Origin of the sequence: Nocardia sp. NPDC050412 (assembly GCF_044458825.1) — a bacterium.
GTDB lineage: Bacteria > Actinomycetota > Actinomycetes > Mycobacteriales > Mycobacteriaceae > Nocardia.
In genome coordinates, this window is sequence record NZ_JBITIJ010000011.1 from 57672 (window position 1) to 115342 (window position 57671).

Sequence of the window (57671 nt, forward strand, 5' to 3'; positions counted from 1 at the left end):
GCCATCGGCACGCTCTACAACCGTTTCCCCACCCGCGACGACCTCATCGCCGCCGCCGTCGAGGACCGCATCGAGGCGGGCGGCCGCATCGCCCGGGAGGCGATCGAAATCCAGGACCCCTGGGACGCTTTCGTCTACCTCGTCGAGAAGGTCTGCGAACTCCAAGCCGCCGACCGCCTACTCAGCGACCTCGCCCTACGCGGCGCCCCCAGCCCCGCGATCGCGCGCGCCCAGGAATACGGCCACGGCCTGATGCGTCAAATCATCACCCGTGCACAGGAATCCGGCGCCCTGCGCCCCGACTGGGTGCTGGAAGACATAGCCTTCATCACCTGGTCGCACACCCGCATCATCGAAGCCACCGCCAAAATCGCCCCCCAAGCCTGGCGCCGCCACCTCGCCCTGATCCTGGACGGCCTGCGAGCCACCGCCGCCCACCCCCTCCCAGTACCCCCGATCACCGAAGATCAACTGATGCAGGCGCTCGAGGGTTAGCGCCCGAGGCACTTCGTCCGGAGTACGTCAGTGCGGCCGAAACAACCTGTGGGCCGAGCTCATTAGACGGCTACGGTGATTGCCCAGCAGGAGGCTGCCGCGGCTACGTGTAGTGGCCGGGCTGATATGTGGCCGGCCGTACGGATGGCTCATCAGCTCCCCCGCTTTCGTTGTGCGAGAGCGTTACCGCGCGAACCGCAATTGCTCGACCACGAACTGATCGTCAGTAGTGGGGGTATTGCGGGGGTTGAGCGTAAATCGGGGCGGGTGGATATGGATATTGCGGCGGGTAGGGGGCGCGGGCTGCCGCGATCCAACGTCCGGTGGAGCCCACGGAAGCGCAGATGAGGATGGTCAAGGGGATGACCCCCACGACGGCACCAGCGGGGTTGCCGGTGGCGATGCTCATCGCGGAGCCGATCAGGCTGAGCGAGGACATGATGATCAGGATCACCCGGCCTGCCGTGCTGCGGCGGAATAGCAGAATCGCGCCGAGCAGCCAGAGAAATGCGATGAGTCCGCCGAGCGCGATCAGGCCGTAGATGTAGCCGGGCACCGCCGGGGCGGCCGGAGCGTAGCTGCCGTACTCGTGCGACTTGTTGCTCTCGTCGATCGCGACGAACAGTCCGATGACCACGCCGACAAGTCCGAGCAAACCGACGATCACCGCGATGACCGCGGCGGTGATCGCAGTGCCACCACTCGCTCGCTGCTGATAGCCGTACGCGGGTTGCGGATAGCCATAACCCGGTTGGCCATATGGGTAACCCATCGAGATCTCCCTCCCCACTTCGATCGCTGAACTGTACCGCGCCGTGCGGGTTTCGTTCGATGCGAGCGCGGTCAGTAGGTCAGCGCGGGATGTGATGGGTGGGTGGGGCGGGCGGCGGTCCAGCGGGCGGCGTATTTGTTGGCGCACAGGACGAGGATGAGGAGGGGCTGGGCGAGGTCTATGGCGCAGCGGAGCAGGTTTTCCTGGATCAGCGCGGTCATCTGGCCGACCAGGCCGAGGAACGGGGACACCCAGAGCGGGTGGTCGGCGGTGGACCACCAGAAGATACCGAGGCCGAATTCGTAATCGGTGAGCGAAACGGCAAGTCCGACAATGCCGATCGCGAGTGATAGGCCGGATGCGACGATCAGGGTGTAGCGCCCGGTCTCGTTCTGACGCCACAGCTGGATACCGCCGAAGATCATGACAATGGCCATCAGCGCCGCCCCGAGCGTGGTGAAGATGACGAGCGAATTGTCGAACCGGCTTCGATTGTCGATGAAGTCGACGACGAGCAATGTGCCGCCGAGCACGCTCCCCGACCCATACAGCACCGCGAGTGCCGCACCGATCTGCGCGACCACCCCGCTCGGCGGCCGATCCCCACTCCGGTAAAGCATCGTCGACACTCCTCCCCACTAGTTTGTGGACGATCCGATCCTACGGCCGTCGCGCCCGACGCGGTGTTGTCGATTCGGCCGCGATCCCCCGATCGGTCGACAGCGAGGTGAGAGCCAAAAGCGCCCGCGCGAAGGCGGGCAAGATCACCGAGTGCCCGCACGAACAATCGCGTGCGGGCACTCTGCTATCAGGTGCGTGGGCTACGAGAACCCCGTCGAACTATCGCAGGTTGGCCTCGGCATACGCCTTCATCGCGTCACGCACGAATTCGGTTGTGCCGTCACCGTGTACGTCGTAGTTGGCCGCGAACCGCGGGTCGGCGACGTACATTTCGCCGAGTCCGGTGAAGTACTCGTAGGACGGGCGGCGCTGGGAACCGATCCCGATCCAGTCGTAGTGCCGCGCGACGATGACCTGGACCTCGTCGCTGTCGGGGGCGAGTCCGGTGGCGTGTGCTCGGCCGTAGTCGGCGGCGATATCCAGGTGGGTCTGGAAGTACGCCTGCTTATCCGCCTCGCTGAGCGAACGCCACCAGCGGTCGCCGCTTTCGTAGGCGTCCTTGCCCCAGCGTTCGATCACCTCATCCTTGTACCGAGTGTGGTCGAAACCGTCGAAAACCTCTGCTGCCATGAGTTGTTCACCTCGTTCCGTCTTGTGCAGCGTGGTGGTCACCGACTCGATCTGGCGCCGGATCCGATCCTGTTCCTGCCGAAGCAGTTCCAGGTGCGCGCGCAGTGCGGCGGCGGTGTCCTGTTCGCCCGCTAGAACTTCGGCGATGACCGGAAGGCCGAGGCCGAGTTCGCGCAGCAGCAGGATGCGTTGCAGCCGAACCAGGGAGTCCTGGTCGTAGTAGCGGTAGCCGTTGGTGCCGATCCGACTCGGCGGCAGCAGCCCGAGCTGCCCGTAGTGGCGCAGCGTTCGGCTGGTGGTACCAGCCGCCTTGGCCAGATCCTGGATGGACCATTCAGTGTCCGTTCGCATGACCTGTTCTCCCTTCTTTCTCGTCGGTACAACTAGCTTGCAAGTTGACGTAGCGTCAAGGTCAACCCATTAACGTGCCCCGACCGGCACCCGAGGCATGACCACGGCGCGCGCGATCCGCGGCTTGGCGGCCATCTGGCCGAGCAACGTGCCACCGAGCGCGATACCGAGACCGAGGACCTGCAGCGGGCTCAGCGCCTGGCCGAGCGCGATCCACCCGATCACAGCCGCTGATACCGGGCTGAGCAGTCCGAGGAAGGCGACCGAGGTCGCGGGCACCTTGGCGATGCCGCGGAACCAGAGGAAGTACGCCAGCGCGGTGCCGATGACACCGAGGTACAGGTAGCCACCGACGGCCCGGCCGTCGAGTGCGGGCGGCGCGCCCTCGACCAGGAAGGCGAACGGTGCGATGAACAGGCCACCCGCGGTGAGCTGCCAGCCGGTGATCGCGAGCGGTCCGACGCCCTCGGGTCGACCCCAGCGCTGGGTTAGCACGGTGCCCATCGCCATGGACGCCGCGCCGGCGAGTCCGGCGATGACACCGACCGTATCGAGCTGCGCATTGGCGCGCAGCACCACAAGCGCGACACCGAAGACACCGATCAGACCCGCGATCACCTTGCGCCCGCTGGGCTTTTCGGCGAGTACAACGGTGGCGAAGGCCAGTGCGAACATCGGGGCAACCGCGCCGAGCACTCCGGCGACACCACCGGGCAGTCGGTAGGCGGCCAGGAACAACAGCGGGAAGAACGCGCCGATATTGAGGACGCCGAGTGCGGCGGCGCGCCCGACCCAGACCCCGCGCGGCAGTACGCGGGTGATGGCGAGCAGCGCGAGTCCGGCGGGCAGTGCGCGCATCAGCGCGGTGAACAGCGGGCGGTCCGGCGGCAGGAATTCAGTGGTCACGGCGTAGGTGGAGCCCCATGTGATCGGGGCGAGTGCGGCGAGCGCCAGGGTGCCGGCATACGAGTCACGCGCGGCGGTGGTTGTTGTCATGTTGGTCGCTCCTGATTGATAATCTCAACGTTGAAATATCTACTCGCTGGCATACCTCGCCGTCAAGTAGATGAATGTTGAGATAATCGCTATCGAGAGGAATGCCGTGGCCGACGCGATCGATCTGTTCACCGAGCACTGGAACCGGGAACGACCGGACGTCGACGTGTCACCGATGGCGGTGATCGGCCGCATCCAGCGCCTGTCGCGCCTGCTGGAGCAGGAACTGAAGAAGTTCTTCGCCGGACACGGCCTGGAGTTCTGGGAATTCGACATGCTCGCGACCCTGCGCCGCTCCAGCGGCACGGACGGCCTCACCGCAGGGGCGCTGAACCAAGTCGCCATGCTCACCTCCGGCGCCATCACCAACCGCATCGACCGCCTCGCAGCCAAAGGCCTCGTCGAGCGCGCGCCATGCCCGCAAGACCGCAGAGCAATCCGCGTCCAACTCACCGAGGCGGGCCGCACCCTGATCGACGAACTGCTGCCCTTGCACATGGAGAACGAGCAGCGCCTCCTCGCCGCACTGGAAAAGCGGGACCGCGGCCACCTGGCGGATCTACTGCGAACGCTCGCCGAATCGCTGGGCGACACCGCGTCATCCTGATTCGACGAATGCCCGTTTGCGCTTATAACTCCTGTCGCACAAGTGGATTCGCTGATAGCAACGTCCGGCCATCGGGCATACCTATGGCAACCCATGGACGGGGCACAGCCTGAGCGCGCGGATAAGCGACTCGTGCTCTTCGTTCAACTCCGACCCGCTCAGGCGAATTAGTCGACGCGACAGCTGCGGCGATCGAGCCGCAGCCGCACAATGACCCGAGGCAGCGGTCCCGCAAAAGGCACGTAATGCGATTAGAGCTCTTCGCTCAGCTCCGATCCCTCGCTTGTCGGTGCAGCCGAGGGGATTACGGGAACACGTGGGGGTGGTGGGGTCGGCGTTGAGGCGGTGGTCGGGGCGACGGTGGTCCCGGGCGGGACCGAGGCCTCCAGTGCGATGGCGCTGCCCGGTGCTGCTGAATATCCCAGCGACATGCCATTTCCGGGCGCGGCGCTCCCAGGCGGGGAATTGCGGCCGGGCACCGCGCTCACGGACAAGGCGTTACCACCGGCCACCGCACCCTCGGACCAGGCGTTGCGACCGGCCACCGCATCACTCGCACTACCCAACAACGCACTCTCGGACGAAACGTGGCCGCCGGGCAGCACGCTCCCGGACGCGACCTTCCCGCCGAGCAGCACGCTCCCGGACGCTACATCGCCCAGCCCGGCACTGTCAGCCGCGCCGTCCGCACCACCCGACAACGCGCTCTCGGGCGAAACGTCGCCGCCAGACAGCGCGCTCCTGGGCACGACACTCTCAGGCGCGCCATTCGCACCACCCGACAACGCGCCCTCGGACGAAACGTCGCCGCCAGGCAGCGCGCTCCCGGGCACAACACTCTCAGGCGCGCCATTCGCACCACCCGACAACGCGCCCTCGGACGAAATATCGCCGCCAGGCAGCACGCTCCCGGGCACGGCACTCCCGAGCGCGCCATTCGCACCACCCGACAACGCCCCCTCGCGCGAAATATCGCCGCCAGGCAGCACGCTCCCGGGCACGGCACTCTCAGGCGCGCCATTCGCACCACCGGACAACGCGCCCTCGGGGGATATGTTGCCTCCGGGCAGCACGCTTGAAGGCGCACCATTCGCGCCAGGCGGCGCCGCGCTTCCGGGTAGCACGCTTTCAGGTAAACCGCTCGCACCACCATCGGGCACAGCACTCTTGGGTGCGCTATTCGCGCCGGGCGGTGTGGCGCGCTCGTTGCTGCCCGGCGGGGCGGTGCTGCGCGGCTTGTCCTCACGTGTGTCCGGCACCAGCTGCATCAGCGTCGTGAAGTCGACGACCTGGGCGCCGAGCGTCGGCGTCGCGATGATGACGCCGTTGGTGAAAAGCCGGTAGGTGCCGGCGTTTTGGGGTAGGGCGAGCTCTGGGCCGAGTGGCTGGCCGACCGGACTGCTCGCGCCGCCGATCCGGCGGTATTCGGCATCGATCGGAGATTCGGCGACGAGAGATTGCTTGCGCGGATCCACGGGTGTTGCCGCGCCGACCACCGGGATGCCGAGCTCGGCGGGGGTCGGTCCGACATCGAAGGCGTAGATATCGGCAGGCTCTCCACCGTCCGGTGCACAGGAGTACTCCGAACGCAGAATTCGGCCGTCGCGCAAGAGCACCGTTCCCGCGGTCGACGCGATGACAGCAGTCGCGCGCGGATCCTCCTTGGCGGTGCCGGGATACTCCTGGCAGTCGGTGCTATCACAGGTCTGCGCGTACGAGTAACGGTGTTCGGCAAGCGCATACGAACGTGCCGCGATCGCCTGTGCGCGAAGAGCTTCCGTCGCGCCCTTGTCGACCCAGTTGGCCTGCACCTCGGCCGGGACGACGCCGAGCAGATAGTCCTCGACATCGACGCGATTCACCGTGCGCGCCTTACCGTTTTCCATCGCGACACCGAGTGAGCCGCGATATGCCGAACCGCCGCACAGGGTCAGATGTTCGGCGGCGGGACGGTTCGGACGCGGGTTGAGCGGGTAGATCCACGGGTCGGCGGTCGCCCGCTGCCACAGCACCTCACCGTCACAGCCCGCCGTGACAACCACATTCGCGCCGCCGTCGGGCAGCGCGGTGAGATGCGCGACCTGGCCTCGCGGCAGCATTTGGCCCGCGACCCGCAATCCGGCGTCGGCATAGGCGTCCAGCGTCGAGTCGTCCTGGGCGAACAGCCGCACCCCGACGGTGGTCGCCGAGATTTTGCCGAGCGTCGCGCCCGGGTAGTAGTGATCGAGGATTCGCTCGGCGGCCCAGCCCTCGAGGGCGCTGTCGAACGCGCCGACCTGACTCATCCCGCGCCCGTGGCCCGGCCCCGCCATCGGCCGGACATGGGCGTCGCCCGGCCAGACCCAGAACGCGAGTACGGTGCCGACCAACACGGCCGCACCACCGGTGACCAGCACCGGACGGATGGAAATCGGAGTTCCCGATATCCGCCGCCGACCAATTCGGTCGCGCGGCGCACTCGTTTTCAGTCGCAATTTTCGCTCCCTCCGCGTCGTGTCATTCCGGTGCCGCTTGCTTCGCATCCGTTCACTCCCACGGTTTTCCGGGACCTGGTCGGTTCGATACCCGTCGGCATGTCGTCCCATCTGGTCGCAAATCGAGAGCTACATTCGAGCAATCGAATAATCCTCAACCAGAGGTTTAGATATGTGACAGTTGTAAACTAGTGTGATTGTTGATGCATCAGGAAGCAACCCTGACATCCATGCAGATGATCGCCCGGTTCGACCTGATTGGAGATGCTCGTGCCGTACCGCAAACCGAAACGTTCCTACGTACTCCCGGTTGTCACCACACTTGCGGTAGCGGCCCCGCTCGCGACTTTCACGCTGAGCGACTCGACCGATTACCGTCCGACAACTGGTAGCGATCCCGCCGCAATCCCCGCGCAATTGGCCGAGGTGGTCCTGACCACGGTCCCCGACATCACCCTTCCGCTGCGCGAACTCACCGGTCTCGACCTGCCTGATCTGCATCTTTCGGATCTACGCATGCTGCCGATTCCGGAATCCATTCCGGTTCCCGAAGGTTTGCCGCTGCCACCCGGCGTCGAGCTACCGAAGGAAATTCCACTACCCAAGCTCGATTCCGGACAGAGCACACCGAGCCAATCGGTACCCGGCCAAAACGTTCCCGGCCAATCGCTACCCGGCCAAACAGTTCCGGGCGGAAGCACCCCCGGCCAATCGCTTCCCGGTCAATCCACGCCAGGTCAATCGACAACCGGCCAAACCATCCCGGGCCAAAACACCCCCACCCAGTCACTGCCCGGCCAAACAATTCCGGGCCAAGATACCCCCGGCCAATCGCTTCCCGGTCAATCCACACCTGGTCAATCGACAACCGACCAGATCATCCCGGGTCAATCGACTCCAGACCAGAGCATCCCAGCTCAGACCCCCTCACCAACTCAGGGCACCACTGGTCAACCACCCCAAGGCCGTTCCACAGCCGCTTTCATCGCCGATCCCACCCAGGTCGAGCCCGACGTCACCCCCGACACGCCGGCACTGGCACCCGGCGCCGTCCCGCCGGAACTCCTCAGCCAGGTCGGCGCACAGGTCAAGGAAGTCAGCCGCGATACCCCGTTCAGCGTGGTCGCACTGACCGCGCACGATCTGGTGAATACCAAGGCATTGGTGCGGGCCCGCCAGTCCGATGGCACCTGGGGTTCCTGGTACGACACCGAAGCCGTCGACACCCGTCGCAACGATCGGGCGACCGGCGGCTCCACCGGCACCGAACCGATCTACGTCGGCAATACCAAGTCCGTGCAGATCCTGGTGACCCGCAAGCCGGCCGTGGCGAACGTGCCTCATCCCCCCGTCGCGGGTGACGCGGAGGGCGCCGTGCCGATGCTGCCCACCCCGGCCGCCGGGCGCTCGGATGATCCGGCCCAGACCGCCGCCGAACTGACGGCCGTGCTGATCGATCCGGGCCGCGGCGCGATCGACGGAACGCTCAACAATGTCGCCGCGGCGCTGCCCGGCGGCGGACCCAATGTCATCAGCCGATCCCAGTGGGGCGCGGACGAATCCATCCGCTGCGAAGAACCCACCTACGACGACCAGCTCGGCGGCCTCACCGTGCACCACACCGCGGGCCGCAACGACTACACCCCGGCCGAATCGGCGGGCATCGTCCGCGCGATCTACACGTATCACGCAAAAACGTTGGGCTGGTGCGATATCGGCTACAACGCGCTGGTCGACAAGTACGGCCAGATCTTCGAGGGCCGTTTCGGCGGACTTGATCGCCCGGTGCAGGGCGCGCACGCGGGTGGATTCAACGAGAACACCGCGGGCGTCGCGCTGATGGGCAACTACGAGTCCGAGGAACCGTCGGAAGAGGCGATCAATGCGATCGGCCGGTTCATCGGGTGGCGGTCCAAGATCGCCGGGCTGGATCCCAAGGGGTACACCACGATGTATTCCGAGGGCACCGATTTCACCTCCTATGCGCAGGGTGAGGCGGTTCGGTTGCCGGTGGTGTTCGCGCACCGCGACGTCGGCAATACCAGCTGCCCCGGTGACTCCGCCTACGCGGATATGGACCGCATTCGGGATATCGCGGCGGGCATATCGGCATCATCCGGCACCGCCACCAAGCCACAACAGCAGGCACAAACGCCGACCACCCAGCAGCCCCAAATGCAGATCGCCCCGCAGACCCAGACCGATATCGCCGCGCTGGCCGCACTCACGGCCAAGCTGCTCGGCATGGTGAATCAGAATCCGATCGCCAAGCACTGGGCCGATAAAGGCGGTCCGGATGGTCCGCTCGGCGCGGCCACCTCGGAGCCGATGCCCGCCGCGCAGGGGCAGCAGTACGCGAAGTTCGTCAACGGGTACGTCTATACCGCACCGAATGGTCAGATATTCGAGGTGCTCGGCGCGATCCTGGATCGCTTCCTCGCCCTCGGCGGGGATGCCGGGGTTCTCGGGGGGCCGATGAGCAACACCTACCCGGTACCGAACGGACTGCGCACCGATTTCCAGTACGGCTCACTGGTTCTCAACCAGCTGACCGGCATCGTCACCACCGTTTGGAAGACCTACAACGACACCTACCAGCATCAGGTCAACCGCAACTCGGTCGGCCACGTCGCGGCGCCAGCCCCCGCACCGGCGGGCTGACACAGACGATCGCGCGGTGCTGGTGGGCCACTCAGCGCCCCTCGGCGGGAGGTACACACACTTACGTTGCGGAATCCTTGGGATGCAGTGGGTTCGGTTCAGACCCACCAGCGCTCGAGAACCTGCGCGACACCGTCTTCGTTGTTAGCTGCCGTGATCTCGTCCGCAGCGGCGATCGCCTCCGGATGCGCGTTGGCCATCGCGACGCCGTGGCCGACCATGCTCAGCATCGGAACGTCGTTGGGCATATCGCCGAATGCGATGATCGCGGAATGCTCGACACCGAGGCGTTGAGCGACGATGGCCAGGCCGGAGGCCTTGGTGACACCGGGTGCGGAAACTTCGATCAGGCCGTGGTCGGTCGAGTAGGTGATGTCGGCGCGGTCGCCGATGAGCGGTTCGAGGACCGCGCGCATATCGGCGCTGAGGGCGCCGCGTAGTCGAACCAGCATCTTGATCGCGGGCGCATCGATGACCTCGGCGCGCGAGACCTCGGTGTCATCCGGATTCAGCCAGGCATGTTCGTATTCCGGCGAACTGACGAATTGTGGCGTCACGGCGTCATGGGCGCTCTCACCGACGCGTTCGGCGGCGAGGCCACAGCCGGGCAGTGCGCGTTCGGCCAGGTCGGCGATCCAGGCGAGGGTATCGACGTCCAGGGTCCGGCTGGTGAGTACCCGGTCGGCGGCGCTGTCGTAGATCACCGCTCCATTGCCGCAGACGCACAGTGGCGCATAGCCGAGCCCCTCGACCACCGGATCGATCCAGCGCGGCGGCCGTCCGGTGGCGAGCACGAACGGCACCCCATCGGTGATCAGGGCGGCCACGGCCACCTTGGTTCGCGCGGTGACCCGCTCGTCGTGATCGATGAGGGTGCCGTCCACATCGGTGGCAACCATCTTCGGCTTGGGCAGGTGCAGGCGCGTCACCTATTCCATCCTGCCGGAAGACCATCTCGGCGCGATCGCGGCTATCACTGCGACGGCGGACGCCGCCACGGGGAGTCCTCGGCCTGCGTCGGATCGGACTGCCGTTTCACCAGATTCGACGGCGGGGAAACCGGCGCTGCCTGCGGATTCGCCCCCGACTGCGGCTGCGCGTCCGCCTGATCGGTACCTGAATACCCCGCTTGGGGATACGGCTGCGCAGCCGGGACATCAGCTGAAGGACCGTATTGCGGATAGGGCGACGGCGGATACGGCGTCGGGCCGGATGAAGAGCCGGCCGGTGGCCCAGCAGCACCAGACGGATACCCCGCGGGCGGCGCGGCTGGTCCGTACGGGTACGTCGCGACGGGTGGTGGCCACGCAGCTCCGGACGAAGAGCCGGCCGGTGGCCCAGCAGCTCCGGACGAATACCCCGTGGGCGGCGCGACTGGTCCGTACGGGTATGTCGCGACGGGCGGTGCGGCCACCGGACTGTAATTGAGCCAGCGCGTCGTCGGCGGCACGAGTGCGAGCACCGCGGTCGCGATCGGGAAGATCAGCCCGAACAGCCCGCCGATGCCGCCACTGATCTCGGCCGCGCTACCGCCCGAGGCGGTGTAGCGCAGAGTTATCGCATACCCCGCGATACCGGCGAACACCACCACCGCACATCCGGCCACCACGGGTACCCGACCGAGCGGCCGCCTGGTGAACATCATGACCGCGCCTGCACCGAGTAGGAACGCCGTGACCACGGCGATCGAACCGGTCACCAGCAGGTAGGTCTTGAACCAGCTCTGCGCGAACAAGCCGGTCGAGTCGTACTCCGCGAGATCACGGCCGAGGTCGCTCAGCCCGAGCACGATATTGAAACCGCCGCCGAGCAATTGGCCAGCACTGCCGACACTCGCCAGCACCCCGGCCGTGATCGCGGTGCCACCGCCGGGTGCCGGTGCCGGGACCGATGGATAAGGCTCATATTGCGGATAACTCATGAAATCCCCCTAAGAGCGCCGGGAAAAGCCTGGATGCACCGGTCTCCTCATAATCGAGGACATGCCGATCTCACGCGTGTCACACACGCTCGCACGCACGTCCTTATGATCAGGGGCTAATACTCGATGCTGGCCCGACCAGCCGTAGGACCAGAGGACTGATGACCGGCTTCCTGCTACGACGCGCGTTCAATTATGTCGTGCTGTTGCTGCTGGCTTCGTTCCTGACGTTCAGTCTGGCGTCGCTGACGTTCACGCCGCTGGACAGTCTCGAACAGCGCAATCCACGTCCGCCGCAGGCGGTGATCGATGCCAAGGCCGAACAGCTGCATCTCAACGAGCCGATTCCACAGCGCTATATCAGCTGGCTGAAGGGTATCCCGCAGGGTGACTTCGGCCAGACGCTGGCCGGTCAGCCGGTAAGTGAGGAGCTGCCGCGCCGGGTCCTGGTGAGTCTGCGGCTGCTGATCATCGGTTCGATCGTAGGCACGGTGCTCGGTGTTCTGATCGGTGCGGCCGGGGCGATCCGGCAATACAAATTCAGTGACTACTTCACAACGGTCGTATCCCTGCTGGTACTGAGCACGCCAGTGTTCCTGCTCGCCACCTTGTTGAAATACGGTGCGCTGGAAGTGAATACGCTGACCGGCTCGCAGATCTTCCTCTATACCGGCGAGACCTCGGCGAACAAGATCAACGGCTTCTTCCCGCAGTTGCTCGACCGCCTCCAGCATCTGGTGCTGCCGACGGCTGGTCTGGCCCTGGGGGCAATGGCCGGTTACAGCCGCTATCAGCGCAATGCAATGCTCGATGTGCTGCAGAGCGATTTCATCCGCACCGCCCGCGCCAAGGGCCTGACCCGCAACAAGGCGCTCTACAAGCACGGCCTGCGGACCGCACTGATCCCGATGGCGACGCTGTTCGCCTACAGCCTCGGCGGATTGATCACCGGCGCGACCTTCACCGAGAAGATCTTCGGCTGGCACGGCGTCGGCGAATGGCTGGTCAATTCGATCAACGCCCAGGATCTCTACGTCGTCGTCACGGTGACGGCGTTCGCCGGTCTTGTCGTACTGGTGTCGGGTCTGCTCTCCGATATCGTGTACGCGATTCTCGATCCCAGGGTGCGTGTGTCGTGAGTGAGCGCAGCGAACGAACCATCAACGTCGTGAGTGAGCGCAGCGAACGAACCATCAACACAGCACGGTCCGGCGTGACGGAGCCGAGCGCTAGCGAGGCGCAGTCATGACGGAAGCCGAAATCATCGTCCAGGGCGCGCCGGAGCCCGCTGCCGCCTCGGGTCGGCGCAGGCTGGTACTGCGGCGCTTCCTGCGCAATAAGGCCGCCGTCGCGGGCGTGATCATGCTGCTGATCCTGGTGCTGGTCGCCTATGTGCTGCCGTACTTCTGGACCTGGGACTATCAGGAACTCGACGGCACGGCACTGCGTAAACCGCCCTCTGCGAAGCATCCCTTCGGCACCGACGCCATCGGCCACGACGTACTCGCCCAAACCCTGCGCGGTATGCAGAAATCGCTGATCATCGGCTTCTGCGTCGCCCTCATCAGCACCACCATCGCGGCGCTGACCGGTTCGATCGCCGGACTCATCGGCGGTTTCACCGATAAGGCCATCATGTGGCTGGTCGACCTGCTGCTCGTGGTCCCGAGCTTCATAATCGTCGCGCTCTTCGCGCCGAAGACCAAGGGCAGCGGGTCCATCCTGCTGCTGATCCTGCTGCTGAGCGTCTTCGGCTGGATGATCAGCGCGCGCATCGTGCGCGGGCTGACCATGAGTCTGCGCGAACGCGAATTCGTCAAGGCCGCACGGTATATGGGCGCGCCGATCAGGACGGTGATCCTGAGCCATATCCTGCCGAATATCGCCTCGATCCTCATCATCGACACCACACTGTCGGTGGGCGCTTCGATCATGGCCGAAACCGGTTTGAGCTTCCTCGGATTCGGTGTGCAGTCGCCGGATGTCTCGCTCGGCACGCTCATCGCGTCGGGCACCGCATCGGCGCTCACCTTCCCCTGGCTGTTCATGTTCGCCGGTGGACTGCTGATCGTCATCGTGCTTTCGGCGAATCTGGTCGGTGACGGGTTGCGTGACGCATTCGACCCCAGTGCCAAACGGGCTCGCTCGCGCAAGAAGGCTGGGTCGGAAAAGAAGGTAGCCGCATGACGGGCGATAAAGTCGCCAGCGAGAAGAACTCCACCGCACCGCTGTTGGAGGTCTCCGATCTGCGGGTCTCCTTCCCCAGTGAAGAGGGCCGCATCGATGCGGTACGCGGGGTGAACTACACCGTCTCCGATGGTGAAGTGCTCGCGATCGTCGGCGAATCCGGATCCGGTAAGTCGGTGTCCTCGCTCGCGGTGATCGGATTGCTGCCGGAGCAGGCGCGGATCAACGGCTCCATCCGGCTGCGCGGGCGCGAACTGCTCGGCCTCGGCGATCGCCAATTGTCCAAGCTGCGTGGACGTTCCATCAGCATGGTGTTCCAGGACCCGCTCTCGGCGCTGACGCCGGTGTATCGGGTCGGCGATCAGGTCGCCGAAGCGCTGCTGGCACATACGGATATGACCAGTCGAGAGGCCTCGGCACGGGCCGTTGAACTGCTGGATCTGGTCGGTATTCCGGAACCGGCCTTGCGCGCCAAGGCATTTCCGCACGAGTTCTCCGGTGGTATGCGCCAGCGGGTGGTCATCGCCATGGCCATTGCCAATGATCCCGCGCTGATCATCTGCGATGAGCCGACCACCGCACTCGATGTGACGGTGCAGAAGCAGATCCTGAATCTGCTGCGCAAGGCGCGCGATATCACCGGCGCCGGTGTCATCATGATCACCCACGATATGGGCATCGCCGCCACGCTCGCCGATCGGGTCGCGGTGATGTATGCCGGAAAGATCGTCGAAACCGCACCGGCGGCAGAGCTTTTCGCCGCACCGCGGATGCCGTATACGGTCGGTCTGCTCGGCTCGATTCCGCGCATGGACGGTCCGTCCCGCAGCCCGCTGATCCCGATCGTCGGCGCACCGCCGGCCATGCACGCACTGCCGCCGGGTTGCTCCTTCGCACCGCGCTGCCCCATCGCGATCGATGACTGCCGTGCGGCCGAGCCGCCGTTGGAGAAGACCGGACCCGGCCACTCAGCCGCCTGCATCCGCACCGCCGAAGTCACCTCCGCTGATCTTTTCGAGGCCTACCGCCAGGAGATTTCGGAGCCGAGCGCCGAAGCTGATACCGATGAGCGTGTGGTGCTGCGGGTTTCGGATCTGGTGAAGACCTACCCGATCACCTCAGGTGTGGTGTTCAAGCGCCGCAAGGGTGAGGTCCGCGCCGTCGACGGCATCAGCTTCGAGGTGCGCGCCGGGCGCACATTGGCGCTGGTCGGCGAATCCGGATCCGGAAAATCCACCACACTCACCCAGATTCTCGACCTGGTGAAACCGCAAGCGGGCACCATCGAGATCATGGGCAGCGATATCGCGACCCTGACCAAGGCGCGCAAGCGGGAGATTCGCCGGAAGATGCAGATCGTCTTCCAGGATCCGACGGCCGCACTGGATCCGCGACTGCCGATCTTCGACGTGCTCGCCGAACCGATGCGCATCGATGGCCGTCCCCGCACCGAAATCGCCAAGCGGATACCGCAATTGCTCGAACAGGTCGGTCTGCGGCCCGAGCACGCCGACCGCTATCCGGCCGACTTCTCCGGTGGCCAGAAGCAACGGATCAGCATTGCCCGTGCGCTGGCCCTGGATCCGGAGATTCTCGTGCTGGACGAACCGGTGTCGTCACTGGATGTGTCGATCCAGGCGGGCGTGCTGAATCTGCTGCGCAACCTGCAGACCGAACACGGTCTGTCCTACCTGTTCGTCTCGCACGATCTTTCGGTGGTCCGCAATCTGGCCCACGATATCGCGGTGATGTATCGCGGGAAGATCGTCGAGGCCGGGCCCGCCGAACAGATCTTCGACCGCCCGAGCAACGAATACACCCGGGCGTTGATCGATGCGGTCCCGGTGCCGGTCGTCAGCCGATAGAGGGAGAGCGCGATGCGATCGAGAACCCGAACCAAATGGGCGGCACCGGTTGTCGCACTGGTTCTGATCGCGGCGGGTTGTGGTTCGGGCGGCGATTCGACGGCGGGGCTGTCGGATACGCTCGGCACCACCAATGACATCAATCCAAAGAGCGTCGACGAGGTCCGCGACGGTGGGAATCTGCGGCTGGCTACCACGTCGTATCCGGCCAACTGGAACACCCTGTCCAATGACGGTAACGACGGCGAGATAGCCGATATCGAACGGCCGCTGATGCCGCGCGCGTTCGACACGGACGCGGCGGGCGAATTGTCCATCAACAATGACTATTTCACCGATGTCGCGCTGACCAACACCAACCCGCAGCAGGTCACCTACACCATCAACCCGAAGGCGGTCTGGTCCGACGGCAATCCGATCACCTGGGAAGACATCAAATCCGAGGCCAATGCGCTCAGCGGTAGGGACAAGCGGTTCCTGATCGCCATCACCAACGGTTTCGAATTCGTGGACAAGGTGGAGCGCGGCGTCGACGATCGCCAGGCCGTCCTGACCTTCAGCCATCCCTACGCCGAATGGCGCGGTCAATTCGCGGGTAATGCCTCGCTGTTCCCGAAATCCGTGACCACCGAACCGGATTCGTTCAACAACAGCCTGGCCGATGCGATGGGGCCCAGCGCCGGACCGTTCCAGGTCGTCGCCACCGACCGGTCGCAGGGCCGAATCGTGCTCGGCCACAACCCGAAATGGTGGGGCGCCGAACCCAAACTCGACACCATCACCTACAGCGTGCTCGACCACACGGCCTGGACGACGGCGCTACAGAACAACGAACTCGACCTGGTGCAATTGACCACGGTCGACGACGTCCAGACGGTGCGCAATACCGGCGGCCTGGTGGTGCGCCGCGCGCCCGGTAATCGCTGGCGCCACATCACCTTCAATGGCGCGCCGGGGTCTATCCTGTCCGATGCCAAGGTGCGCGTTGCCATTTCGAAGGCCATCGATCGGCAGGCGATCGTCACCGCGATTCAGAACGGGCTGGTGGAGAATCCGAAGCCGCTGAACAATCACATCTTCCTGCAGGGTCAGGCGGGCTATCAGGACAATAGTCTCGGCTTCGATCCGACCGCCGCGGCGCGCGAACTCGACGAGGCGGGGTGGAAGCTCAACGGCGATGTGCGCGAGAAGGACGGGCGCAGGCTCGTCATCCGCGATGTCATGTACAACGATCCGACCTGGGTGCAGGTCGCCCAGATCATCCAGCAGAACCTCGCCGAAATCGGCGTGGGACTGACCATCGACACCAAGCCGGGGGCGGGCTACTTCACCGATGTCATCCAGCCCGGTGATTTCGATGCCGCTCAGTTCATCTGGGTGGGTGATGCGTTCGCGTTCGCCAGTATTCGACAGGCGTACTACTACGACCCGAACGATTTGCAGGGCAATTACGCCCGCGTCGGCTCGCCGGAACTCAATGCCCTGATCGATCGCACCCTCTCGGAACTGGATCCGGCGAAGGCGCTCGAGCTGGCCAACGAGGTGGATCGCAAGGTTTTCGAGGAGGGTCATTCGCTGCCACTGATGCAGAGCGACGGCAGCTTCGGCGTCCGCGCGAATCTCGCCAATATCGGTTCCCCCGGCCTCGCGTCCTACGACTACACCAAGATCGGATTCGTGAAATGACAACAGCACGCATCGCCCGGCAGCGCCGGGTGGGAATTCGGATCGCGGCGCCCGCCGTCGCCATCGCGCTGATTCTGTCCGGGTGCGGGTCGGGCGATGACGTGACGGCGGGTTCCAGCTCGATCGGCACGGCCAATGACATCAATCCGAAGGACGCCGGCGAACTGCGCGAGGGCGGGAATCTGCGGCTGGCGCTGACGAACTTCCCGGCGACCTTCAATGCATCCCACGTCGACTCCGACGGTGAGGTTTCCGATCTGGTGGGGTGGGCGTTGCCGGGTTCGGTCAAATCCGATGCGGCGGGCAGTATCACCACCGACACCAACTATTTCACCGAGATCAAACTCACCAATACGAATCCGCAGACCATTGTCTACACGATCAATCCCAAGGCGGTCTGGACCGATGGGACGCCGATCACCTGGGAAGATCTGAAATCTCAGGCCGAAGCGCTCAGTGGGCGCAACCCAGCTTTCCAGGTGGCGGCGACCCAGGGTTACGCCCAGATCGGCACGGTCGAACGCGGTGTCGACGACCGGCAGGCGATCGTCACCATGGCCCAGCACTATGCGGAATGGCAGGGCATCTTCAGCACGGTCTACCCCAAGGCCTCGACCGCGACCCCGCAGGCCTTCGACGACGTCAACCGCAACGGTCTGCCGGTTTCGGCGGGGCCGTTCACGATCACCTCGATCGATAAGGCGCAGCAGCGAATCGTATTGAGCCGCAATCCGAAATGGTGGGGCGATACGCCGAAGCTGGATACGGTCACCTACAGCGTGCTCGACTACTCGGCCCGGCTGAACGCGCTGCAGAACAACGAACTGGATTCGGCGTCGGTCTCGGGCATCGATGAGGTCAAGACCGCCTCGAACGCGCCCGGTATCAAGGTGCGCCGCGCGCCCGCGCCGCGGTTCTCGCACTTCACCTTCAATGGCGCGCCCGGCTCGATCCTCGCGGATCCGAAGCTGCGCGTCGCCATTTCGAAGGGTATCGATCGGCAGGCCATCGCGACCTCATCCCAACAGGGCGTCGTGGTCGATCCCAAGCCGCTCGACAACCACATCTTCATGGTCGGTCAGAAGGGCTACCAGGACAATGCGGCAGCGGTGGCCTACAACCCCGACCAAGCCGCCAAAGAACTCGATGACCTGGGGTGGAAGCTCAACGGTGACGTCCGCGAAAAGGACGGCCGCAAGTTGGAAATCCGCGATGTGATGTACCAGCAGGAGAGCTGGGTGCAGATGGCCCAGATCGCTCAGCAGAATCTGGCCAAGATCGGCGTCAAGCTGGTCATCCAGACCTACCCGGGCAATGGACTTTTCACCGATGTGGTCGATCCGGGCAACTTCGACATCGTCCAGTTCACCTGGAGCGGTGGCATTCTCCCGCTCGGTGCGCTGCCGCAGATCTACGCCTTCGACCCGGCGAATACGTTGAGCAATAAGGGCAAGATCGGCTCGCCCGAACTCAATGCGCTGATCGAGCGGACAATCGCCGAACTCGATCCCGATAAGGCCATCGAGTTGGCGAACGAATGCGACAAGATGATCTTCGAGGAGGGCTTCTCGCTGCCCATCGTGCAATCCGCGGGCACCGTCGCGGTGCGCGAGGGGCTGGCCAATTACGGCGCCTTCGGCCTCGCGTCGGCGGATTACACGAAAGTCGGGTTCGAGAAATGAGATTCGCAACCGCGGTGGCAGTGCCGGTTGTCGCGCTCGGCCTGATCGCGACCGGTTGTTCCGACAACAGCATCACCCCGGGCACGGTGGATATCGGCAGCACCAATGACATCAATCCGAAGGATCGCGGCGAACTGCGCGACGGCGGCAATCTTCGGCTGGCACTGAGCTCGTTCCCCGAGTCGTTCAACTACCTGCACGTCGACGGCAATACCGAAAGCACTGCCTCCGCTATCAATCCGACGCTGCCGTCGCCGTGGATCAGCAACGCGGCGGGTGAGCTGACGGTCGACCACAATTACTTCACCGATATCAAGCTGACCAATACCAACCCCCAGCAGGTCACCTATACGATCAACCCGAAGGCCGTATGGTCCGATGGCAGCCCGATCACCTGGGAGGACCTGCGATCGGAGGCGGCCGCGCTCAGCGGTAAGGATCCCGGTTTCCTCATCTCGTCATCGAGTGGATTCGACCGGGTCGGGAAGGTCGAGCGCGGCGTCGACGATCTGCAGGCGATCGTCACTTTCGATAAGCCGTACGCCGAATGGCAGGGGCAGTTCTCACCGCTGTACCCCAAGGCGGTCACCGCGAATCCGGAGGCATTCAGCAATCTCGACCGCGACGGACTGCCGGTCAGTTCCGGGCCGTTCGTCGTTACCTCCATCGATCGCGCGCAGAACCGGATCACCCTGGGGCGCAATCCGAAATGGTGGGGCGATACGCCGAAGCTGGACACCATCACGCTGAGCGTGCTCGACGATTCCGCGGTGCTGCCCGGTATCCAGAACAACGAGATCGACTACGCGTACATGTCCGGGATCGAGAATGTGACCGGTGCGCGGAATTCGAAGAATGTGGTCATCCGGCGTACCCCCGAGCCGAGTTGGTCGCATCTGACCTTCAACGGCGCACCCGGCGGGCTGCTGTCGGATCCGCAACTGCGGATTGCCGTTTCGAAGGCGATCGATCGGCAGGCGCTGGTGAGCGCCGCCCAGAACGGTGTCGTCGACAACCCGACGCCGCTGAACAACCACATCTACATGAAGGGCCAGAAGGGCTACCAGGACAATTCGGCCCCCATCGCCTTCGATCCGGATGAGGCGGCGCGAATGCTCGACGCGCTCGGCTGGAAGCTCAATGGCGACGTTCGCGAAAAGGACGGCCGCAAACTCGAATTGCGCGATGTGATGTACCAGCAGGAAGCCTGGGTGCAGACCGCGCAGATCGTGCAGCAGAACCTGGCGCGGGTCGGGGTGAAGATGACCATCCAAACCGTCCCCGGCAGCGGTTTGTTCAAGAATGTGATCGATCCGGGCAACTTCGATATCGCCCAGTTCAGCTGGGGCGGTAGCGTTCTCCCCTTGGGTGCGCTGCCGCAGATCTACGCCTACGATCCGGCGAATCTGATGGGCAATAAGGCTCGCATCGGCTCCCCGGAACTGAACGCGCTGATCGAACAGACCATTGCCGAACTCGATCCGGCGAAGGCCATCGACTTGGCGAACAAATGCGATCAGATGATCTTCGCCGAGGGCTATTCGGTGCCACTGCAGCAGGCCTCGGGCACCTACGCGGTGCGCGATAACCTCGCCAACTACGGCGCCTTCGGCCTCGCCTCGCCCGACTACACCAAAGTCGGCTTCCTGAAGTGAAATTCGGGCCGGGCCACCCGCTGGCCTATCCGGTCTCCGTGACGATCGGCGCTCTGGTTGTTTGTCTGGCCTGGGCGCCGTTCGGCGACTTGGACCAAGTTGCGGCATTGGCGACGGTTGCGCTGGGCATTTTGGGCTATACGGGTTTTCAGCTCGCTACGGCGTTGGGCATGCTGCCGAATGGATTGGCGGACATCGGTCCACGCCGAACGGATTCATCTCGCGGCGATGGCGATGGCGATGGCGGCTCACACCTCGATGCCGGCAGCTGCACAGACTGCGGCACCGGAAGCTCAGGTAGTAGCAGCGCGGATCGCGAGGCGGCAGGCCGCAGCAGCGCCCGTAGCGATGCCGCGCGCACCGTGGAGATCAAGCGAGTGCGACAGCAGCATCGGCTCGTCAGCCGTAGCTGGCTCGAGATCACCGAGAACTATCGAACTCGCTGGCTGCCGGTATTTTTCGACTCGACGATGCTCGGCATGACCGAGTCCGAAGCCGAGGTGACCGACCGATCCGTCGATAGCACCAACCTGCACTTCTACCCATCCGGAAAGGCTCGCAGCTCCGAACCGCCCGGCCGCCTGATCGACAACCCATCCCGTCCCGATCCCGATGCTCCGATCCTCGCCAGCGACTCGGCTCGGGTTCGTCGCCGGCTACTGCTCGACGCCCAATCCACCGTCGCCGCCCCCTTCGTAGCCCTCATGTGGGTCTACATATCCGCAGGAGGCTTCATTGCCTTCCTCGCTGCCACCTCGGTAGCCGCCGCCACCGCCATCTGGCTCGCCGCCATTCGCGGCTCTGACCCGAGCTGACGGTACGCAGGGATTTGTTGCCAGGAAGTCCGTCAGCCGACCGCACCAGTCGTGGCCCGGCGCGCGTCGAGTCAACTGGTATGACCACTTGACCTTCTGACCTTTTCGGCGGAGAGTTTGCGGTATGGCGTTGCAACCTGTGGTCAAGCGGTCGGTATCGGGAGATGTATTCGAGCAGATCGCGGCGGATGTGCTCAGTGGCGAGCTGGCACCCGGCGCGACACTGCCCAGTGAACGGCAGTTGACGCAGGCATTAGGTGTTTCGCGGCCCGCGGTGCGCGAGGCACTACAACGGCTCGCGGCGGCCGGACTGGTAGCGGTGCGGCAGGGAGACGCGACGACCGTGCTGGATTACCGGCGCGGGGCCGGGCTCGAGGTGCTACCGCGGTTGCTGGTTCAGGCCGGTGAGCTGGAACCGAAGGTCGCGCGCAGCATTCTGGAGGCGCGGCTGCACAACGGACCCAAGGTGGCCGAACTAGCGGCAGCCCGACTGGCACAGACCGACCCGGAAGCCGTCCGCGACGAATTGCATCGCACCGTCGAAGCCCTCGCCGCCGAACAGGATCCGATCGCACAGCAGCGCCATGCGATGGAGTTCTGGGATCACATTGTCGACGCTGCCGATTCCATCGTCTTCCGGCTGATGTTCAACATGTTGCGCGCCGCCTATGAACCCGCGCTCGCGGCGCTGGCCCCGATCATGTCCGCCGAGGTCGGCAACGTCGACGCCTATCGCGAATTGGCCGCCGCCATCGTGGCGGGTCGGCCAGAACAGGCCGCCACCACAGCCCGGGCACTACTCGAACCGGCGACCACCGCCCTGATCGAAGTATTGGGAGGGCGCTGACCGCATCTACCGCCGACGTTGCCGTGCGGCGGCGGCAATCCGGATCGCCCTCAGCGGTTCGGAACACCCTTCGCTCGGTGCGCCACGGCACCGACCAGCTCCACCGAGGAACGACCATGACGAAACCACAGTCATCCAGCAAGAATGAAGCCCATCAGGACGGACGGCCGCTGCGCCGCGGCCTAACCCTGGCCGCCGCCTTCCGCGAATTCATTCGGCACCCCTCGCCCTGGCTGATCGGCACCACCCTGGTAGCGGCGCTGGTCGCCCGAATCATTGTGGGCGACTGGCAATTGACCGATGCGCTGGTGCCCGTGGTCATGCTCGCGGTTTTCCCGGTCCTCGAATGGATCGTGCACGTCACGGTATTGCATTGGCGCCCGAAGCAACTCGGCCCGATTCCGATCGATAGTGAACTGGCGCGCAAACATCGTGAGCACCACGTGGATCCGCGCAATATCCCGCTGATCTTCATTCCGACCAAGACGCTTTCGGTACTGGTGGTGGTCCTCAGCGCGATCGTGGTCCTGGCCTTCCCCCGGCTCGGCTCGGGCTTGACGTTCCTGCTGATGATCACCGTCCTCGGCCTTGCCTACGAGTGGACGCACTACCTGATCCACACCGACTACAAGCCGAAAGGCTCGCTCTACCGGGCGGTTTGGCGCAATCACCGCCACCACCACTACAAGAATGAGCACTACTGGTTCACCGTGACCACCTCCGGCACCGCCGACCGTCTACTCGGCACCTATCCCGATCCGGCGACCACGGAAACTTCCCCGACAGCCCGCCACCTGCACTCGGCCTGAAGTCCGCGTGCTGCGGAAAACCAGATCGACGGTGAGCGTGGCGATTCCGGCCTTCTCGCCGTCGTTCGGTCAGGCGAGATCGTTATTCGCCGACTCAGTTCGCCGCGAGCAGACGTTGGGCAATGGCTCGGGCGCGGTCGGCGGCGGCCGGACTCGCCTCGCGAACGGATGTGACGATCGCACCGTCGACGAGGAGAGCGAACTCGGCCGCCAGCTCGGGAGCGTCGCAGCGGCCCGCGGCGGTGAGTAATTCGGTGAGGTAGTCGATGACACGGCGTTTGTGCCGGTCAGCGGCCCGGTGGGCGGCGGAGGTCGGATCGGCCACTTCGACCATGGTGTTGATGAAGGCGCAGCCGCGGAAGTCCTTGCGGGCGAAGCGTTGTGAGAGTGCGTCGAAAACGGCCAGGGGGCGGTCGACCGGATCGTTCGCATTTGCCTCGACCGAGTCCTTCAGCCATTCCAGCCAGCGCAGATCGCGTTCCTCGAGCACCGCGACAACCAGGTCGTCCTTGCTCGCGAAGTGGCGGTAGAAGGAGGCGCGGCCGACGCCGGACTCCTGGAGCAGGCGGTCGATCCCGACCGCCCGGATGCCCTCGGCGTAGAAGAGCTCTTCGGCGGTGGTGAGCAGTCGCTGCTTGGCCTGTGTTGCCATGCACTCACCGTAGCAGAACGGAACTGAGCAGTACCGTCTTGACCATTTCGGAACCAATCAGTACCGTTCTAGTTCGGTACCGATCAGTACCATCACGTTCGAGTTTGGAGTCACGATGTCTCGGCTACCGCTTGTATCGACCGAAACTGCCGACGCCGAGCAGGCCGACCTGCTCAGCGAGGTGCAGCGCCAACTGGGCCGGGTTCCGAATCTCTACGCCGCCATGGCGAACAGTCCCGCGACACTGCGCGGATACCTGAACATGCGCGACGCACTGACTCGCGGCAAGCTCTCCGCCCGCGTCCGCGAGCAACTCGCCCTGCTGGTCGCGAGCGAAAACGGTTGCGATTACTGCGTTGCCGCGCACAGCATGCGAGCGGGCCGGATGGGCTTCACCGAGGAAGCCATCGCGGCCACCCGCGAGGCGCACGCCGATGATCCGCACGCGGATGCGGTGCTGCGGGTCGCACGCGAGGTGCTGCGGTCGCACGGCCGCGTCGAGGATCGCGTCATCCACTCGGCCCGCGAGCGCGGCGTGAGCGATGCCGAGTTGAGCGAGGTGGTCGGCCACATCGCGCTGAATATCTTGTCGAACTACTTCAACCACGTCGCCCAGCCGGAACTGGACTTCCCTCCCGCCGAACCCACGAAAGGCAACACGATGACCGCGAAATGGCGTAAGGCCACCAAAGTTGCTCTGGTCGACGGATATTCACTGCTCGACCGGGATGGACAGCCGGTGCGCGCGATCGATGATGTCGAGATATCGATAGAAGGCGGATTCCTGCACGTCAAGGTCGCGGAGTCGGCCGAGGTGCAGGTGGTTTCCGCGCCCGCGGTGGCTCTGGTCGCCTACCGTCCCGAAGCCTGAACAGCGATAGCCGAGAGCCCGGCCCGGTCAATTACCGAGCCGGGCTCTCGTCATATCGTCCACATACCCTCACCCCGTACCGGCTTGACAATGTACCCTAGGGGGGTATGGTAGAGCCGAGTTCGACGGGACGGCCCGCCGAATAATCCGAACGGAGTCTCCTGATGAACGCAGCAACCAAGTTCACCGGCTTCACCCTCGGTCTCGCGGCGGTCTTCGGGATCGCACTGGCCGTCGGTGCCACGCTCGGGCCGGAATCCACCGAGTCCGCGCACGACTCGCAGGGACATGCGGACATGGGCGAGTCCGATGAGCTGCCCGCGGGGCTCATGGCCAGCGAAAACGGCTACACCTTGCGCTTGGATACCCCGCAGACCACCGCGGCGGCGAATTTCGCGCTGCGGTTTCGCATCCTGAATCGCGACGGCGCACCCGTCACCAGCTACGTCCGCAGCCACGACAAGGATCTGCACCTCATCGTGGTCCGCCGCGATATGGCCGCATTCCAGCACGTGCATCCGGTACTAGACCAAGCCGGAACCTGGAGCGTTCCGCTTGACCTCACCCGGGCCGGCGATTATCGCGTTTTCGCCGACTTCACACCCGAGGGCGGTAAGAATCTGACGCTCGGGGCCGATCTGCGGGTCGCGGGCAACTACGACGCGCAGGCACTGCCCGCGCCGTCGGCTACCGCGCAGGTCGGTGCGTACACCGTCGCGATGAACGGCACGGTCACCCCGGGCCAGGCATCAAAGGTCGTGCTCTCGGTCAGCCGCAATGGCAAACCGGTCACCGATCTGCAGCCCTACCTCGGCGCCTACGGTCACCTCGTGGCATTGCGCGCCACCGACCTCGCCTACCTGCACGTCCATCCGGATGGCAACCCCGGCGACGGTGTGACCCCGGCCGGACCAGGTATTACCTTCTACGTCGACGCCCCGAGCACGGGCGATTACCGACTCTTCCTCGACTTCCAGCACGAAGGCGTGGTTCGCACCGCCGCATTCACCCTTTCGGTCGCCGGTTCCGCACCCGTCCCCGCGGCGGAACCTGCCGGCCACGGCCACTGATCACTACCCTGAGTCGCACAGAACGGAGCACACGATGACCACCGCGACACAACCATCCGCCGGACAGGTCGAATTGGTGATCGGTGGCATGACCTGCGCCTCCTGCGCCAATCGCATCGAGAAGAAGCTGAACAAGCTCGACGGCGTCACCGCGACGGTCAACTATGCGACCGAGAAGGCGCGGGTCGATTTCAGCGGTGACATCTCACCGGAGCAGCTGATCGCCACCGTCGAGCAGGCCGGTTACACCGCCGCGCTGCCGCAGATCGAGGAACCCGCGGAAACCGCCGACGACGACGATCCGACGGCGGCATTGCGAACCCGACTGCTGGTTTCGCTGCTGCTGACGGTTCCGGTCATCGCGCTGGCCATGGTGCCCGCGCTGCAGTTCGACAACTGGCAGTGGCTTTCGCTGACGATGGCCGCGCCGGTCGTGGTGTGGGGTGCACTGCCCTTCCACCGGGCCGCGTGGGCCAACCTGCGCCACGGCACCGCCACCATGGACACCCTGGTGTCGATGGGCACGCTCGCGGCATTCGGCTGGTCGCTGTATGCGCTGTTCTGGGGCACGGCCGGTATGCCAGGTATGAAGCATCCGTTCGAGTTGACCATTGCGCGGATGGACGGCACCGGCAGCATCTACCTGGAGGCCGCGGCGGGCGTCACGACCTTCATCCTGGCCGGACGCTACTTCGAGGCGCGCTCCAAGCGGCGGGCCGGGGCGGCGCTGCGGGCGCTGCTCGAGCTCGGCGCGAAGGAAGTCTCGGTGCTGCGCGGTGGCGTTGAACAGCGGATTCCGGTCGAGCAGTTGAGCGTTGGCGACACCTTCGTGGTGCGGCCCGGCGAGAAGATCGCCACCGATGGTGTGGTCATCGAGGGTTCCTCCGCGGTCGACGCCTCGATGCTCACCGGGGAATCAGTGCCGGTGGAGGTCGGTCCCGAGGACGCGGTGGTCGGCGCGACGGTCAATGTCGGCGGGCGGATCGTGGTGCGCGCCAATCGAATCGGTGCTGATACCCAGCTGGCTCAGATGGCGAAACTGGTCGAGGACGCGCAAACCGGTAAGGCGCAGGCACAGCGGTTGGCCGACCGGATCTCCGGGATCTTCGTGCCGATCGTGATCGCGCTGTCGGCAGCGACCCTCGGATTCTGGTTGGGCACCGGCGGATCGGTCGCCGCGGCCTTCACCGCCGCGGTCGCAGTGCTGATCATCGCCTGCCCGTGCGCGCTCGGACTGGCCACGCCGACAGCGCTGCTGGTCGGCACCGGTCGCGGTGCGCAGCTCGGCATTCTGATCAAGGGGCCGGAGGTGCTGGAATCGACGCGTCGGGTGGATACCGTGGTGCTCGACAAGACCGGCACCGTCACCACCGGCAAGATGACCCTGCTCGATGTCATTGCCGCCGCGGGCGAGGACACCGCCGAGGTGCTGGCACTGGCCGGAGCGCTGGAGGATTCATCGGAACACCCGATTGCCCAGGCGATTGCCAAGGGTGCGCGGGATAAGGTCGGCACGCTGCGGCAGGTCGAGGATTTCGCGAATGTCGAGGGGCTCGGCGTGCAGGGTGTGGTGGACGGCCATGCGGTAGTCGTCGGGCGCGCAAGGCTGCTCGCGGACTGGTCGCAGCAGCTGGACGCCGACCTGGAGCGGGCCATGCAGACAGCGGAAAACGATGGCAAGACCGCCGTCGCGGTGGGTTGGGACGGTAGAGCACGCGGCGTGCTCGTGGTCGCGGATGCGGTGAAACCCACTTCCGCCGAAGCGATCTCGCAGCTGAAGGCGCTCGGTCTCACCCCGATCATGCTGACCGGCGATAACACCGCCGCCGCGAAAGCCATTGCGGCACAGGTCGGTATCGATGAGGTGATCGCGGAGGTGCTGCCCGCCGACAAGGTCGACACCGTCAAGCGGCTGCAGGCCGAAGGCAAGGTGGTGGCGATGGTCGGCGACGGCGTCAACGATGCCGCGGCGCTGGCCCAGGCCGACCTCGGTCTGGCGATGGGCACCGGAACCGATGTCGCCATCGAGGCCAGCGACCTGACCCTGGTCCGCGGTGACCTGCGCGCGGCCGCCGATGCGATCCGGCTGTCCCGCAGGACCCTCGGCACCATCAAGGGCAATCTGTTCTGGGCCTTCGCCTACAACGTCGCGGCGATTCCGCTCGCCATGGCCGGACTGCTGAACCCGATGCTCGCGGGCGCCGCAATGGCGTTCTCTTCGGTCTTCGTGGTCAGCAACAGCCTGCGCCTGCGCGGCTTCCGCTCCACCGCTCAATAGGAATCGGGCGGGACGGCACCCATGTCGTCCCGCCCGATCCTTTGGCTTACTGCAGAATGCCGCTATTTCCCAGTCCCATGGCGGCACTTCCGGTAGCCCATGCAGCGGCAGCACTTCCGGTCGCGGCCAAGAGGGAGAGCAGAATCATCGGTTCGACCTTTCGTAGAGCAACGATCAGCAATCGAAAGCTACTGCCGCCCAAAGGTTGTCCACAATCAGCTGCGCGATACTCTCGGCAACCTCTCGCGACATTGCCAGTCAATTCCCAGCAAGAAATTTCGCGTTTACATGAGCGAGGTCACGCCCTCGATGTCGCCCGAACCCGGTTTGCGGGGCGGACTATCACCTGGACGCCTGCGCACCTGCCGAGGCAGTGTCGACAGGCCGGTCGCCGCACCCAGGAGCCGGCCGGTGCCCATCATGGACAACCCCGAATTCCCACCCGCCGTACACACTCGGATCGAGCGCGACGCCGATGCTATCCGCCCGATCGGTCCGATCGAGGTGGCCGTCACTACCGTCGCTCACGTTGCGCATATAGCGAGGCTCCGGCACCGCTGAGTTGGTGCCAGGCGTGCTGGCGGCCGGTTGTGATCAGGAGCAGGGCGGTGACCGGGCCGGTGATAGTCGATCCGGCACCGGCGGACCAGTCGGTGTCGGTTGCGACGAGGCGGTAGCCGGTGAATTTCTTGCGGGCGCGGAATGGGGCGCCCATCGTCCATATTCGGTTGATTGCCAATCGCGCGGCGGCCACCGGCATGTCATGGGCGATGCCGAGTGGGACCGCGATGTCCTGGCCGTGCACCAGTAGGTCCATCAGGCGATCGGCAGGTGTCGTGCCGATCGCCGTGACCCGTGCGTCGATGCTGTCGCGCAACTCGCCGAGCAGTTGCTGGGTCGTGACGCGCTCTGCGTAGCGAATGGCGGTATCGCGAATCGCCCGGTCCAGGCTGCCGCGGGCGCGGATCACATTGATCAGGATCCAACCGATGGAGGCGCGGGCCGACAACACCACATGCGCGACGACATCGCGCACGCGCCAGCCATCGCACAGCGAAGGACGGTCCCAGTCGGCTTCCGACAGCGGCTCCAATAGCTCGACCAGACCGGCTCGCTCGGCGGCGACAGCCCGCCAGATCTGGTCGGCGCTCATCATCGTGTCCTCGGTCATTCGCGTAACTCCTTGTCCCGGTTGACGTTCCAGTAGGGTAGGAACTCCACCGAGGTGGAGGTTCCAGCGAATGTGACCGAGAACACACACCGCGGCGGCCTCGTGAGTATCGGAGAGCTGTCGCGAATCACCGGCGTACCGGTCCGCACGCTGCGCTTCTACTGCGATAACGGGGTTCTGCAATCGCGGCGCAGCGGTGGCGGGCATCGGCTGTTCGATCCACTGACCACGGTCGATCAGGTGCTGCTGGTGCGTCGACTGCGAATGCTCGGCCTGAGCTTGTCGGCGATCATCGAAGTTCTCACCGGCACCCTGACCACCGCCGATGCGATCGCCGCGGAACGCGCCGCACTCGACACCGAACTCGGCCTGCTGTCCTGGCGGCGCGCATCGCTACGCGCCGTCGAGGAAGCGCCACCCGCCGAACGTGCCCGACGGTTGGAACTGCTTGCGTCCGTACATGATCGGCACCGCGCGCACGACACGCTGGTGACGTTCTGGCGGACACTGCTCGCACCGATCCCACCGGCACTGTTCGACGGATTCGTCACTATGAACATCCCGCACCTACCCGACGATCCGACTCCCCAGCACATCGTCGCCTTCGCCGAACTCACCACCCACATCGCCGATCCCGCATGCACCGCCGCGATGTCACGACAACTCTGGCGGACGAATCCGACCAGAATCCACGACAAACTCGCACTGGTCACCGGGGTCGCCGAAGCATGCGCGGCCGTGGACTCGCTCGGTACACAACCGCACACCGGCCCCGAACTCGACCGGTTCATCGACGCGCACGCCACCGCCCGCCGCGACCGCGACACCCCACGACTGCGTTACCGACTCCTCGACGACGCCCCCGACAACGACCCGCGCATCCATCGCTACTGGAAACTAACCACCGAGATCACCGGAACCACCACCGCCGGAGCGGCTCTCGACTGGCTATACCGAGCACTCGCACAGTGGGCCGATGACGTCCATCCGCGGTAGGCGGTCGACGTGCGGCGATACACAGTCGCGGCCGCGGTCGGCACCTGCTGCGGTCGGCAAGCGCTCTATTCGAGAGGCCATTGGATCGTCGCGACCAACTGGTTGCACAATAGGATCAGTCTAGGTAGATTCCCAACCGATTGCATATTGCAATCAGAAGGGATTCCGATGACACAGCTGGTCCGAGTTCAGAACTTCAACGTCTCCAGCGACGGATACGGCGCGGGCGAGGGACAGAGCCGCGAGCACCCATTCGGCCACGCCGACCCGACAGCGCTCTTCTCCTGGGCGGGCGCCACCGCCCACTGGCCCAACCGAACCGATCCCGGCGGAACCTACGGCCTCGACGACTACTGCACCCGCGACTTCACCAACAACATCGGCGCCGAGATCATGGGACGCAACAAATTCGGTCCACAGCGGGGACCGTGGGAGAACTACGACTGGCAGGGCTGGTGGGGCGACGAACCCCCGTTCCACACACCGGTTTTCGTCCTCACTCACCATGTGCGCCCCTCGATCACCTTGGGGGAAACCACGTTTCACTTCCTCGATGCGTCTGCGAAAGACGCACTGGCGCTGGCATTCGACGCCGCCGATGGCAAGGATGTGCGAATCGGCGGCGGTGTCGCCACAGTCCGGGAATTTCTCGACGCCGATCTCATCGACAACATGCACATCGTCGTCGCACCAGTCGAACTCGGTCGCGGTGAAAGGTTATGGACAAGCCCCGACGAACTCGTCGACCGTTTTCATCTGGAGCAGATCCCGAGCCCGAGCGGTGTGATACATCACTTCTTCTGGCGGAGGTGACGCCACTCTCGGCCGCAACGCTCAGCAACCCCCAGGACTGGGGGCTTCCGGCGGCATCCGTCGTCCGATTCGATCTACGGTAGTGACGATTGCCCATTTGGCGGGTCAGCCAAACGGGTTCGAACGTTGCGCGGATGCGATTTTCAGGAGTGACGCGGTATGCGATTCAGAGATCTCGTTGCGGCGGCCGCCGCTGTGACGGTCGTCGGCACGGGAGTGAGCCTGATGGCGCCTACCGCCTCGGCCGCACCGATCAACAGCGCGGCCAAGGCACCGGACGGTTCCTACATCGAGAAAGTAGAGACCCGCGGCGACCGCAAGCTGCAGCTCGAGATTCACTCCACGGCCATGGATCGCACCTTCCCGGTCCTGGTGGATCTGCCTGCGGACAACTCGGTCCCGCGCCCGACGCTGTATCTGGTCAACGGGGGCGGCGGCGGTGTCGACGGTAACGCTTCTTGGGACCAGAAGACCGACGCCAAGGAATTCCTCGGCGACAAGAACATCAACGTCGTCGAGCTGATCGGCGGCCGGTGGAGCTACTTCGCCGACTGGCGCGCGTCCGATCCGGTGCTCGGCGTCAACAAATGGCAGACCTTCTACACCGAGGAGCTGCCTCCAATCATCGATGCGGCACTGGGCACCAACGGCAAGAACTCGATCGCGGGCTACTCGATGGCCGGGACATCGGTCCTGATGCTGGCGATCACCAAGCCTGGCCTGTTCCAGAATGTCGGCGCCTACAGCGGCTGTGCGCAGACCAGCGATCCGGTCGGCAAGAAGTTCGTGCAGACCACGGTCGAAACGTGGGGCGGCGGTAACCCGGACAATATGTGGGGACCTGCCGACAACCCGCTCTGGCAAGCCAACGATCCGGTCCTGCACGCCGATAAACTGCGCGGCACGAACCTCTGGGTCGCAGCAGGCGGCGGCCTGCCCGGTGCGCACGACGCGCCCGGCGACCCGTTCATCATGGGCGATGACAAGTACAACCCGATCAGCGTGGCCAACCACGTCGTCGTCGGCGGCATCATCGAGGCCGCGATGAGCGCCTGCTCGCGCAACCTCCAGAACCGGTTGAACGACTTGGGAATTCCGGCGACCTTCGACCTGCCCCCGACCGGCACCCACACCTGGGGCTACTGGCAGGACGACCTCAAGCAATCCTGGCCGGTGCTGTCCAAAGATCTCTACTGACCCAACCGCATTCCGGGCCCCGACCTGTGCCAGCCACAGGCCGGGGCCCGTTGCTATCGACACCCCCGCATCGGCCGCGACTCGCCGGTATCGACGCTTCGCGGGCGATCGGCTCGCAGTTACCCGACTGACATGGTCACGCCGGAGGACGACGGGGCACCATGTAGGACCAGCTGGCTCGGGGCGTCGTTCTTCTTGTCGTTTTTCTTTCCGTTCTTATCCTTGCCAGGTAGGTCGAAGGCCAGCCGGATCGTGCGGGAACTGCCGGGATCGATCGGGTCGACGGCATTGCTCAGTTCGGTGGTCGCCGTCGCGTCGGGGGTGAGGGTGCGGCCCGCGGCGGTGATCAGGCGCTGATCGGCGATGCGAAAGCCTTGGCCGTGTTGGGAGACGTTGGTCACCGTCAGCGTCACGATGGTGTAGGAACCGCCCGGGCTCGCCGACCCGGTGCGGCTCACGTTGGATACCACCCCGGTGATGGTGAAAGCGAAGTTCCCGTCGCGCACCGCACCGGCCGGAACCGGGGATTGTCCACCGGTCGAGGGCGGCAGCGAATTGGTCGAGGCAACAGCGGACGTCGTGGTGGCTGGAGCTGAGTCGGAGCCGAGGACGCCGCTCAGCAGCCACAGTGCCGCCGCGGCGACAAGTGCCAGCCCGGCGGCGATCGGTAACCACCAGCGCGCCAGCAGCTTTCGCCGAGGGTGCGCGGCCGCTGCAGGTGACACTGTGCGGGGCTCGTGCGTTCGCGGCGCCGGCCGGGGCTCGGCCAAGGTCGGGGGCGGGCCGACGGCGGTCATGACGCGGGTCGGACCGCCCGATGTCACAGGGGCCGCGACCGGCGGGGCCGGGAGCTCCGATGCGGGCCCACCCAAGGCCGCACCTGCCGCGGCGGCGAATCCCCCCGCGCTGGCGTAGCGTTCCCCCGGTTCTTTGGCCATACCGCGGGCGATAACAGCATCCAGTGCTGGCGGGATACCTTCGACCGCCCGCGACGCACGCGGAGGTTCGGACATCAAATGCGCATGCATCTGCCGTGCGGGATCGCCGTCACCATATGGCAGCTTCCCGGTAAGGGCCTCATACAGCACACAGGCCAGCGAATAGACATCCGAGCGGGCATCGGCCGTACCAGTGAACCGTTCCGGCGCCATATAGCCCAAGGTCCCCACCACTAAGCCGGTGGCCGTGAGAGCGCTGCCGTCGGCGGCGCGGGCGATACCGAAGTCGATCAGATACACGAAACCGCTGGTGTCTTCGAGGATATTGCCCGGCTTGACATCCCGATGAACAAGCCCGGCCGCATGTGCGGCATCCAGCGCCTCCGCGGCCTGGGCGATGACCTCGACCGCCCGAGTCGGCACCAGTGCACCCGAGCGCAGCCGTGTGGCCAGATCGATGCCCTCGATGTAGACCATCTCCAAAAACAGATGACCATCGACCTCGCCGAAGGCGCGGATCGGCACGATGTGCGGGTTGCGCACCTGGGCGCCCAGCCGGGCCTCCCGCTCGAAACGGCGTCGATAGGCCGGATCGGCGGAATACGCCGCGGACAACACCTTCAACGCGACGATACTGCCGGTGCGGTCGCGCGCCAACCACACCTCACCCATACCGCCACGACCCACCAAGTGTTCGAGGTGGTAGATCCCGAACGAGCCGCCAGCGCTCTGCACCGACACACCCTGACCGTATCGCTGCGTAGCGCTGCCCCGGCAGCCGGGGAGACCCGGTGCGCTCGTGCCCTCAGGGCGGGGATCCGGCGGATCCCCGCCCTGAGCAGCTCGGCCGACGGTTTTACCGGGCAGTCCAGGTGACCGGCAGTTCGTGGACGCCGTAGATATTCATGTCGGTCCTGAGTTTCACCTCGTCGGCGGGGATGGCGAGGGCGAGGGTCGGGAAGCGACGCAGCAGCCCGGCGAAACCGGCGCGCATTTCGATGCGGGCCAGTTGCTGGCCGAGGCACTGGTGGATGCCGTGGCCGAAGGACACGAGACCGCGGGCCTTACGGTGCACGTCCAGCGTGTCGGGCTCGTCGAAGCGCTGGGGGTCACGGTTGGCGGCCAGCAGCGAGACGACGACGGTCGATCCCTTGCCGATTGTTTCGCCGCCGAGTTCGATGTCGTCGGTGGCGTAGCGATAGAAGATGTCGGCGACGGACAGGTAGCGCATGAGTTCCTCGACGGCATCGGGGACCAGATCCGGGTCGGCACGCAATTCGGCCAGCTGGTCCGGATGTTCCAGGAGCGCGAAGGTGCCGAGCGCCAACATATTCGCGGTGGTCTCGTGGCCCGCGAGCAGCAGCAGGAAGGCGATGCCTACCAGCTCCTCGATGCTGAGGTCGTCATGGCGGGCCAGATCCGACAGTAGGTCGTCGCCGGGTTCGGCGCGTTTACGCGTGACCAGTTCGGCAAGGTAGGTGTTCATCGCGCCGAACGCGGCCATCTTCTCCTCCAGCGTCTGGTCCTTGACCAAGAACTGGGCGGAGTTGACCTGGAAAGTTTCCCGGTCCGCGTACGGGACACCGAGCAGTTCGCAGATCACCAGCGAGGGCACCGGCAGTGCGAATGCCTTGACCAGGTCGACCGGCGGGGTCAGGCGCGCCATCTCGTCCAGTTGCCGCTCGGTAATCTCGATGATGTGCTCTTCGAGCTGCTTCATCCGTTTGACGGTGAAGGCGCCGGTGAGCTTGCGCCGCAGGCGGGTGTGGTCCGGCGGGTCCATGGCGATGAACAAGCCGGGGATCTGCGGGGACGGTTCGGTGGCGGCGGGCATGCCGGGGGTTTCGTACGGCACGTGGACAATGCCGATGTCCTGGCGGGAGCTGAACCGGGTGTCGGCCATGAGCTTGCGGACCGCGTCGTAGCCGGTGACGAGCCAGCCCTCGTGACCATCGGGGAAGAGCATGGGGCTGACCGGGCGAACCTCGCGCAGCCGGGTGATCTCGCGGGGCGGGGCGAAGGGGCCCGCATTGCGTTCCATGGGGAGGCCGTGCGGGACGGGAACCGTTTGAGTCATCGGGTTTTCCTGATCAGGTAATAGGGATGAATTGGCAGGGTCTAGTCGCCGGAGACGATGGTGATCGCGCCGGACGGGCAGATCTGGGCGACCTCGCGGACGGCCGACTCCCACTCGGGTGCGGGTGTGGTGTCCAGTGGCACCACTCGGCCGTCCTCGTCGTTCTGGTCGAATACTCCGGGCGCGGTCAGTACGCACATGCCGGCGCCGATGCAGCGTTCCCGGTCCACCCTGAGTTCCATCGGTTACCCCTTCTTCGAAATGACCGGGCCGCTGATGAGCGCGTACGTGCCCAGCCCGATACCGTCGAGGATCGTCTTGTCGCCGTATGCCTTCCGCAGCCCGGAAGCTGAAATTGCTGAACTATTCACATGAACACTGTCGCCAGGCCGCCTGATATCGAGCTGACATCGACCTGACACAGTGTTCGACCTGGTCACACCGGACGTCGCGGATGCCCGTTGGCCGTGATGACGGCCGCGCGCTCGGGCAATGGCTGTGTGTCGTGCAACCCGCCACGCGCTTGGCGCCGGCTGTCCGCGGCGCGATGTCCGTGGACGGTGTGCCATTCGATGCCCGCGCACCGTGGGGCCATGGGTGCACCGCCCTCCGGCTGTACACCGCGCTGAGATCATTTCGGATAGGGAGTTGCCGTCGCCGAGGCAACCGGGAAGTTCGCACGCGAGCTGGCGTGCACTGGCCGCGACTCAACCTGCGACCGCAGGAAAGCCGACCGATCCCGGCGCACGACGCCGAGGTGGCATCGTGCCGCCGGTCAAGTGTCGACAGAGCCGGGTACATTACGCCGCGATGGCGTGCCGAATGATGATGTTGCCGTAGGAGTTACGCGCGTACACCTGCACCGTGTCCTCGTTGTGCTCACGCCGGTCGACCGGTTGCATCTGGTTCTGCACGGTGCCGTGCTGGGCATTGGTCTCCACCCGGACCGCGCTGCTCGGGCTGATACCTACCTCCAATTCGCCCATGGACGTCTCCAGCCGCACCACGCCGCGCGATGCTTCGCCGATGCGGATATTGCCCTTGGCGGTTTTCGCGGTCACCGAATCGCGCGGACGCTCGATGATGATGTCGCCGGCGGCGATCTCGAGGTCGCACTGTCCGAGTTCACCGGTGCCCAGCAATCGACCGACACCGGCGGTGCCCTCGAGCCGGGAGCCGGTGGGCACCTCGATGATCACCTCGATCGACGGGTTGCCGCCGAACGGGGTGTAGGTGCGCCAGTCCTTCGGCGTCTTGACGGTCAGGGTGCCATCACTGAAATCGACCTGGGTTTGTTCGGCGGCGCGCACGTCTCCCTTCTTGGATGCATCGGCCGGCCGGACCTCGACAATGGTGTCGGTACGGTCGGATGCGTTGACCGTGACAGTGCCCGAGAGCACATCAACGGTGACGGCGATCGGTTCGGCGGTCTGGAATGCGTACATGGCTGTTCTCCTTCAGCGTGTGAATCGGTTGGTGTGAACCCGCGTTTGCTGTGCTGTTCACGGGAACTACTGTCGCCAGCGCCGCTGATACCGACCTGACGCCGACCTGACACGCCGACCGGCACGGTGTTCGGCCTGGTCAGAGCGGTCGAATTTCTTGCTGGGCAAGTTGTGCGCAGGGTGCGCTACCGCTGATTGCCCGGCCGTGGAACCGGTGGAAAATCGTTGGCGCCTACTTTTGCGGGCTGCTGGTCCCAGCGGCGGCAATCCGAGGGCGGGGCCGACTTGCGGTGCACGGCAGAATGGTCCAAGTGCAGATCGGGATGCTTGGACCGCTCGAGATTCGAGTAGATGACGGGGGATTGTTAGAGGTACCAGGTACTCGGTTGCGGGCGCTGTTGATCGCTCTCGCGCTCGAACCCGGTCGTGCGGTCCCGAAAGCCAAGCTGATCGACTGGATTTGGGGTGAGCAGCCACCGTCCGACGCGGCGAATGCCTTGCAAGCACTGGTTTCCCGGCTGCGGCGAGCGCTGCCGGACGGGGCACTCGACGTGCAGGCGGGCGGATACCGGCTGACGGTGGATTCCGACGCGGTCGATGCCGTGCGTTTCGAACAGCTTCTCGACCAAGCCCGCGGCGCTGGCGACACGCACCAGGCCGAGGTGCTGCGCGAGGCCCTCGACCTGTGGCGCGGAGCGCTGATGCAGGACGTCGGTGTGCAGGACAGTGCGGCCGTCGACGCGGTGATCAACCGACTCGAGGGGCTGCGCCTAGCCGCCATGGAGGATCTGTACGAAACGGAGATCCGCCTCGGCCGAGGTACGGAGCTGGTTGCCGAGCTGACCGAGCTGGTGGCCCGACATCCGGTGCGGGAACGGCTAGTCGCCGCGCTGATGCGTGCGCTCGCCGCCGCGGGCCGTGGCGCCGAGGCGCTGATCGTGTACCAGCGTGCCCGGGAAGCCCTCGCCGACGAGCTGGGCGTGGATCCCGCACCGGAGCTTTCCGCATTACACGTCGCGCTGCTACGCGGCGAAATCGGAGCGCGGGACAACGACCGCAACACGAACCTGCGGGCCGAGTTGACCAGCTTCGTCGGCAAGAACGGGGACATCGCCGCGGTGCGCGAACTCATCGCGGCACACCGGCTCACCACGGTGACCGGGCCCGGTGGCTCGGGGAAAACCAGGCTGGCCCTGGAAACCGCACGGACGCTGCTCGACGACCTACCGGACGGGGCCTGGCTGGTCGAACTGGCGTCCGTCGGCACGAGTGGTGACGTCGCGCAATCGGCGCTCGCCGCACTCGGGCTCCGAGATGCGCTGCTCGGCGCCGCACCGAATGCAGAACCGATGGACCGGCTCATCGCGGCGCTCCGCGAACGCGAGACGCTGTTGATCCTGGACAACTGTGAACACGTGATCGACGCCGCGGCGGCATTCGCCCACCGGCTGCTCGGCGAGTGTCAGCGGCTGCGGATCCTCGCGACGAGCAGGGAACCGCTGGGCATCACGGGTGAGGCGTTATGGCAGGTCGTGCCCCTGGCGTTGCCCGCCGAGGACGCGAACCCCGGCGAGATCGAGTCCTCCGCCGCCGTTCAGCTGTTGCGGGACCGGGCCGGCGTCGTGCACAAGGATCTCGCGGCCGATGCCCGCACACTGTCGACCATGGCGCGCGTCTGCCGGGCGCTCGATGGGATACCGCTGGCGATCGAACTGGCCGCGGCCAGACTGCGCACCATGTCCCTCGATCAGCTCGCCAACCGCCTCGACGATCGGTTCCGGCTGCTGACCGGTGGCAGCCGTACCGCGATCCCGCAGCACCGGACGTTGCGAGCGGTGGTCGACTGGAGCTGGGAGCTGCTCACCGACGCCGAACGGATGGTGCTGCGCAGGCTCGCGGTGTTCTCCGGCGGCGCGAGTTTGGAGGCGGCCGAGCAGGTCTGCGCGGATACGGGCGGCGGGCCCGAAGGGCAGGGGGGCGGAAAAAACACGGGGGGCGGGCCCGAAGAGCAGGGGGGTGGGAAAAACACAGCGGTCGAGCGGTGGGAGGTGCTGGAGCTGCTGACCGCGCTGACCGAGAAATCGCTGCTGCTCTCTGTGGCGGACAGTGCTCCTCCCGCCGGCTCGCCCGGTGGGCCGCGCTATCGGATGCTCGACACGATCAAGCAGTACGCCCGGGACCGGCTCGTGGCGTCGGGGGAATCGGATCTTGTACGCCGAGAGCATCTTTCGTACTTCACCGAACTCGCCGCGACCGCGGAGCCGCACCTGCGCCGCGCCGACCAGTTGGAGTGGCTCGCCACGCTCGAGACCGAGCACGACAACATCGCCGTCGCGATGCGCGGCGCACTCGCGGCCGGGGACGTGCCGGGGGCGATGCGGCTCGCGGCGGCAGCGGGCTGGTACTGGTGGCTCAGCGGGCACAAGGCCGAGGGCATGGAGCTGATCACCGCGGCCGCCGACCTGCCCGGCGAGGTGGATGATGAGACCCTGGCCATCGTGTACGGGCTGATCGTGCACTTCATGTCCTCCGGCCCCAATGACGAGCGCCAAGTCGACGAATGGATCCACAAGGCGTACCGGTTCAGCCAGCGCAGTCGGTCCCGCTACCCGCTGCTGGCATTCACCGCCGCGCTGGAACACATGTTGCAGGGGCCGGACCAGTATCTGTCCGCGTTCGAACCGCTGCTCACCGACGAAGACCCCTGGGTGCGTGCACTGGCCCGGCTGCTCCTGGGCAGGATGCGGATCGTGCTCGGTCAGGACGGGCGGGAGGCGGAGGAGTATCTCGAGACCGCGCTAGCCGAATTCCGGGCCATCGGCGAGCGCTGGGGGATTTCGTTCGCGCTGACCGAGCTGGCGGATCGAATCGCCGTGCGTGGCGAATTCGCCACTGCCTGCAAGTATTTCGATCAGGCGATCGCGGTGGTCACCGAGGTGGGCACCATCGACGATGTCGTCCGAATGCGCTCGCGGCAGGCGCAGCTGTACTGGCTACTGGGTGATGCGGAGGCGAGCGCGGCGGCGATGGCCGAGGCGCAGCGGTGCGCGGATCAGTCCGCCTGGCCGAACACACTGGCTGTTTTGGCCCTGGAGCAGGCGGAGCTGGCCCGTTGGAACGGCGACACCGAGCAGACATACCGGCAGATCGCCGTCGCGACAACCGCGCTGGGCAGCGATGCGGAGCAGGCGCAGATCAGGGCGGTGATACACAACCAGCTCGGCTACCTCGCAGACGGTCTCGACGAAGCCCGCGAAGAATACGCAGCGGCCTTCCGGGCGGCGTCCGAGGCGGGATACGCGCCCCTGCTCGCCCAGGTACTCGTCGGAATCGCGGACCTGGCGCTGCGTGCCGACCAAATCGAGCAGGCCGTACGGCTGCTCGCGGCGAGTGCCGCAGTACGCGGACTGACCGATCGTTCCCAACCGGATGTGGCCCGCATCGAACAGACAGCACGACATCGCCTCGGTGAGCCGCGCTTCACCGAGGCGATGACCGAGGGTGCCCAGGCGGACTGGCGTGGGCTGGTCGCAACTACGCTCGCTTGTTGAACGTGGCACGTGACCACACGTATCCGACAAGGGCGAAACCGGCACACCAAGCCAGCGCCGCGGCCGTGTAGCCGCCGGACGGATGACCGGTAAGAAACCCACGCAGTGATTCGATGATCGGCGTGAAGGGCTGATACTGCGCGAACTGCCGCACGCCCTGTCCCATCTTCTCGGCGGGCACGACCGCGCTGCTCACAAACGGCAGCATGATCAGCGGCACCACGCCCATACCCGCGGATTCCGGAGTTTTCGCAGCCATTCCCAGCGCGACCGTGAGCCAGGAGGCCGCGAAAGATGTCGCCGCCATGATGCCGATCGCGCCGAGCCAGTCGAGCGCGGTCGCCGGCGGCCGGAACCCCAGCGCGAAGGCCACACCGATAACGGCCGCGATGGCTACCGCATTGGTCAGTATGGTGGCCACGACGTGACCGGTCAGTACGGCGCTACGGGAGACATCCATAACCTTGAACCGGTTGATAATGCCCTTCGCCATATCGGAGCTCACCGATACCGCGGTACCCGACAACCCGTAGCTGACGGCCAGCAGGATCATGCCCGGTGTCGCGTAATCGATGTAGTGTTCGCCGACATCGAAGGCGCTGCCGAACACGTACACGAAGATCAGCATCATCACGACCGGCATCAGAGCCGCGTTGAATACCGTGACCGGAGTTCGGGCGATGTGTTTGAAGTTGCGCCGCAGCATGATCGACGAATCGGCCAGCGGTGCGGAAATGGTGCTCATTGTGCGTTGGCCTCCATAGTTGCGTGACCGGTCAGGGAAAGGAAAACGTCATCGAGGTCGGGGGTGTGGACGGAGACTTCGTCGGCGTCGATCGAGATTTCGGCGAGCCGATCCAGCAGGTGGCGCAATGATTTCGTCCCGCCGTCGCCCGGTACCCGCAAAGTCAGCGCCTCGTCGTCCCGGGTGGAGCCGGGCAGGATCCGCGCCGCCGCATCCAGTTCCGTCACCGTGGTGAACCGAAGCCGGATGTGGCTGCCGGGCAGCTGGCGCTTGAGGTCGTCGGGAGTGCCCTCGGCGACTATGCGGCCCTGGTCGAGAACCGCGATCCGGTCGGCCAACTGATCGGCTTCCTCGAGATACTGGGTGGTGAGAAAGATCGTTACGCCATCGGACGTCAGATCCCGCACGATTTCCCACATCGTGCGGCGGCTACGCGGATCCAGCCCCGTGGTCGGCTCGTCAAGGAACACGATTTCCGGCCTGGTGACCAGCGTCATGGCCAGGTCGAGCTTGCGGCGCATACCCCCGGAATAGGTCACCGCCCGCTTGCGTGCCGACTCCACCAGATCGAATCGTTCCAGCAGCTCGGTGATCACCCGCTTGCCCTCGGCGCCCCGCAGACGGTGGATATCCGCCATCAACCGCAGGTTCTCCTCGCCCGTCAGCAGATCATCCACCGCCGCGAACTGACCGGTGACCCCGATCGCCGCGCGCACCGCCTTGGTCTGGGACGCGATATCGTGCCCGGCAACACTCGCTGTGCCGCTATCGGCCTTCAACAGCGTGGTCAGCACATTCACTGTCGTTGTCTTACCGGCCCCATTCGGACCGAGTAGAGAAAAAATCGTCCCGGCACCGATATCCAAATCAATGCCATCGAGGACGACTTTGTCCCCGTACGCCTTTCGCAGCCCAGTCGCCGCAATCGCTGAAGTTGTCATGGCGACTACTGTCATCGGCGGGCCTGATACCGACCTGACACCGAGCTGACACGGTGTTTGCCCCGGTCACAGCGATTGGCCAGCGGATACGGCGCGGTCAGCGATCCAGCGTGGCTTCCCTGCTGTCCAGCGGCTCCACCCACGAGGGTGCCCCAGTCATCAGCCCGTGGTGGCGTGGACTCTCGCAGCGTCGAATGTCCTCGCGGCGGCGATGGTTCCGATGCGACGGGCGATCGACCGGACGGCTCCGAATGGGGCCGCCGCAAAAGCGCATCCCCCACATCGCAGAGACGCTGACGATGGTCGAAGCTGACGCAAGCGGCGAGACAGCGGGTGCTTTCACCATCATGGATTCCGTTCCATTCATCGCAATTCATTCCGACGGCAGCGCAGCATCCGGCATGAGCACGTGTCGCGGTGAACTTCCGATCGGTCGCAGGCTGCGCGTTGATCAGCGTGTGTCGCGGTGAACTTCCGATCGGTCGCAGGCTGCGCGTTGATCAGCGTGTTTCGGATACTGCGGCGAGAGGGGTTGACCCTGACCCTGCGTCAGGGTTGGAGCCTTGTCGCATGACGAATGACATCACTTCCTCGACTCGGCTCGCTCCGCCGATCGGCGGATTCCAAAAAATCGACGGCCGCCGGGTTTTCGTACATCGGTCGGGCCGCGGCGGACCGGCCGTCGTGTTCCTACCCGGTGCGAGCGCGGTCGGCCTGGACTATTTCGGTGTCCAGCAACACGTTTCGCAATTCACCACGGCTGTGGTCTACGACCGTGGCGGCACGGGCTACAGCGATCGCCTGCCGCTGCCGCGCACCGCCGCCGCGGTGGCCACGGAACTGCGCGAGTTGCTGCGCGCCGAAAACATCAGCGCTCCCTATGTTCTGGCGGCACACTCCCTCGGCGGCTTCTACGCGCATCGGTTCGCGCAGTTGTACCCGCGGGACGTGGCGGGACTGGTCTGGATGGACGCGCTGCACCGCGACTGGGACGACTTCATGCCGCCCACAGCGAGTCTGGCCGCGGCCGAGCAGATGGCAGCTGATCCGGAGCAACTCCGGCAGATGCGCCCGGCGCTGCGCGCGCTGCGCGCCGAGTTGCTCGCGGACTACCCCGAGCACATACGGCAACCGCTGATCGATGCCAAGGCGAGCGACGAATGGATGCGGATCGGCATCGCCGAACGTGCCGGCTTGACCGATCTCGCCACCGAACTGCGAACGGGACCAAACATCCCCGATGTCCCGGTGGTCGCGCTCACCGTCGTGGGCAACGACCCCGCCCAGCAGGCGCTGACCTCGCAGGAGATGAACGACGCCAAGACGAGAATGGACGCGGCCCTGGTGCGCGCGGTCTCGCACGGGAAACAACGCATCCTCTCCGACACCCTCCACCACCGGCTCTGCTTCGACCGTCCCGATGCCGTGGTCCAGGCAATCCGCGACATCGTGGACCAGGCGGCGCTCACCCACCCCGCCAGCGTGCCATCCCCCTGAACTCGGCACGACCATGCCCGACGACGGACGAGAGTGGACGCGGCATGGGCGCGGTCTCGCACGGGAAACAACGCATCCTCTCCAACACCCTTCACACCGACTCTCGTTCGACCGCCCCGACGCCGTGGTCCAGGCAATCCGCGACGTCGTCGACCGGGCTGCGCTCACCCACCCCGCCAGCGTGCCATCGGCCTAGACTCGGCCCGACCATGCCCGACGACGACAGGACAGCGGTGCTGACCATCGGCCGGCTCGCGGCGACCGCAGGCGTGAGCGTGCGCGCCGTTCGCCACTACCACCACGTCGGCCTGCTACCCGAGCCCGAGCGCGATGCCTCCGGCTACCGCCGCTACAGCGCGCAAGCCGCGGTGGATCTGATCCGGATCAGGACCCTCGCCGACGCCGGTGTTCCGCTGGCCCGTATCGACGCGCTGCTGCATGCCCAGCCGACCGAATTCGCCGCGGCCATCACCGACATCGACGCCGAATTGCAGCGCAAGATCGACCAACTCACCGAATACCGCAGCCGCATCGCCGACCTGGCAAGCGGTGAAAGCCTCGTCCTACCCCCCGAGGTGGTCGCCATCCTGAACCGGATGCGCAGTCTCGGCGTCGGCGAACGAAGAGTACGAGCCGAGCGCGACTCGTGGATCCTGCTGCAGGCGCTGGACCCGCAGGCCATGCCGCAGCGGATACGGGAAAAGACCGCGGACCTCGACGACCCCGAGACGACGCGGCTGTATCTCGCCTGCGATCAAGCAGTCGACTGGGAGCCGCACGATCCACGCCTGGACCAACTCATCGACGACCTGGACGCATGGGAAATCCGACACGAACGAGACGGCAGTCGACCAGAAAGCCTGCAGCTGATCTCTTCCCGGATCTCCGAAGCGTCACCGGCATGGCAACGCATCATCGAGGCGCTCACCCACCGCGCCGAGCGCCGCCGAACCACCGAGCACCACAGCTGAAACCGACACCGAGGTCATCTCCGACAGTAGATGCAGGATTTCAACGAACGCCAACTCAGCGCGCCCACCGGGCATGTCCAGGTGCAGCAGGTTGACCAGACCGTTGTCGGCATCCCTACACAGCACCGCCCCGTAGTCGGTGGTCCTATAGCACGCTCGATATTCCCAAGGGCCGCAAGATGACCCGGAAGAAGTTCCAGCGTCATCGGTGACAGGTCGAGTTCCGTCGCAACTTCCTCGACGGCGGCCCCGTCACCACACAGTCGGTCCGGCAGCCCCAGGGTAACCGCGACCCGCAGAGCCATCGGTGTGGCCGAACCCGCCAGATTCCGGATCGCGGCGACGTTGTCTTCGTTCACGAACGGTGGCACAACCGGAATCAGATCCCGCACGACCCGGGCCCTGGACACACCTCCGCCGGGTCAGGCCGCAACGCGCCGCGGTGCACCCAGACAGCGGACTACACCAGACCCGCCCCCAGTCGCCGATGCATGCGGTTCCTCGCCAGGCTGACCGTCGCGGGTGGGCAAGGTACCGACCGGGAGCGCTTCAAATCGGCTCGATGACGCTCTTGCGCAGGTGCCCGTAGACCACCGACGTGCGTACGTCCGCGAGTTCCTGCCGCACGGTCAGCTTGTCCAGGACCACCGCGTGCAGATGGTCGGTGTCGCGAACCGCCACATGGAGCAGGAAGTCTTCGGTGCCGGTGAGCACGAAAACTCCGATCACCTCGGGCATCCGCGCCACGAAGGCCTGGAACTGCTCGATGATCGCGCGCGTCGGCGGCCGCACCCGCACGGCGATGATCGCCTGCAGGCCCCGGCCGATCGAGGGTAGGTCCACCTCGGCGTGGAATCCGAGCAGCACACCGCGCTCACGCAAGGAGCGCACCCGCTCCAGGCACGTGGAGGGCGCGATGCCCAACTCCTGTGCCAGGTCCCGGTTGGTTCGCCGACCGTCTTGCTGCAGAAGCCGCAGCAACGCCGAATCTAGTTCGTCCATATTCCGTCTCAATCCCCAGATACCGAACTTAGTTTGGTCAGCATCCCATTTTCCCGGACTAATTGCTAGCTTGCTCGCAGTATTCCGTTCATGATGCGCTTCCCGCGATGCGGCCGGGCGGCGATGAAGTAAGGGGTTTCAGTGGTGGACGAGCACAGGACCAAGGTCTTGGCGATCAGTTCCGTCGTGGCGGCCGCGCTGTTGTGGAGCAGTTCGTACGCGGTGACCAAGCAGGTGCTGGCCGACGTCGGGCCGTTGACCATAGGGGCAATCCGCTTCACGCTCGCCGCCATGCTGCTCGGGATCATGGTGCGCATGCGCCGCAGCCCGGTCGCGCGGCCGGATGCCCGTCAGCGGCGGATGATCTACCTGAGCGGCGTGCTCGGCATCACGGTCTACTTCGTACTGGAGAACATCGGCGTCGAAATGTCGACCGCCGCCGACGCCTCTCTGATCGTGGCCACCTACCCGCTGATGACCATGCTCGTGGAGCTAGTGGTCTTCCGGGCCAGGATGCCGCTGCTGCGGGTCGGCGGCGTGCTGCTCGCCACGGCGGGAGCCTTCCTGGTCGTGCGCAACGGGGCGGAAGTCGGAGGCAGCGCGCGCTGGTTCGGCGATGCCCTGCTGCTGCTCGGCGGGCTGGTGTGGGCCGGGTACAACGTGCTCGGCAAGTACGCGGGACGCGGGCAGGACGCGGTGAACCTCACCTACTACCAGACCGTCGCGGGTGCCGCCGGCTTCCTACTCGCCTCGCTCCTGGAGATCGGGGATTTGTAGCGGCCAGGCCAGTGGGCGTGGGGCAACAGGTGTCGCCGTGCCAGGCGTTGACGCCTTCCTTGACGGCGATGGCGGCGATGAACAGGGCGGCGATCGGGTCTGCCCACGACCAGCCCAGTAGCAGGTTCGCCAACAGCCCAACAAGCAGGACCGCCGACAAGTAGGTGCAGAGCAGGGTCTGTTTGGAATCGGCGACCGCGGAGGCGGAGCCTAATTCGCGGCCGGCGCGGCGCTGCCCCCACGACAGCACCGGCATAATCACCAAACTGACTGCGGCGAGAGTGATTCCGATCGGCGAGTGCTCGGCTTCGCCGAGACCCAGCAAGCCGCGGATCGAGTCGACAGTGACATAGGCCGCGAGAGCGACGAAGGACAACGCGATGATCCGTAGCGCGATCTTCTCCCGCTTCTCCGGATCGGATCCGGCGAACTGCCAAGCGACCGCCGCCGCGGAGGACACCTCGATGACCGAGTCGAGACCGAACCCGATCAGCGCCGTCGAGGAGACGCGAGCGCCTTCGGGGAGGGCGATGATCGCCTCGATCACGTTGTAGGAGATCGTTGCGGCCACGAACCAGCGGATCCGTCGCGCCAGCAGCCCCCGCCGCTGGGGCGACGGACCCGACAACGCGAGGGCCGACGGTAGTGACGGCATGCCCAACGGCGCCGACATCAGCAGCACCCCTGGTCGTCGGCGGCCGAGCAGTAGGCCGGATCGACGGCCAGCACCAGCCCGAGCAGATCCTCCAGCGCTGCCGCGATGCGTGAGTCGGCCAACTCGTAACGACTGCGCCGCCCCTCCGGCACCGCCACCACCAGACCACAACCGCGAAGACAGGCCAGATGATTGGACAAGATCTGACGAGTCACCCCGATCCGTGCAGCCATGTCCGAGGGATAGGCAGGACCGGTGCGCAAGCTCAACAGAATCTGGGTGCGGGTTGGGTCCGACAGCGCGTGCCCGAAACGGGCGAGCGCGTCACCGTGCAGAAGAGTCTTCACAACCGGATAGTACAGATTTCCATGTATTCATTTCAATCTGAACTTTTGCCGCCGACGCGAGCTTGGCGTATGACGGTCGGCGAGTTTTCACCTAGGGGCTTGACCTTGCCCCTGGGGCAGAGTTCGAGCATGGTGGCATGAACGAGATAACCCAGGAACTTTCGGAATTCGTTGCGGCCTCGGCCGAGAAGTTGGGCGTGCCGGGTGTCGCCGTCGGGGTGTTGGCCGGTGGTCGAGAAGACTTCGCGTGCCACGGAGTGACGAGCGTGGACAATCCGCTTCCGGTGGACCGGGACACAATGTTCGTGGTCGGATCTGTGAGTAAGACATTCACCGCGACCGCGTTGATGCAGTTGGTCGCCGACGGCCGGGTGGAGTTGGACGCGCCGGTGCGGCGGTATGTCCCGGAATTCGCCGCCGCTGATGCGGCCACGGACGAGATCACCGTAATGCGGCTGCTCAACCATACGGCGGGGTTGGAATGGCGCCTCAGTGACGACACCGGCGAAGGAGACGACGCCTTAGCCCGGCACGCGGTGAAACTGGCCGAGTCGCAGCTGATCGGAAAACCGGGAGCGCGCGCGTCGTACAGCCAGGCGGGCTTCAACCTGGCCGGCCGGATCGTCGAGAACGTCACCGGATCGAGCTTCGAACGGGCCATCGCGTCGCTGTTGTTCGAACCGCTCGGGCTGGCACACAGCTGCTACGCGGTCAACGACGTCATGACCCGGCGGTTCGCGGTGGGCCACAACGTCGATGCGAACGGTGCGCTCGCGGTCGCCAGGCAGTGGAAGGACAACCGCGCCAACAACCCCGGTGGCGGCGTGGTGACGTCCGTAGGTGATTTGCTTCGTTGGGCGCGGTTCCATCTGGGTGACGGCCGGACCGAGGGCGGCGAGCGCATTCTGCCCACCGAACTGCTGCACCGGATGCGGGAGCAGACGGTGCAACTGCGTGGGAGCACACTGGGTGACGCGTTCGGCATCTGCTGGTTCCTGCGCGAGGCGGACGGTGTCGCGACCATCGGGCATGGCGGGTCGGCCAATGGCCAGTTCGCCGACTTGCTCGTCGTGCCGGAGCGGAATTTCGCCGTCGCCGTGATGTCGAACGCGGGCCCGGACGCGGGCCTCGCCTTCAACCGAGCCGTGGTGAAGTGGGTGCTCGAACACTACCTCGGCGTAGTTGAACGCGACCCGGAACCGCTGCCCTACGAGAGGGCACGGGCAACGGAGATCCTCGGACATTATGACAACGAGATGATGCGGCTCACCCTCGCCACCGACGGGACCGGCTTGACGATCGAATGCGCCATCAAACCGGAGATACGTGCCGCCGCGGACACCCAACTGCCGCCCGACCTGCCACCCGCTACTCTCGGCCTGCTGCCCGGTGACGCCGACGAGTACATCGTCACTGGCGGCGGTCTGCAAGGACAACGCGGCTTCTTCACCCGTGACGAATCCGGCGCCGTGGCCGGAATTGATCTCGCCGGTCGGCTGTTCGCCCGGGTGCGATGACAGCCACGGATAGGTGACACACCCTCGAAGGAGACGCGCATGATCACAATCGGCCAGCTCGCGCGGTATGCGGGCGTGACGATCAAGGCCGTGCGCGTCTACCACGAGCGCGACCTGCTCCCCGAGCCGCCGCGCGACTCCTCCGGCTATCGCCGCTACCGTGCCGAAGACGCCATCGATCTGGTCAAGATCAAGACACTGGCGCAGGCCGGCGTGCCCTTGGCGCGTGTCAAGGAATTGCTCACCGCGAACTCCGACGAGTTCGCGGCGGCGATCGCCGAGATCGACCGCATGCTCGCCGAACGCGCCGAGGAGATCCACCGAACCCGTGAGCGGATCGCCGAATTGAGTTCCGGCGACCGACTGTTCGTGTCCACCGAAGTCGCCGAGTACCTCGATCGCCTGCAACAACTCGGGGTCAGCGACCGGGCAGTCCGGATGGAGCGCGACCTCTGGATTTTGCTGCAATCGGTCGCCCCGAAACAGGCGGCCGGCTGGATCGCCGACAAACTCGACGCCATCAACGACACGGAATTCGCAGCCATCTACCTCGACTACGACGCAGCATTCGACTGGTCCCCCGACGACCCGCGCCTGGCGAACCTGGCCGACCGCACCCGACGGTGGCTGACCGGCAGACGCACCGGAGCAGGCCGGACAACCCCGACGTTGGATCCGAAGCTGATCCGCCTGGTGAACGAATCCGTAGGAATCACCTCGCCCGCCTGGGAACGGCTAGCGCAGATCACCCAGAATTCCACTACCGCGTAACGCTCGCGTTTCAGCGTCAGATCCGCCCGGATATCCCTCAATCCCCGATCCGCGCTCGATCCTCTCACTTGCTCGTGTTCACCGCTTTTCTGCTGCAGCACCGTCATCCCCACCCGACAGCGCGAAAGCCAGGCGATCGACCCGTTATCCCGCGCCTCGGGAACAAGCCCGTGGGTCCAATGGGAAAAGGCATCGAGAACACGTTGCCGCTCGCTTACCAGCCGCCCTCGATCCGCATGATTCTGCGGCAAAAACCCAGGTATTACGATCTCCTATGGTGAAGACGAAGCCAGACGCCGCTCGGTAGAGTAACTGAGATTACAACTTTGAAATTGGAGCAGATTCGTGCCGAGTACGTCGTTCCACGGAAGTATCGAAACCGGTAATCCAGAAATTGTCGAGCAGATATTAAGGTCGTGGATTTCGAACGACGAGCTACGTATGCAGCCTCGCCGAGGATGGGAAACGCATTACGAAACAGACGACTTCGAACTGCTCTGCTATGAGGCATCGCCGCAGAATCCGCCTAATTACTTCCTCCTCGAAGGCCATATCGATGGCGATGTCGAAGCCGCCGTTTCCCGGCTACATGAGCTTGCCGAACAGTGCCGAAACGCGAAACTCGAATTCGGCGTCGACTATGCGGAAGTCGATGCGGCCGGTAACCCGTTGAGCGAGGAACACACCATCAGCTGATCCAGTGGCCCGAGATGGATCCAGATGCTCAACCAGGCCTCTGCTAACGACCCCGCCTCTACGCCAGCAGCTAACACATTTCCCTAGCCCCGGTCACCCGGAAAGACACTGACCAGATTCCACGCCACTCTCAAATCGACCAAACATGTACAGTCGCGCCGAGTTCGGTATGGTTCCGCAGTCGTAGATACTCGTCATGCACGCGGTCCTCGCGGTAACAACGCGTGAGCGTGACGAGCCAGTCGATTTCGGCGGCCATGACCGTGACATCGATCGGGTTGGCGATTGTCGGATCTCCGGTCTTCACGTAGTACCGGCCGTCCGATCCGGCGATATATAAGGAGAATCCATGACGGGATGGCGTGCGCTGACCGATGGCGAGATAGTCGAATTGGCTACGGGCTTGCGGTCGTTGGACTGGTCGTGGCAGTTGCAAGAGGTGCCCGCGATAGCGGCAAGGTTCGACTGGAAGGTATTGATGACCCGAGCGGATTGGGTCATGCTCGACTGCGGTTTCGGGCTGAGCAGCGGTGTGGTGACAGGCCGCGATGGAGTAGCTGAGTCTATCGAGTTGATGGTGACAGACTCCGCGAGCGAGGACCCGACCGGCCGAGCAATGGTGCGTGACGCGTTCGTCAGGATGTCCGACGCTATAACCGGCGCTCTCGGCGAACCGACCGCCCGCATGCCGGGGGAAGCCGCAGAAATACGTTGGGCTTTTTCGGAAACAACCTTGCGCCTGAAGAATCTGAGTCTCGCGCATACTGTTCAGCTGACGTATCAGACGAACGCCTCGCTGGCCGCTCTCGATAGATCCATCGAATTCGAACGGCAGGGCCTGATATGACGGATTGGACGGAATTCACCGAGCGACTGGCCGAGCAATTAGCGGTACTGCCCGCAGGCGCGATCGTAAAGATCGTCGAAGCGGGGGTCCCCCCAGGCCAGCAACGATTCGCGCAGTTCGCGCAGACCGACAGCGAGCTACTGGCCGAATTGGTCGGCGATGAGTTCCTCGAACCCACCGCACGGCCTGACGAAACGGGATACCGGCTGATCACCGAGTCAGGCTGGCAGGAACCCGATGACGACCATGGCCCTTACTGGTGGATCGAGCTGCCTTGGCCGGTCTATTCCGCCATATACCGCCAGTTGGCGGCGATGGTGGTGACCGGACTCCGTGACGCGTTCCGAATCAGCGCCCCAGAGTCGTTGACCTACGCCGCATGGAACAAGAACGCGGACGAACGCGACCTTCACCTGCCACTGCTCGGGCTGGCACGTCAGGATTGATCGGTTGTCATTCGAGCTTTAAGGACTCGCGATGATCGCGCCGATGAGCGCAGTCAGGGATCGGTGTCCAGGCCAACTCGGCGGTCTCGCCGTTGGGCTCGGGCTGCAGCCGGCCGCCGATGATGCGGACCCGATAGAAGACGCCCACATTTTTTAGTGCGGCGGCGGGCCAAAGCCGACAGCGCAGCAGGGAACCGCACGGTCTCGAGGCGACAGCCAGGTGTTGCCCTGCACCTGCGTCCTGAGCCAGTGATTCGTCCTCGAGGCAAGCGCCTGACCTGGGTGCGGAATGTCGAGTGGCGAACTGGTCATTTGAGATGTTTGCTGCTGACCCCGGATTCGAGGTTTCTCGCCATTGGATCTTGCCGAGTGAGGATCCGTGGAACGCGGTCCCGCTTCAGCCGATTGGCGTGCCGATCTGGTCGCGTTGCAAGACGGAACGCAGCTCCGAAAGGGTCTGCGCGGCAGCGGTTATCGGGGCATCCGCGAGTGCGTCTGCGATCAGCTCGGTCAACCGCTCGGAAAAGGTCGCTTCTGCCGCGTCCGCCAGCTGCAGGCCGTTGTCGGTCAGGGTCAGCAGTGAGGACCGGCGATCGGACGGATTCGGTTGGCGGGCGACCCATCCCTGCCTTTCCAGGCGGTCGATGCCCTTGCTGATGGCACCGATGCCTGCGGCGAACTCGGCGGCCAGGTCTGCCACCCTGGCCCCGGGGTGGTCGCGCAGGTAGCGCAGGGACTCGAACTGTGAGGTGACGATTCCGTGTCGCTCGCGGAGACGATCGTTGAGGGCGTTGTACAGACGCGTCTCGCATCGAACGAGGTCGGCGAAGAACCTCGGGAGGTCGACCGTCTGACTGCTCGCTTTGGATGCCACGGCATGTAGTCTAGCATTACATGCCGTGGCATATAGTGCCGTGGAAGGTACTTTCGGTAGGAGTAAACGCGTGAGCAAGCAACAGCGGACACAGGTCGACACGATGCTGCGGCAGCCCCGGCCCGAGGGTCCACAGTCGGTCGAGGCGATCCGAGCCGGATTCAAGGCACTGATGGCGCAGATGATCGTCCCCGACGGCTTGCGCACAACGAAGACGATGCTCGGCGGCCGACCCGCGTTGCACATCGAGCCGGGCAACGGCGCGCGCAGCAGGACGATCCTGTACTTCCATGGCGGCGGCTTCGTATTCGGCTCGCCCGAGACCGCGCTGTCGCTGACGGGAAACCTCGTGTCCAAGACTGGGTTCCGAGCATTCTCGCCGGACTACCGGCTCGCCCCCGAACACCCGTTCCCCGCCGCGATCGAAGACACACTCAGCGCCTACCGCGCCCTCCTCGACAGGGGCGAGGACCCGTCGACCATCGCGTTCGCCGGGGACTCCGCCGGCGGCGGCCTCGCCGTCACCACCTGCCTCGCCGCCCGCGACGCCGGTCTCCCGATGCCCGCCGCGATCGTGGCGTTCTCCCCCGGCCTCGACGCCACCCGCACGGGCGAGAGCATCGAGACCAAGGCGGGCATCGACCCGATCTTCACCCGCGAGGCACTAGATCACACCGGAGCCATGTACCTCGCGGGAGCGGATCCGCACCAGCACATGCTCAGCCCGGCCATCCTCGCGGACCTGACCGGCTTCCCGCCGATGCTCCTGCAGGCGGGCACCAACGAAATGCTCCTGGACGACTCGACCCGCATGGCCGCCCGCGCCCGCGCAGCCGGAGTGGACGTAATCCTGGACATCACCGCCGACGTCCCCCACGTATTCCAGTCCTTCGCCGGCATTCTCGACGAGGCCGACCGGGCACTGGACCGCGCGGCCCACTTCCTCACCCAACACATCCACACAGACGAGACAGCGGCCGTGTCAGCCCAGTAAGACCAGGTGTCGTCCGTCTGGCCATAGAGCAGACCGAGCGGCTTTCGCAGGGGAACACTTCGCGCTGCACGCCGATCCATCCGCTGACGTCCCGAGCAACCCGTACTGACAGAAGTTGGGCATGAGCAAGATTCAGCCGCAACGCCTCTGTCCGTTGCCAGTTGATCTGGTGTGTGGTCTCGCCGATGAGCTGCGTTACGTCAGGTATGGGCAGATTGTCGCGGTCGGTTTCCGCCGGATTGGTGACCGCGACCCGAGGTGCAACGCCCTCATTTCGAGGGAGCTAGGTCAGCAGGAAGGGAGTGGATCGGTGCCGGGATTCGAGCCCATGACGCGGATGACGGTGTCGGCGAACGTGCTACGACTTCTTCAATCCGTCCAACGCCCTGCGGGCTTGGTTTTCGGCGATCGTGGCGAGCTCGTCCCGGTTCACCGGGGGTTCGCCCTTCGCGCGCAGGACAGCGACTTCCACTCGTATCGAGACATTGCTGTCCTGCACGCCCACGATGTAGGTCATTCCGTTGCTGGTGTCCGTGGTCGCGGTATGCCAGTAACCCTGGGCGCCGATTCCGGTGATCTCGCCCGAGGCCCGCCCCGATCCGGTGGCGGCGGTGTCGGTCTGTTTCCAACGGTCGTAGGCGAGGGCGGCCGCGGCGCCGGTGAGCTGGGCCTGGAGGCCGATGCCGGCTTCGTCGACGGTGGCATCGTCGGGGACGGTCGAGGGGCTGGTGTAGCGGATGGCGCAGTTCAGGTTGCCGCCGTCGGAGTTATTCGGCGGGAATTCCTGATGCACAGGGGCTTGTCTCGGGGTGGACGACCACCTGTGCAACGGCGTGGGATCGACAAGATCGCACGCGTTGGTGATCCCACTCATCGAATAGATCCCCGGCGCCGGTTCCTGGCGGGATGTCGTGGCCGGAGCCGCACTGGACGAGGCCGCGGTGCTGGACGGGGCCGGGGCAGCGGCGGACTCGCTGTCTGTGTCGCCGACGAAGACACCGATCACCACACCGAGACCCAGCACCACCGCCAGCCCGAGAACACCGACAACGATCAGACCCGCTCTGCCGCTGCCGGTCGGCGGCGGGTACGACGGCAGTGGCCCGTACCCCCGACCAGGTGGGCCGTATCCGGTAACGGGCTGACCGGGGGCGGCCCCATACACGCCCGAGTCCGGGGCACCCCAGCCGCCAACTGGCGGATCGGTTTGTCGCACAGCAGGATCCGGCGTCGACCGATCGTCAGGTCCGCGCTGGGAATCGTTCATCCCCATAGCCCCTCCGGTTCCGCAACGGCTCCCCGTCGATCTCAACTCCGACCCGATCGTAATCCAGCCACCCGTCCGCACCGTTCCACTCGAGTCGCCGGTCTACTTCTCCCGCAGACCGTCCAACGTCCTGCGGACCTGGGACCTGGCGATCGAATCGAGTTCCTCCCGCCGCACCGCAGGAGAACCCTGCTCACGCGTGAGGGAGATCTTCACCCGCACCGAGACATTGCCGTCCTGCACACAGACGATGTAGGCCATGTTCGCGACGAGGTTTCCTCTGACTTCGGAGTACCAGTAGCCCTGATTGCCGATTCCGGTGACCTCACCGGAAGCCGACTCCGCTTCGGGTGTGGCGACGTCGGCGTGTTTCCAATGGTCGTAGAAGGGCGGCGCCGCACCGTTGGTGAATTCGGCCTCGACGCTCATGCCGGCCTTGTTCATGGGGAACTCGCCGGCGGTCGCGCTGGTGTATCCGGCATCGCACTTCAGGCTGCCGCTCTCGTAGGCGGTTGGCCGCCTTTCCCTATGCTCGGGCGCACCTTTCGGCGTGGGCGACCACGTGGTCAACGGCGTGGGATCGACAAGGTCGCAGGCGTTGGTGATCGCATTCATCGAATAGGTCCCCGTTTCCCACCGGGCAGTAGCCGAGGCGCCGGCGGACTCACTGCTACTGTCGCCACCGCCGACGACGATGCCGATCACAACACCGAGCCCCAGCACCACCACCAGACCGAGAACACCGGCGACGATCAAAGCCGTTCTGCTGCCGGTCGATGGTGGCGGATACGACAGTGTCGGCCCATATCCTTGGCCAGGTGGCCCGTAGGGCATGCCCCAGCCGCCTGCCGGCGGATCCGGTTGCCGCGCAGCGGGATCGACGCCACCCAGCATAGGAGGCCGACCACCAGGTCCGCGCTCGGAATCGGTCATCCCCGTAGCCCTTCGATTCCGCAACGGGCTCCCCCGTCGCCCCGCAACTCGAACCGATCGTATTCCCGCAACCATCGTCACGGGCAGCAACGGTCGCTGTCGCTCCCGGCACGTCGGCTTCCTGGGCAGACTTTCGTGGATGACGCGCCTGGTCGGCATCCACCGCTGGCAGGCACAGCCCCAAATTGCCTCCAGACCGACGCGAGCGGCCGGAGCCGCGCGCACTCGTCGAAAGTGCCCGCGCGCTGCTTTGGGGGCATGATCGTCTCCGCCGCTATGCCGGCCCCGGTCGAGGAGACCTTCACCTGGCGCCTGGCGCCGAAGGCATAGAAATCGAACGGTGGACCGCGGCCCGCACCGTCGCTCAGAGCCTCACCAAGCACAGGCAACTGGGTCTCACGATTCTTCGAACAGCCGCAACGCCGAACGGACAACGTCGCTGGCCGACCGGGTAGTGGCTCGAAGTGACCTCGCCGTCGATGAACACGCTGCAAAGGTCACCGAGCGCATCAGGCTAATGGCAGAAGACCCCAACTTGCGCCACAACGGTGGCAATACGTCAGATCAACTGGCAGAGGACAGCATCGAGCGAAAGGTTTGCGAGCCCGCTCGGCCAAGTGGCTCTGTCCATGAGCTATGACGGCAGTTATTCGCGAATCCTGTTGGCATGCCGCCACATGTATACACCGAAGACATTCGCGAATGGACGAACAGGATCAGGTCAGCGTCTCGCGCTCGGCCGAGCATCTACCCCTCTCGATCATCCGAAATGCCGATGTGCGGATGCCAATTCGCCACATAACGGCGCTATTCGCGCGAGCGCACCGGTGCTGTCCCCTGATCCGATGGAACCCGGCTGTCCGCTCAGATCTCCAGTGATCATTTTGTGATGCCGATAATGTGCGAATTCGCATGTAGCGCAGTATCGTCGGGCGCGGTGCGCAGTAGTGGCCGCTCGATTGCTGTCAATTCATCAGAGCAGCAAAAGGCAGTCTTCCCTGATGAAGTAGTGGAACTCGGTTGTTCCGAGGGCCCGAAAGGTTAGGAAAACAATGATCCGTTCTGCCCTGATCAAGACGAGTCGCGTCCTTGCGGTGAGTGCCCTGCCATTGGCTGCGGCCGTCGTATTCGCGGGCGCGTCTTCCGCCTCCGCGGATCAGGCTGCTGCTCCGACGGCACCGGTTGTTGCCCAGCCGATCGCCGGGCTCCCACTGGAGGATGTCACCACCAACCCCGACGCGCAGTACCCGGATCCAGTGCTGAACGGCGCGGCTGCGGGCGCTGCGATCGGCTCCGCCACCGGTTCCTTCATCGATCCCGTGCCCACCCTTATCGGCGCCGTGATCGGCGGGATCGTCGGCTCGATCAACCCGGGCGTCATCCCCCAGGTGCTGCCCTGATCCCCTAGGACACATCCCTTTTCGTCGAGTCCGAGCAGCGCACGCTGCTCGGACTCGACTCGTTCACCGCCCCTGCACTCACCTTGTGGTGCGGATAGACAACTGCGTTCCACTCGCACTAAACGGTGAACCGGCTGTCTTCGTTTGGTTACTCGATGTGGCGGAACGGTCATGGGGCGTGGGCCGGTTTCGGCGAAGTGGCCACTTCGCGCGCCTTGGAAGAACCGCGGCAGCATGTGGGTCATGCGCTCGGGTGTGCCAGTCGCGATCTGGTCGGCAAGCCGCTGTTCGTCATCGACGACGATTCGCTCGATGTGGCGGGCACGAACGCAGCGGCCCGACTATCGCTGTGTAGTTGCGGAGCTGCCGAAGTCGTTGTCCTATGGCAGGGTCCGTCAATAGTCGAGGGCATGTTCCGGTTGACAGACGTGCATAGGCGACGGCAGATACCGGACTATGGCGTCCAGGACCGGGGCGATGTCGTCATTCCATGTCGCCGCATCACAAAGGACGGGCACAGCGTCGCCGATGCGCGTGAGGCAGCGGATGCGCTCGTGCAAGTGTTCAGGTGGGATCTGTCGCAGGCCGAGAATGGCGTCCGAATCTGCCGCGTCCTGTTCTATCACCGTGGCCGCCAGGTTGCGGTACCACTGCTCGGCGACTTTCCAATGGCTGCCATAGAATTCGACGGCCATCGGTTCGAGCGCCCACATCGGGACCAGATCGATAACGCCTTCGAAATCGGTGCCGATGCCGATAGGAATCTGCAACGTCAACGGCACCGCCCCGCGCGTCTCGGCGATCGTGCGGACGCAGCGGTCGAAGTCGGCGGCGGGATGACCGAGTCCGGTCACCAGA

52 protein-coding genes (2 of these 52 cut by a window edge) are annotated in these 57671 nt (G+C 65.1%); 29 read left to right on the plus strand and 23 right to left on the minus strand.

Annotation, left to right across the window (positions count from 1 at the left end; translation table 11 throughout):
* Positions 1–495, plus strand: partial view of a helix-turn-helix domain-containing protein gene (locus ACIBI6_RS28250; RefSeq protein ID WP_364349443.1) — the 3' portion only. It extends 132 nt beyond the left edge of the window; only the last 495 of its 627 coding nucleotides appear in the window; its start codon lies off the left edge, out of view; its stop codon occupies positions 493–495.
* Between the two features lie 223 nt (positions 496–718).
* Here the strand turns inward: ACIBI6_RS28250 and ACIBI6_RS28255 are convergent, their stop codons facing one another.
* The 4 genes from ACIBI6_RS28255 to ACIBI6_RS28270 form a co-directional block, all read right to left on the minus strand.
* On the minus strand, positions 719–1267 hold the full coding sequence (locus tag ACIBI6_RS28255) for a hypothetical protein (RefSeq protein WP_396958359.1): 549 nt from the start codon (positions 1265–1267) through the stop codon (positions 719–721).
* A 71-nt stretch (positions 1268–1338) separates the two neighbouring features.
* The gene (locus tag ACIBI6_RS28260) at positions 1339–1887 is read right to left on the minus strand and encodes a hypothetical protein (protein ID WP_396958360.1); all 549 of its coding nucleotides are present in this window, start codon (positions 1885–1887) and stop codon (positions 1339–1341) included.
* Positions 1888–2107: 220 nt separating this feature from the next.
* Complete coding sequence (locus ACIBI6_RS28265) at positions 2108–2869, minus strand: MerR family transcriptional regulator (protein WP_364349434.1); 762 nt, start codon at positions 2867–2869, stop codon at positions 2108–2110.
* Positions 2870–2938: 69 nt separating this feature from the next.
* Complete coding sequence (locus tag ACIBI6_RS28270) at positions 2939–3865, minus strand: EamA family transporter (protein ID WP_364349431.1); 927 nt, start codon at positions 3863–3865, stop codon at positions 2939–2941.
* Between the two features lie 106 nt (positions 3866–3971).
* On the opposite strand from ACIBI6_RS28270, the gene ACIBI6_RS28275 reads away from it, so the two are divergent.
* A complete protein-coding gene (locus ACIBI6_RS28275) occupies positions 3972–4472 on the plus strand; it encodes a MarR family transcriptional regulator (RefSeq protein WP_364349428.1) in 501 nt (166 codons plus the stop codon).
* A gap of 251 nt (positions 4473–4723) precedes the next feature.
* Here ACIBI6_RS28275 and ACIBI6_RS28280 read toward each other — a convergent pair whose 3' ends face one another.
* On the minus strand, positions 4724–6868 hold the full coding sequence (locus ACIBI6_RS28280) for a SpoIID/LytB domain-containing protein (RefSeq protein WP_396958361.1): 2145 nt from the start codon (positions 6866–6868) through the stop codon (positions 4724–4726).
* 342 nt (positions 6869–7210) lie between these two features.
* Between ACIBI6_RS28280 and ACIBI6_RS28285 the strand changes: the two genes are divergently transcribed.
* Positions 7211–9607: an N-acetylmuramoyl-L-alanine amidase gene (locus ACIBI6_RS28285; protein WP_396958362.1), complete on the plus strand. Its 2397-nt coding sequence runs from the start codon at positions 7211–7213 to the stop codon at positions 9605–9607.
* 98 nt (positions 9608–9705) lie between these two features.
* Here the strand turns inward: ACIBI6_RS28285 and ACIBI6_RS28290 are convergent, their stop codons facing one another.
* Together ACIBI6_RS28290 and ACIBI6_RS28295 are read right to left on the minus strand one after the other, a co-directional pair.
* A complete protein-coding gene (locus ACIBI6_RS28290; RefSeq protein WP_396958519.1) occupies positions 9706–10506 on the minus strand; it encodes an HAD family hydrolase in 801 nt (266 codons plus the stop codon).
* Positions 10507–10580: 74 nt separating this feature from the next.
* Positions 10581–11528, minus strand: a complete 948-nt coding sequence (locus tag ACIBI6_RS28295) for a hypothetical protein (RefSeq protein WP_396958363.1) — start codon at positions 11526–11528, stop codon at positions 10581–10583.
* 161 nt (positions 11529–11689) lie between these two features.
* Between ACIBI6_RS28295 and ACIBI6_RS28300 the strand changes: the two genes are divergently transcribed.
* The 9 genes from ACIBI6_RS28300 (at position 11690) to ACIBI6_RS28340 (ending at position 23074) form a co-directional block, all read left to right on the plus strand.
* Complete coding sequence (locus ACIBI6_RS28300) at positions 11690–12667, plus strand: ABC transporter permease (RefSeq protein ID WP_364349416.1); 978 nt, start codon at positions 11690–11692, stop codon at positions 12665–12667.
* Positions 12668–12773: 106 nt separating this feature from the next.
* Positions 12774–13715, plus strand: coding sequence for an ABC transporter permease (locus ACIBI6_RS28305; protein ID WP_396958364.1), 942 nt, complete (start codon positions 12774–12776; stop codon positions 13713–13715).
* Entirely contained in the window at positions 13712–15580 is a 1869-nt protein-coding gene (locus ACIBI6_RS28310; RefSeq protein ID WP_364349410.1) for an ABC transporter ATP-binding protein, read from the plus strand. Before ACIBI6_RS28305 ends, ACIBI6_RS28310 begins: the two co-directional genes overlap by 4 nt.
* Positions 15581–15592: 12 nt before the next feature.
* A complete protein-coding gene (locus ACIBI6_RS28315) occupies positions 15593–17266 on the plus strand; it encodes an ABC transporter family substrate-binding protein (RefSeq protein ID WP_396958365.1) in 1674 nt (557 codons plus the stop codon).
* Positions 17263–18948 carry an ABC transporter family substrate-binding protein gene (locus ACIBI6_RS28320; RefSeq protein ID WP_396958366.1) on the plus strand — a complete coding sequence of 562 codons (1686 nt, stop codon included), beginning with the start codon at positions 17263–17265 and terminating at the stop codon, positions 18946–18948. Before ACIBI6_RS28315 ends, ACIBI6_RS28320 begins: the two co-directional genes overlap by 4 nt.
* On the plus strand, positions 18945–20603 hold the full coding sequence (locus ACIBI6_RS28325; protein WP_396958367.1) for an ABC transporter family substrate-binding protein: 1659 nt from the start codon (positions 18945–18947) through the stop codon (positions 20601–20603). The genes ACIBI6_RS28320 and ACIBI6_RS28325 overlap by 4 nt, the downstream gene beginning before the upstream one ends.
* The gene (locus tag ACIBI6_RS28330) at positions 20600–21418 is read left to right on the plus strand and encodes a hypothetical protein (protein WP_396958368.1); all 819 of its coding nucleotides are present in this window, start codon (positions 20600–20602) and stop codon (positions 21416–21418) included. The genes ACIBI6_RS28325 and ACIBI6_RS28330 overlap by 4 nt, the downstream gene beginning before the upstream one ends.
* 124 nt (positions 21419–21542) lie before the next feature.
* Positions 21543–22265, plus strand: a complete 723-nt coding sequence (locus ACIBI6_RS28335; protein ID WP_396958369.1) for a FadR/GntR family transcriptional regulator — start codon at positions 21543–21545, stop codon at positions 22263–22265.
* A 116-nt stretch (positions 22266–22381) separates the two neighbouring features.
* Positions 22382–23074: a sterol desaturase family protein gene (locus ACIBI6_RS28340; protein ID WP_396958370.1), complete on the plus strand. Its 693-nt coding sequence runs from the start codon at positions 22382–22384 to the stop codon at positions 23072–23074.
* Positions 23075–23168: 94 nt separating this feature from the next.
* Here the strand turns inward: ACIBI6_RS28340 and ACIBI6_RS28345 are convergent, their stop codons facing one another.
* The gene (locus ACIBI6_RS28345; protein ID WP_364349389.1) at positions 23169–23726 is read right to left on the minus strand and encodes a TetR/AcrR family transcriptional regulator; all 558 of its coding nucleotides are present in this window, start codon (positions 23724–23726) and stop codon (positions 23169–23171) included.
* Between the two features lie 115 nt (positions 23727–23841).
* Here ACIBI6_RS28345 and ACIBI6_RS28350 point away from each other — a divergent pair, with 115 nt between their 5' ends.
* The 3 genes from ACIBI6_RS28350 to ACIBI6_RS28360 all read left to right on the plus strand — a co-directional run bounded on the left by ACIBI6_RS28350 (position 23842) and on the right by ACIBI6_RS28360 (position 27945).
* Entirely contained in the window at positions 23842–24597 is a 756-nt protein-coding gene (locus tag ACIBI6_RS28350) for a carboxymuconolactone decarboxylase family protein (RefSeq protein ID WP_396958371.1), read from the plus strand.
* A 164-nt stretch (positions 24598–24761) separates the two neighbouring features.
* Positions 24762–25667: a hypothetical protein gene (locus tag ACIBI6_RS28355; protein WP_364349383.1), complete on the plus strand. Its 906-nt coding sequence runs from the start codon at positions 24762–24764 to the stop codon at positions 25665–25667.
* 34 nt (positions 25668–25701) lie between these two features.
* Positions 25702–27945: a heavy metal translocating P-type ATPase gene (locus ACIBI6_RS28360; RefSeq protein WP_396958372.1), complete on the plus strand. Its 2244-nt coding sequence runs from the start codon at positions 25702–25704 to the stop codon at positions 27943–27945.
* A gap of 514 nt (positions 27946–28459) precedes the next feature.
* Here ACIBI6_RS28360 and ACIBI6_RS28365 read toward each other — a convergent pair.
* Positions 28460–29116 carry a maleylpyruvate isomerase family mycothiol-dependent enzyme gene (locus tag ACIBI6_RS28365; RefSeq protein ID WP_396958373.1) on the minus strand — a complete coding sequence of 219 codons (657 nt, stop codon included), beginning with the start codon at positions 29114–29116 and terminating at the stop codon, positions 28460–28462.
* Positions 29117–29188: 72 nt separating this feature from the next.
* Here ACIBI6_RS28365 and ACIBI6_RS28370 point away from each other — a divergent pair, with 72 nt between their 5' ends.
* From ACIBI6_RS28370 to ACIBI6_RS28380, 3 genes are all read left to right on the plus strand, one after another.
* Entirely contained in the window at positions 29189–30112 is a 924-nt protein-coding gene (locus ACIBI6_RS28370; protein ID WP_396958374.1) for a MerR family transcriptional regulator, read from the plus strand.
* Between the two features lie 168 nt (positions 30113–30280).
* Positions 30281–30925 carry a dihydrofolate reductase family protein gene (locus tag ACIBI6_RS28375; protein WP_396958375.1) on the plus strand — a complete coding sequence of 215 codons (645 nt, stop codon included), beginning with the start codon at positions 30281–30283 and terminating at the stop codon, positions 30923–30925.
* A 159-nt stretch (positions 30926–31084) separates the two neighbouring features.
* Positions 31085–32122: an alpha/beta hydrolase family protein gene (locus tag ACIBI6_RS28380; RefSeq protein ID WP_364349368.1), complete on the plus strand. Its 1038-nt coding sequence runs from the start codon at positions 31085–31087 to the stop codon at positions 32120–32122.
* A gap of 119 nt (positions 32123–32241) precedes the next feature.
* Here the strand turns inward: ACIBI6_RS28380 and ACIBI6_RS28385 are convergent, their stop codons facing one another.
* The 5 genes from ACIBI6_RS28385 to ACIBI6_RS28405 form a co-directional block, all read right to left on the minus strand.
* Entirely contained in the window at positions 32242–33801 is a 1560-nt protein-coding gene (locus ACIBI6_RS28385; RefSeq protein ID WP_396958376.1) for a protein kinase, read from the minus strand.
* A 115-nt stretch (positions 33802–33916) separates the two neighbouring features.
* On the minus strand, positions 33917–35137 hold the full coding sequence (locus ACIBI6_RS28390; RefSeq protein ID WP_396958377.1) for a cytochrome P450: 1221 nt from the start codon (positions 35135–35137) through the stop codon (positions 33917–33919).
* A 41-nt stretch (positions 35138–35178) separates the two neighbouring features.
* Positions 35179–35379, minus strand: a complete 201-nt coding sequence (locus ACIBI6_RS28395; RefSeq protein WP_364349359.1) for a ferredoxin — start codon at positions 35377–35379, stop codon at positions 35179–35181.
* A gap of 3 nt (positions 35380–35382) precedes the next feature.
* Positions 35383–35508 carry a hypothetical protein gene (locus ACIBI6_RS28400; protein ID WP_364349356.1) on the minus strand — a complete coding sequence of 42 codons (126 nt, stop codon included), beginning with the start codon at positions 35506–35508 and terminating at the stop codon, positions 35383–35385.
* A 429-nt stretch (positions 35509–35937) separates the two neighbouring features.
* Entirely contained in the window at positions 35938–36582 is a 645-nt protein-coding gene (locus ACIBI6_RS28405; protein ID WP_396958378.1) for a hypothetical protein, read from the minus strand.
* A 386-nt stretch (positions 36583–36968) separates the two neighbouring features.
* Here ACIBI6_RS28405 and ACIBI6_RS28410 point away from each other — a divergent pair, with 386 nt between their 5' ends.
* Positions 36969–40133, plus strand: a complete 3165-nt coding sequence (locus ACIBI6_RS28410) for a BTAD domain-containing putative transcriptional regulator (protein ID WP_396958379.1) — start codon at positions 36969–36971, stop codon at positions 40131–40133.
* Here the strand turns inward: ACIBI6_RS28410 and ACIBI6_RS28415 are convergent.
* Together ACIBI6_RS28415 and ACIBI6_RS28420 are read right to left on the minus strand one after the other, a co-directional pair.
* Positions 40117–40878: an ABC transporter permease gene (locus tag ACIBI6_RS28415; protein WP_396958380.1), complete on the minus strand. Its 762-nt coding sequence runs from the start codon at positions 40876–40878 to the stop codon at positions 40117–40119. The two genes, ACIBI6_RS28410 and ACIBI6_RS28415, sit on opposite strands and share 17 nt — an antisense overlap.
* Positions 40875–41819, minus strand: coding sequence for an ATP-binding cassette domain-containing protein (locus tag ACIBI6_RS28420; protein ID WP_396958381.1), 945 nt, complete (start codon positions 41817–41819; stop codon positions 40875–40877). The genes ACIBI6_RS28415 and ACIBI6_RS28420 overlap by 4 nt, the downstream gene beginning before the upstream one ends.
* 570 nt (positions 41820–42389) lie before the next feature.
* On the opposite strand from ACIBI6_RS28420, the gene ACIBI6_RS28425 reads away from it, so the two are divergent.
* Both ACIBI6_RS28425 and ACIBI6_RS28430 read left to right on the plus strand, forming a co-directional pair.
* A complete protein-coding gene (locus tag ACIBI6_RS28425; RefSeq protein ID WP_396958382.1) occupies positions 42390–43316 on the plus strand; it encodes an alpha/beta fold hydrolase in 927 nt (308 codons plus the stop codon).
* 209 nt (positions 43317–43525) lie between these two features.
* Positions 43526–44287, plus strand: coding sequence for a MerR family transcriptional regulator (locus ACIBI6_RS28430; RefSeq protein WP_364349339.1), 762 nt, complete (start codon positions 43526–43528; stop codon positions 44285–44287).
* 549 nt (positions 44288–44836) lie between these two features.
* Here the strand turns inward: ACIBI6_RS28430 and ACIBI6_RS28435 are convergent.
* Positions 44837–45289 (minus strand): Lrp/AsnC family transcriptional regulator, encoded by a 453-nt coding sequence (locus tag ACIBI6_RS28435; RefSeq protein WP_063040920.1) that lies wholly within the window; start codon positions 45287–45289, stop codon positions 44837–44839.
* A 144-nt stretch (positions 45290–45433) separates the two neighbouring features.
* On the opposite strand from ACIBI6_RS28435, the gene ACIBI6_RS28440 reads away from it, so the two are divergent.
* The gene (locus ACIBI6_RS28440) at positions 45434–46066 is read left to right on the plus strand and encodes a DMT family transporter (RefSeq protein WP_396958383.1); all 633 of its coding nucleotides are present in this window, start codon (positions 45434–45436) and stop codon (positions 46064–46066) included.
* Here the strand turns inward: ACIBI6_RS28440 and ACIBI6_RS28445 are convergent.
* Positions 45993–46721, minus strand: coding sequence for a cation transporter (locus tag ACIBI6_RS28445; protein ID WP_396958521.1), 729 nt, complete (start codon positions 46719–46721; stop codon positions 45993–45995). The two genes, ACIBI6_RS28440 and ACIBI6_RS28445, sit on opposite strands and share 74 nt — an antisense overlap.
* 17 nt (positions 46722–46738) lie before the next feature.
* A complete protein-coding gene (locus ACIBI6_RS28450; RefSeq protein WP_396958384.1) occupies positions 46739–47068 on the minus strand; it encodes an ArsR/SmtB family transcription factor in 330 nt (109 codons plus the stop codon).
* A 137-nt stretch (positions 47069–47205) separates the two neighbouring features.
* Here ACIBI6_RS28450 and ACIBI6_RS28455 point away from each other — a divergent pair, with 137 nt between their 5' ends.
* From ACIBI6_RS28455 to ACIBI6_RS28475, 5 genes are all read left to right on the plus strand, one after another.
* Entirely contained in the window at positions 47206–48585 is a 1380-nt protein-coding gene (locus ACIBI6_RS28455) for a serine hydrolase domain-containing protein (protein WP_396958385.1), read from the plus strand.
* Positions 48586–48624: 39 nt separating this feature from the next.
* Positions 48625–49356, plus strand: coding sequence for a MerR family transcriptional regulator (locus ACIBI6_RS28460; RefSeq protein ID WP_396958386.1), 732 nt, complete (start codon positions 48625–48627; stop codon positions 49354–49356).
* Between the two features lie 345 nt (positions 49357–49701).
* Entirely contained in the window at positions 49702–50052 is a 351-nt protein-coding gene (locus ACIBI6_RS28465; RefSeq protein ID WP_396958387.1) for a hypothetical protein, read from the plus strand.
* A 349-nt stretch (positions 50053–50401) separates the two neighbouring features.
* The gene (locus ACIBI6_RS28470; protein ID WP_396958388.1) at positions 50402–50899 is read left to right on the plus strand and encodes a DUF6301 family protein; all 498 of its coding nucleotides are present in this window, start codon (positions 50402–50404) and stop codon (positions 50897–50899) included.
* On the plus strand, positions 50896–51345 hold the full coding sequence (locus ACIBI6_RS28475) for a TY-Chap domain-containing protein (RefSeq protein ID WP_396958389.1): 450 nt from the start codon (positions 50896–50898) through the stop codon (positions 51343–51345). Before ACIBI6_RS28470 ends, ACIBI6_RS28475 begins: the two co-directional genes overlap by 4 nt.
* 397 nt (positions 51346–51742) lie before the next feature.
* Here the strand turns inward: ACIBI6_RS28475 and ACIBI6_RS28480 are convergent, their stop codons facing one another.
* Positions 51743–52219: a MarR family winged helix-turn-helix transcriptional regulator gene (locus ACIBI6_RS28480; protein WP_396958390.1), complete on the minus strand. Its 477-nt coding sequence runs from the start codon at positions 52217–52219 to the stop codon at positions 51743–51745.
* Positions 52220–52289: 70 nt separating this feature from the next.
* On the opposite strand from ACIBI6_RS28480, the gene ACIBI6_RS28485 reads away from it, so the two are divergent.
* Positions 52290–53213, plus strand: a complete 924-nt coding sequence (locus ACIBI6_RS28485) for an alpha/beta hydrolase (protein ID WP_396958391.1) — start codon at positions 52290–52292, stop codon at positions 53211–53213.
* Positions 53214–53571: 358 nt separating this feature from the next.
* On the opposite strand, the gene ACIBI6_RS28490 is transcribed toward ACIBI6_RS28485, so the two are convergent.
* On the minus strand, positions 53572–54429 hold the full coding sequence (locus ACIBI6_RS28490; protein ID WP_396958392.1) for a hypothetical protein: 858 nt from the start codon (positions 54427–54429) through the stop codon (positions 53572–53574).
* Positions 54430–54582: 153 nt separating this feature from the next.
* Positions 54583–55413, minus strand: a complete 831-nt coding sequence (locus ACIBI6_RS28495) for a hypothetical protein (RefSeq protein WP_396958393.1) — start codon at positions 55411–55413, stop codon at positions 54583–54585.
* A 1052-nt stretch (positions 55414–56465) separates the two neighbouring features.
* On the opposite strand from ACIBI6_RS28495, the gene ACIBI6_RS28500 reads away from it, so the two are divergent.
* A complete protein-coding gene (locus ACIBI6_RS28500) occupies positions 56466–56813 on the plus strand; it encodes a glycine zipper domain-containing protein (RefSeq protein WP_364349299.1) in 348 nt (115 codons plus the stop codon).
* A 395-nt stretch (positions 56814–57208) separates the two neighbouring features.
* Here ACIBI6_RS28500 and ACIBI6_RS28505 read toward each other — a convergent pair whose 3' ends face one another.
* A protein-coding gene (locus ACIBI6_RS28505; protein ID WP_396958394.1) for a GTP-binding protein crosses the window boundary here: on the minus strand, positions 57209–57671 show its 3' portion. Its footprint extends 317 nt past the window's final position; only the last 463 of its 780 coding nucleotides appear in the window; the start codon falls outside the window, past its right edge — the gene reads right to left on this strand; it ends in the stop codon at positions 57209–57211.

Bases quoted from the DNA above. Each gene is read 5' to 3' on its own strand.
- ACIBI6_RS28255 (WP_396958359.1), bottom strand. From the start codon at position 1,267: ATGGGTTACCCATATGGCCAACCGGGTTATGGCTATCCGCAACCCGCG.
- ACIBI6_RS28260 (WP_396958360.1), bottom strand. From the start codon at position 1,887: ATGCTTTACCGGAGTGGGGATCGGCCGCCGAGCGGGGTGGTCGCGCAG.
- ACIBI6_RS28265 (WP_364349434.1), bottom strand. From the start codon at position 2,869: ATGCGAACGGACACTGAATGGTCCATCCAGGATCTGGCCAAGGCGGCT.
- ACIBI6_RS28270 (WP_364349431.1), bottom strand. From the start codon at position 3,865: ATGACAACAACCACCGCCGCGCGTGACTCGTATGCCGGCACCCTGGCG.
- ACIBI6_RS28285 (WP_396958362.1), top strand. From the start codon at position 7,211: ATGCTCGTGCCGTACCGCAAACCGAAACGTTCCTACGTACTCCCGGTT.
- ACIBI6_RS28290 (WP_396958519.1), bottom strand. From the start codon at position 10,506: ATGGTTGCCACCGATGTGGACGGCACCCTCATCGATCACGACGAGCGG.
- ACIBI6_RS28295 (WP_396958363.1), bottom strand. From the start codon at position 11,528: ATGAGTTATCCGCAATATGAGCCTTATCCATCGGTCCCGGCACCGGCA.
- ACIBI6_RS28300 (WP_364349416.1), top strand. From the start codon at position 11,690: ATGACCGGCTTCCTGCTACGACGCGCGTTCAATTATGTCGTGCTGTTG.
- ACIBI6_RS28305 (WP_396958364.1), top strand. From the start codon at position 12,774: ATGACGGAAGCCGAAATCATCGTCCAGGGCGCGCCGGAGCCCGCTGCC.
- ACIBI6_RS28310 (WP_364349410.1), top strand. From the start codon at position 13,712: ATGACGGGCGATAAAGTCGCCAGCGAGAAGAACTCCACCGCACCGCTG.
- ACIBI6_RS28315 (WP_396958365.1), top strand. From the start codon at position 15,593: ATGCGATCGAGAACCCGAACCAAATGGGCGGCACCGGTTGTCGCACTG.
- ACIBI6_RS28320 (WP_396958366.1), top strand. From the start codon at position 17,263: ATGACAACAGCACGCATCGCCCGGCAGCGCCGGGTGGGAATTCGGATC.
- ACIBI6_RS28325 (WP_396958367.1), top strand. From the start codon at position 18,945: ATGAGATTCGCAACCGCGGTGGCAGTGCCGGTTGTCGCGCTCGGCCTG.
- ACIBI6_RS28335 (WP_396958369.1), top strand. From the start codon at position 21,543: ATGGCGTTGCAACCTGTGGTCAAGCGGTCGGTATCGGGAGATGTATTC.
- ACIBI6_RS28340 (WP_396958370.1), top strand. From the start codon at position 22,382: ATGACGAAACCACAGTCATCCAGCAAGAATGAAGCCCATCAGGACGGA.
- ACIBI6_RS28345 (WP_364349389.1), bottom strand. From the start codon at position 23,726: ATGGCAACACAGGCCAAGCAGCGACTGCTCACCACCGCCGAAGAGCTC.
- ACIBI6_RS28350 (WP_396958371.1), top strand. From the start codon at position 23,842: ATGTCTCGGCTACCGCTTGTATCGACCGAAACTGCCGACGCCGAGCAG.
- ACIBI6_RS28355 (WP_364349383.1), top strand. From the start codon at position 24,762: ATGAACGCAGCAACCAAGTTCACCGGCTTCACCCTCGGTCTCGCGGCG.
- ACIBI6_RS28360 (WP_396958372.1), top strand. From the start codon at position 25,702: ATGACCACCGCGACACAACCATCCGCCGGACAGGTCGAATTGGTGATC.
- ACIBI6_RS28365 (WP_396958373.1), bottom strand. From the start codon at position 29,116: ATGACCGAGGACACGATGATGAGCGCCGACCAGATCTGGCGGGCTGTC.
- ACIBI6_RS28375 (WP_396958375.1), top strand. From the start codon at position 30,281: ATGACACAGCTGGTCCGAGTTCAGAACTTCAACGTCTCCAGCGACGGA.
- ACIBI6_RS28380 (WP_364349368.1), top strand. From the start codon at position 31,085: ATGCGATTCAGAGATCTCGTTGCGGCGGCCGCCGCTGTGACGGTCGTC.
- ACIBI6_RS28390 (WP_396958377.1), bottom strand. From the start codon at position 35,137: ATGACTCAAACGGTTCCCGTCCCGCACGGCCTCCCCATGGAACGCAAT.
- ACIBI6_RS28395 (WP_364349359.1), bottom strand. From the start codon at position 35,379: ATGGAACTCAGGGTGGACCGGGAACGCTGCATCGGCGCCGGCATGTGC.
- ACIBI6_RS28405 (WP_396958378.1), bottom strand. From the start codon at position 36,582: ATGTACGCATTCCAGACCGCCGAACCGATCGCCGTCACCGTTGATGTG.
- ACIBI6_RS28415 (WP_396958380.1), bottom strand. From the start codon at position 40,878: ATGAGCACCATTTCCGCACCGCTGGCCGATTCGTCGATCATGCTGCGG.
- ACIBI6_RS28420 (WP_396958381.1), bottom strand. From the start codon at position 41,819: ATGACAACTTCAGCGATTGCGGCGACTGGGCTGCGAAAGGCGTACGGG.
- ACIBI6_RS28425 (WP_396958382.1), top strand. From the start codon at position 42,390: ATGACGAATGACATCACTTCCTCGACTCGGCTCGCTCCGCCGATCGGC.
- ACIBI6_RS28430 (WP_364349339.1), top strand. From the start codon at position 43,526: ATGCCCGACGACGACAGGACAGCGGTGCTGACCATCGGCCGGCTCGCG.
- ACIBI6_RS28435 (WP_063040920.1), bottom strand. From the start codon at position 45,289: ATGGACGAACTAGATTCGGCGTTGCTGCGGCTTCTGCAGCAAGACGGT.
- ACIBI6_RS28445 (WP_396958521.1), bottom strand. From the start codon at position 46,721: ATGCCGTCACTACCGTCGGCCCTCGCGTTGTCGGGTCCGTCGCCCCAG.
- ACIBI6_RS28455 (WP_396958385.1), top strand. From the start codon at position 47,206: ATGAACGAGATAACCCAGGAACTTTCGGAATTCGTTGCGGCCTCGGCC.
- ACIBI6_RS28460 (WP_396958386.1), top strand. From the start codon at position 48,625: ATGATCACAATCGGCCAGCTCGCGCGGTATGCGGGCGTGACGATCAAG.
- ACIBI6_RS28470 (WP_396958388.1), top strand. From the start codon at position 50,402: ATGACGGGATGGCGTGCGCTGACCGATGGCGAGATAGTCGAATTGGCT.
- ACIBI6_RS28475 (WP_396958389.1), top strand. From the start codon at position 50,896: ATGACGGATTGGACGGAATTCACCGAGCGACTGGCCGAGCAATTAGCG.
- ACIBI6_RS28495 (WP_396958393.1), bottom strand. From the start codon at position 55,413: ATGACCGATTCCGAGCGCGGACCTGGTGGTCGGCCTCCTATGCTGGGT.
- ACIBI6_RS28500 (WP_364349299.1), top strand. From the start codon at position 56,466: ATGATCCGTTCTGCCCTGATCAAGACGAGTCGCGTCCTTGCGGTGAGT.